We start from the raw sequence: 57,671 nt of genomic DNA, 5'->3' as shown, positions 1-57,671 counted from the left end.
ACATGATCACGTATCGACTTTTGCATTGAAATCCCGAATTCGGTGGCCTTATAAAACTGATGCTGCCATTGCTCGTAGGTCGGCTGTGATGGATAACGCGGCTCCATTCCGCAAGGCCGTCCCTTGCGTCGAAGTGACAGAAACCTGCGGCGAATGGTTCGTCCGCGTGGTTGAGAAAGATCAGGAAATTGCCCGGTCATTCAATCAGGAATCGTTCGCGTTATCCTTTGCAGAAGGCCAGCGGATACGCCTAGGGCTAGCGAAGGTCGTGCGCCTGTAGGGCGCTGTGGGGCGGCATTGTAGGCATCCAAGCATGAGCGGAACCTAATTTGCAGCCGCAAATTAATGTCCAATGAATGAACTCCCAAACCGGAAAAAACTCGTGCCTGACCCTCAACCTCGGCGGGGCTCCAACAAAGGTGTGTTGCTAGCGGCTGCAGCGCTGCTGTTTGCCTTTCTCGCTCTTATTCTGTTTGGGTTTTTTCAGTAACTGCGCGCGGCGCCGTCGTCCTAGAGAGGGCAGAGCACCTGCCGACGTGATCTTCGATCCGCTCGCGTCCCAGCGGCGGGCCGATCATACAAGCCGGCTCGGTTCGTCGCTCCTGACGGGTTGATCGGTCCCACAGAGCAGGTTGATCATCGGCAATTTCTTGGCAGCGCCGGTATTCAACTCACGCCCAACGCGATTGAAAACTGAAGCTGGCCGTCCATCGTGACTGACGCAGCACGAGCCGAACAGGCGAGGCAAGCGCAAGCCTTGAGGCCCAACCTCGGACAGACGAATCACGCTCGTGCAGTCTGGAGACAGCGCAACGAGTTATTCATTCGGGCGCCTTCGCATCACCAGCGGAACGAAAGAGTTAATTGACGATTTACTAGGGAAGGATTGCAGGACGGAAAACATTGAGGATTGCTGCCATGACAATGTTGTTCGAACCACTCGACTCTGAAGGTTACAAGCGCAGTGTGGTCTACCATGCCGCACGCTTGTCCATGCTCCACAACCGAATGCTGAAGCGTTTCGACAAGGTCGATAAAGCGGCTGAAAAGGTTGAAGCCGAGGTGGAGCTGTTTGATGAAGCTGTTCGCACTCTCTACGAATGAGCGGCATGTTGACCGCCGACGTTCCTCCTAGCGCGTATACGGGCGCGGGTTTCACCGTTGCCCACCAGGCGATGTCGCGCCGCGGATTTGGGCTTGATAAGCACGATCTAATGTATACGATTCACCCAGCCGGCCTGGCTCCCCCGCCATCGGGCCGGTCAGGCCCGACGGTTCAACGCACCACCCGAACGACTGTCGGGCCGCTAGGACTCTCACCGTGCAGCCGGGTTCATGCTTTGCCTTTTTTTCTCGAAAAGCGCGAGCTTGGTCATATAACCAATTCTGATTTTTGCATGGCATTGGGTGCAGTTGAAGTTGGATATCACCTTCAACCACGATCCCTTTTTTATGATGACATGAGAACAGTTTGGACATTCCAGTTCCAGGTACTCGTCCCCCATATCGTTTGAAATCGGCACTACGACACTCCCCAACAGTTGCCCGTGAAACTTGCGCTTCGAGATCGGCCGGGACCTCCGTGCTCAAACCCGAACGTGGGTCCTTGGCAGATGTTCCGCAATCCGACCTCTGGCGACCGGGATCGGACCTAAGTCCAAATCGCCGCCAACAGGCCGAGAAGTGGAACCCCGGCGGATGCTTTTTGAACGCTGAATTTCCGTCCTCGACGGTCGTAGTCCGCCGTCCTCCTGGCCAAAGCTCCAATGTTGCCTTGTGTGAAACTGACCTCGCCCGGCCTATCAGGTCGCCAGGGCGCAACTCCGGTAATAATACGGTCGGAGCGAATGTCAGCGCGAAGCTGTGCGCAGGGACGCCAACTCGCTGACAGCAGCAAGGATGACAGCATCGGTTGCCGGCTTCGGCAGGAATCTGCAGTCGCGGAAAGCCGCGGGAACGTCGGCGGGGCCAAATCCCGACAAGAAAGCAAAGGGGATGCCTCGCGCCTGCAATATCCTCGCCACGGGCAGACCCGTTTCACCGTTCAGCTGGATGTCTAGCAACGCCACGTCAATCTTGTCCGATTCGATAAGACGCAGAGCGGCGGATACCGACGGCACAGGTCCGACCACCTGATAACCGGCGCGACGCAGCCGCGCGGCAGTGTCCTGCGCGACTAGCCATTGATCCTCAACAATCAGAACACTCACGCTTTCGCTCACGGCCCCTCTCTGCGATTGACCGGAAATGAGATGTCGATCCGAGACCTTCGGACAGTTGTTTCGACATGTCCGCAAACCTATAGGTAACCTCTCCATGCAGCAAGGTGAGGCTGATGCTGGAGCGCAGGCGCTTCCACCGACCACTTGCTGAATTACCGGAGCCGAAGATTAGCGCGTCAATGGAGCTGCGGTCCGCCCCCGCTCCATCGAGAGTTGGATAGGCGCTTACCCCTCTCCACGATCCGCAAAAATCTAAAAGCCTCCGTACCACGCCATTGGCTCTTCAAGCATGAGTAGCACCTCTCTCTCTCTCTCTCTCTCCATCTTGGGCGACCTGAGATTGCGGTCGGTCAATGAGCGTCAGAAGTGCGATGCACCGAGTTTGTGCCTGCAGTTTTTCGAAGGAAAGGCTTGAGAATTCATGATTTCGGAGCAGGTTTGGCTGGCGCATGAGCGCCGCAGATCTATACTGGGGAGATCAAGCGATGGGGTCGGCCATGAGCAAAGAGTTCAGTGTAGCGGATGCCTATGGCGCCGGCCGCGCCATGTTCATGGGACTTGAACTGCTGGTTTCGCCCGGTGCGCTCGTCCCCAGACCTGAGACCGAGTTGCTCGGCAAGACCGCGCTTGGTGTGTTGCATCAGATGAACCTGCCGGCTCCGCGCATAGTTGATATGTGCTGCGGCACTGGGAATCTGGCGTGCGCGATCGCCTACCATGTGCCCAGCGCCCTTGTCTGGGCAAGCGATCTCACCGATGAATGCGTCGAAACGGCACGCCGCAACACCTCACATCACGGCATGGCTGAGCGTCTTTCGGTGCTTCAGGGCGACTTGTTCGACTCTCTCATCGGCCTTGGGCTAGACGGAACTATCGACGTAATCGTCTGCAATCCGCCTTACATTTCTGAAAAGCGGCTCGAGGGCGACCGCGCCCATCTGATCGAGCTTGAACCGCGCGAGGCGTTCGCAGCCGGCCCTTACGGCCTGAGCATTCATATGCGCGTACTGAAAGACGCACCGCGATACCTGCGGCGTGGCGGCATCCTGCTCTTCGAGGTCGGGCTTGGCCAAGACCGACAGGTAGCGGGTCTGCTGGAACGCAGCAAGGCATTCGAGAACATCCGTTCGGTCTCGAACGAAGCGGGCGAGGGCCGGGTGGTTCTGGGGCAAGTCAAGACGCAGGCATGAATCCTGCGACAGTCAGACCAAATACGGGGCTGCTCTGGGCGTTACGCTCACCCATCAGTTCATTTTGCGGATGATGTATTGCTCGATCCCCTGGATGGAATCGAGGTTTTCAGGCAGAAGTTCGCTGTCCTCGACGGTAATGCCAAAGGTCTCCTCGATGAACCCGATAATCTCAAGCACACCCGTCGAGTCGACAATGCCTTGATCGAGCAAGGATGCGTCATCCAGCAATGCCTTGACGTCGCTGACGTAGAAATTTGAAACCAAGAAACTACGAATCTGCTCGCTGTAGATTCCGGTGCGTTCCTTGATGGTCAACATGAATTCGTCCTCCCTAACGACACCATTAACGCGACTTGGTTCTGGCCCCGCATCATGACAGCGCCGTTTTCTTGAGTTTTCCCGTGTCCGTCATCGGCAGGTTCGCCACAACGACGATGGATTTCGGGACCATGAAGTTTTCCAGACGCTTCTGGCACTCCTTCTGCAGTTCCCTTTCGCCAATGGCTCTTCCATGCTCCATCACCACAAAGGCTTTCACCGCTTGCCCGAGGAGCTCGTCGGGAACACCGATGACGGCCGCTTCCCGGACTCCTGGAATGTCCATGAGTACGTTTTCCACTTCCCTTGGCGCCACCTTCTCGCCTCGCGACTTTATGATCTCATCCCCACGGCCAACGAAGTAGAGGTAACCCTCCGTATCCATCCGGCAGTAGTCGCCGGTGTATAGGACTTGCTCGCCTGGCAGCGGGCCGGGTTTGAGTTTCCTGGCCGTTGCCTCGGGCTTGCCCCAATACCCCTTCATCACCGTTGCGCCGCGAATGACGAGTTGGCCGACAACGCCGGGGCCTATCCGCCTGTCATGCTCGTCAACGATCCACATCTCCGTATTCGGGATTGCGATCCCTACGCTCAATGGCTTTCGCTCGAGGTCCTCTGGCGGCAAATAGGTGCAACGTTTGCATTCGGTGAGACCGTACATCGAATAAATGCGTGCACCCGAAAACAGCTCGCGAAGCATGAAAATATGCTTGAGGGGTAGGGCTGCCGCAGTGTTTGTGACGTAGCGGATGCTCGAGAAATCCTGGTCTTTGAGGGACCTGAGTTCGGAGAGTGCGGCAAAGATTGTGGGCACGCCAGGAAAGCCCGTAACCCCCTCCTGTCTGATCGACCCGAGGATCTGTGCCGGGAAAGCGAACGAGCGTTCGAGCACCAGCCGGGCGCCGGTACGAAAAGCCATGATCATCTGGTACAGTCCATAATCGAAGGCGAGGGGTAGGACATTGAGGATCACCTCGTCCTCGGCAATCGCCAGGTAGGAAGCGACAGACGCGCACGCGGCCATCATGTTTCTGTGCGTCAGCATCACGCCCTTGGGTTCGCCCGTCGACCCGGACGTGTAGATGATGGCTGCCAGATCAACATCGATGCACTGCCGTGCCGGCGGCGTATCCGCGCCATTGGCGAGGGCGGCGTCCCAGCGCACGGCAAACGGCAGCTGGGCGAGTTCGACGTCGTCGATCGGTCCCGATACGATCACCCGCAGAAGTGACGGGCAGCCGCGCGCCGGCTCGCGGAAGATCGCGTGCAGATGGCCGTCCGTGATGAGCGCCGTCGGCCGGCAGTCGTTGAGCAGATAATCGAGCTTGTCGCTCTTGGTGAGCGGGTTGACGATGCACACCACCGCATTCGCCTTTAGCACTGCCCAGAAGCTAACCACCGTCTCGACGGTGTTGTCGGCGAAGATCATCACGCGATCACCGCGAACGACGCCGGATGCGGCCAGGTCCCGGGCGATCGCGTTGGCTCGCGTTTCGAGTTCGAGGTAGGTGACACGCTGCCTGTTGCACACCAGCGCCACCTTACTTCCGTGTCGGACGGCTGAATGGGCGAGGTAGTCATGCAGCAATGGTACGGCATCATGCAACATGCAGGCGCTCTTCCCGATGTTCGCAGTCGACGTCGACGCTGAGTGTGCATTCGAGCGTTGCACTGGGACAACCCGCGACGAACTGCTGATGAAGAAGTTGGGTCGACAACACGCCGACCAGCGCCATGTTGTCGGCATTGGACAGGTCGCCATCGCCAGTTCTGGCCTGGCATTTGGCAAGCAGGTGCGTGACCGCCTTTGGATCGAAGACATTCGCCTCGCGCAGGGCCGCCTGCGAAACCGCCTCGCGTGCGTAATCCGGAGCGTCTGCGCCGACGAAGCAAAGCGCGTTGGGCGCACGGAAGGGCTGCTTCTTGCGGGCTATGATCTCGGAGGGCAGGATGGGTGCCGCCATGCGCTTCAGCACGTGCTTCTCGTCGAGGCCGCGGAGTTTGAAGGAGGGTGGCAGCGAATTCGCGAGCCTCACAAGTTCATCGTCCAGGAACGGGAAGCGCCCCTCGACGGAGTGAGCCATCAGCATCCTGTCGCCTTGCGAGGAGAGCAGATAGCCCGACATCAGTGTTTGCACCTCGAGATACTGGTCCTGCGCAAGGGGGCTCCAACGGGCAAACTGCGCGGGCAGACGGGCGAGCAACTCGGACACGGCGTCGCGGCCCTGCGTTCGAGCCCGCATATCGGCCGTAAACAAGCGCTTGATGGCACTGGTGGTTCGCCAGCGTGTTTCATGGGCAAAGCCCGGCGCGTCGTAAGCGTGAATATTTCGCCCGAAGAACTGACGCGCCATCGCCTGCTGTTGCACCGGCGAGCGGGTGAGATAGGGGTAAAGGCGTTCCAGGAGCCGAGAGCGTCGTGTCGAAGTCGGGTGGCGCCCCCAGAAGCGGCGGACCTTGCCTTCGCGGAACAGGTCGTAGCCGGCGAACATTTCGTCAGCGCCTTCGCCGGTCAGCACGACCTTGATGCCACGCTCGCGCACCAGGTGCGAGAGCAGGAAGAGTGGCGCCGGGGCAGTCCTCAGGATCGGGCGTTCGGTGTGTTGGATTACCTCCGGAAAGATTCCGGCTATATCTCTGCGCGAAACGACCACTTCATGGTGCTCACTGCCGATCGTCTCGGCAACCATTCGCTGGAAGCGGGTCTCGTCATATTCGGCGTCGGCAAAACGCAAGGAGAAGGTTTGGAAGCGATCGCCCGCGAAGCGCCTTGCGAGCGCGGCCACAAGCGAACTGTCCAGCCCTCCGGAGAGGTAGCACCCGACAGGCACGTCGGCGCGCACCATTCTGAGCGCCGTCGCGGACTCAAGAGCGCTAGACACGCGGTCCACCGCGTTGTTGGAGGACCCGGGGAACTCGCCCTGCCGCGATCCGAAATCGTCGGGATAGGAAGGCTGCCAAAAAATCCGCTCACGAACGGTGCCATCCTGATAGATGCGGACACGACCCGGCTCGAGTTCGTTGATTCCGTGGAAAACTCCTTGCGGCGGAACGACCGTCCAGAGCGTGAACGTCTGATCGATGCCGGCGGGATCAAAGGCGCGAGGGATGGTTCGATCGGCCGCGAAAATGGCTTTCACTTCGCTGGCGAAATAAAGCCGGTGCGCATGCTCGCTGAAATACAGCGGGCAAATGCCGAAGCGGTCGCGCGACAATATAAGACGATTGGCCACTGAATCCCAGATCGCAATTGCCCATTGGCCGTTCATCCGCTCGAAGGCCGTTTCTCCCCACTCACGATAGGCGTGTAGCGCGACCTCCGTGTCGCTGCGGGTTCGGAAGCGGTGGCCGAGCGCCGTGAGTTTTTCACGCAATTCGACGTAGTTGAATATCTCGCCGTTGAACACGATCCACGTCGTATCGCCTGTGTCCGCCATCGGTTGCTGGCCACTGGAAAGATCGACGATGGACAGGCGCACATGCGCCAGCCCCGCGCGTCTGTCCCGGTAGAGACCGCGCCCGTCGGGGCCGCGATGCGCCAGCGCGCCCATCATCTGCATCAGCGCCTGCCGCGAAGGAGAAGCCGCTGTGGCATTCAGCGCCACGATTCCAGCGATGCCGCACATGCTCGGTCAATCTCCGCCTTCCGCGGACAGCAAAGGCCGCGCGTGAAGATAGTGGGCCGCCCTTCGTTTCGCTTCGATGTCCTTGAACACTTTCTGAAGCTGGGGCTCGGTGAGGCCAGCAACCGCCGCGAGCTCATTGCTGGCGACCCCGTGGTTCAGGCCGTAGAGGCATAGATCCATCAGGTGATAGGGCAGCGCGAAATAGAATTCTTCCTGGCTTTGGGTCATGGAAAAGGTGTCGGTGGTCGGTGGCCGCTGCCGGATTTCATCATCCACCTCGAGATATTCCGCGAGTTGATAAACCTGGGTTTTGTAAAGGTGAACGATCGGCATCACGTCGGCGGCTCCGTCGCCCTGCTTGACGAAAAAGCCCTGGTCGTACTCGAGGCGATTTGGAGTGCCGACAACCGCGTATTTGAGGCGGTCGGCGTGATAGTATTCCGTCATCTTGCGCAGGCGCTGCTTGTAGTTTGTCGCAGCAACGATCTGCAGATAGGCAGCTGGCGGCAGACGCACGGTATCTACTTTACCCTGCGGATCCTGGACCGTGAGGCGGGTTATATTGAGCCCGCTGCTCTCCAGAACCGACGCGATCACCAGCTTGCATTTCCACCCTTCCCCATAGTCGGGAACGACGGTCTGGATCGCATCGATCTGCCGGCGGTAGGCCCCAATGGCCTCCAGTGCCGGTGCTATGTCCTCAAGGACGCTTTCAATGCCAAGCTGTGCCGCGACGCGGCGGCCAAGTCTCAGGGAGTCGCCGGAAGAATCCCGCTCCGGCATGAACAGTCCCAGGACCTTGTCTTTCCCGAACGCGCGCATGCACAAGGTCGCGACGACGGAGCTGTCGATACCGCCGGAAAGACCGACAACCACGCCGCGACGATGCAGGGTGCCGAGAACCTGAGTGCGCAAGGTGTCAACGATGCGATCGACCTCCGCGCGGGCATCGAGCGTCAGCATGTCCTTGCTGAATTCCGGAATTATGTCGATGACAAGTCCTCCCTTTTGCGAGATTCGGCGGGGGAATAGGTCTGCACGATGGCCGTCTCGATAAGCGGACGGTTGGTGGCAAGGTTTGGTTCGACGACAAGGTCGATGTGGCTGCCCGTGATCGAAATGACGTCCAGGTGTGCCAAGACGCTGTCCCAGCCCAAGGCCCGCGGCATTCCCTCCCTGCGACATCGGAACAAGGTACCGGAGAGGGGCAGAGCCGGTTTCGGTGCCTCAAGCCATTGGAAGAATGACTTCGCCCTTAAAACCTCCTGCAGTTCCAGTTTGGTCCTGAAGATCGTCGGGTTGAACTCTCCATTGGCAAATCTGTCCAGAATCCTGGCCAGACGCGCTTCGCCGCCCACGGCGACGGTGATCTTCGCAAGGGCTCTGCAAGCCATCCGATGCGCGGATATGCGGTTGGTGCGAATACGATAGAACGTACGGGTAAGTGTCTCCCAATGGTTGCTCGGCTCGTCCAGAAGGCTCGTGTCGAGGATGCCCAGGAACCGCACCGTTCGCCCGGCCTTCATGAGCCGTGCGGCAACCTCGAATGCAACCGCGCCACCCAGAGAATGGCCGAGAAGTCGCACGGGGCCCGCAGGTTGGATGCGGCTTATCTGCTCGAGTGCGGCGCCAGCCATGGCGCTGAGGGTGTTGTGTCCGTCCAGTATCGCCGCAAGGCTCGGATATCGGATCGGGTTTACACGGGCGACTTTCCCTATGGCGGCTGCGAACGCAGCCAGGCTCGGACCATAGCCAACGGACCCTGGAAACAGGAAAAGAACCGGGGGGTGGTGCTTCTTTTCGCGCCCTTCGCCCGACCGTGCAGAGACGACCGCCTCAACCATCTCGTCCAAGCTCATGCCGACGGTGAATGCTTCGAGGCCCAGCTCTTGCCCGATGGCGTTTTCGATCGCCATCACGCAGTGCAGCAGCTGCAGCGAATCTCCTCCAGCATCATCCCAGTTTCCCGTGGCAGTGCCTGTGTTGAGAACCTGCGTCCACGCGTGCTGCACTATTTGACGTGTGTCCTTTGCTCCTCCGGCGGGCGGAGCATCGAGAGTGGACGACCGGGCGACTCGCGCCCTCCTTCCGTGCGAACGATCTATCTCGGCCAGTGTTGCCAAATCGACCTTACCTCCCGACAGGCGTGGGATTGCGTCAACGGGGTGCAATCGCAAGGGACGCAATGGTGCCGGCAAGGTCATTCTGAGGAGCTGGCGAAGGTCGTCTGCAAAAGCGCCGCCTGCGAAGCGCTGGGGAACCGCGAAGGCGATGAGTTCCTGCGCGGCCGTTACCATCACCACGGCATCCGCCACCGAAGGCGCGCAACGCAAGACCCGTTCGAGTTCGGCGGGCTCGATGCGTCGACCATTGATCTTGATCTGGCGCCCTTTGCGGCCGACGATCCTCAAGATGCCATCATCGTCGAGCCGAACGAGGTCCCCGGTCGAAAAAAGCCGAGCCTCGGGATCGTCGGGGTCCGGCTGCGCGGGAACGACCACACCGTTCTCCCAATGACCAAGCAGGACATAGCGGCTTTTGATCAGAAGCTCTCCACTTTCGCCTGGCCCTACATTGCGCTCCGCTTCGTCGACGATAGCGAATGTCATACCAGGGAGCAGCCTGCCGACGGGAACCGACGCGTCTTGCTCGGGCCAGTCAGGCGGCAAGAACCATTGCGAACCGATGGTTTCAGTCGATGAGTAGCCGATCTGGATCAGACACTGGTCCGAAACGGCTTTGCGCAGCAAAGCGATGTCCATCCATGACACTTTCTCCCCACCGATCCGGGCCACTCTGAGCGGCCAGGAAGCGTCGGCGGGCGCCTCAGCCAGGAGGGCTCGAAGCAGTGCCGGCACAAGATAGGCGATCGTCACACCTTCGGACTGCAATCGAGCGCGCGTAGCGCGCAGGCCGACAGCCTCCACCTCGAGAAGATGCAACGTGGCGCCCGTCAGCAGCGCCGCAAAGATCTCCCGGCAACCGGCGATCGTGGCTGGCCCGGTCAGCGGCAGGAAAACGTCATCCGCGCTGATATGGCACGCATCGACATATTGCCGGACCCGCCATAGCAGGCTGCGTTGGCTGTTGACGATTCCCTTGGGGCGCCCGGTGCTGCCCGAAGTGTAAAGCACCAATGCGGGCGCATCGACCGAAACCATAGGGGGCTTATGCTGCTGTTCTGGGTGTTGATCGTTGGACGCCACGGCGGCCGCAATTTCGATCCAGACGATCTCTTGGGCCAATTCGACCGGGCGAACATTTTCGGCGCCTATAATCGCGCCGAGCCCCGCGGCACTGACTATATCGAAAATGCGAGAGGCGGGATCTCTTGTGTTGAGCGGGACCGAAGGCCGTCCCGCCGCCATGGTCGCCAACATCGCCACAGGATACCAAGCGGAGTTTGCTTGCAGGATGCCGATGGCCTGCCCTTCGGGGACGACGGCAGCGATATGAGTTGCCAGCGTCTCGACCGCCCGGAAAAGCTCAGAAAAAGTCAGGCGGTTCGCGCCGTCGCTGATTGCGAGCTTGTCAGGATACCGCCTGGCGACATCTCCAAGGTGGTCGAAGATTGGAGTGTCCGCAAATTTGGCACCCATCTGTCGGTAACGGCGCCAGACTGGCCCCCCTTGGTCAAGATCATATTCGGGAACGACTGACCACTTTCGGGTGGGTCGCAGATCCACCTGTAGGTTTTGATTTGCCACTTCCGAATGCAAACACACTGAGGACATTCAGGGCCCCGCCAAGCTGACGGTCGAACATCGCTCGCCGCGGAGATCTTTTCATCAATCATTCGGATGATGCCTCGATCTTGCCTAGCCAGCGCTTCCCGAGCGTCCTTCAGAAGTTTTGCCATCTGTGTCCAGCACCGGTCGTTTTTCCTTGCAAGCTCCGTCGAGCGCAAGACGGCTTGCCCAGGCGAACGGAGCGATCGGCATCTCCGCTAGAATCCGGGCTCGGTGCCCAGATTCACTGACTGGAACAATCATTCAAATGAACGTTGGTGTGATCTGAAATCCGGCTAAGCTTGATCCGTAGGGGAATGACTGCTCGTTCGGAGACGCTTGAGCATATGATCATCGAGTTGTTTGGGCCGCCTGGCGCGGGTAAAACCACGCTGCTTCGCGGCCTCTGCCAAGGGCTGGCGAGACACGGCATCAATGTGAAGACAGTAAATGGGTATCGCCTGATTGAACCTGGATCGGCTCAGGATGACGCTCCGGAAATCCGCCATGGCATAGGAAGAATTGGCAAAAAGATTGCCACATCCGGTCCTATCTTGCTGTCGACCTTGCCAAAGGACAGTGTCGCGGCCCGGCTTCTGGCATCGATCCCTCTTCGAAGCCGCGTGTGGTCATGGCGAATGAAGGTCGACATCGCCCAACTGTGCCAGTCCTGGCGCCAAGCGCGGGAGTCGCCCGGTTGCTTCATCTTCGAAGAGGGCATGATTCAGGCTTTGTGTGCGCTGGGTGTGCTGGCTAGAACTCCAAGCCTCGACGCGGTCCGCGAGTGCCTGGCGTTCCTGCCGCGGCCGGATCTCGTTGTGCAACTCGACGCGCCCCAGGAAACGTTACGCCGCCGTCTTGTGGATAGGCATGCGCAGCAACCGCTCCTCGAGGTTATGCTGTTCGAACTTGGCGTGGACAAAGGATTAAGGCAGGCCGAAATCTCAAGAGAGGTCGGCGAGTGCCTGCGCCAGGACCGATGGCCGTTGATACAAGTCAATGGTGCTGAACCTCACGACGTGGACGGGGTCGTCGCGCGCGTTCTGGGAGAGCATGTTGGTCATGCTGCCTAGGCTGGCCCATGACCTATGATCCATGACACATTTATGCATTTGGCGCCAAGCCGGGCAGCATCTGCCGCCAAGCGCGCAATCATGTCGAATCGTGCTGATCGAGCACTTCGAGCATGGTCGTCAACATGCTTCCGACTTCCTCAGAGATTTCCTCGGGGCGGATTCCCGCTCTGATGGCATCCGCCGTTGCTTGGTCCGCAAGTTTCGCCGCAAGAGCCGGATCGGCCTTGGTGTAGAGTGGGATCTTATCCTCTACCCATTTCTGCAGGAATTCGATGCCGCGCGCGCTCATACCAAGTACAAGCTCGGCGGGGCTTCTTGGTTCCGTCAGCCATATTCAAGAACGTCAGACCATCTTGCTCAGGCTGACGTCCCACGGTCACGTCACGATGAACGAGGACGCCGTCAGAGCCAGATGTGGCGATAGAGTGGCAAATTGGATCTGATGTGCGCCGCCCGAGCCGTCGCTGTCAAAGGAAAGCGCGCCGGTCGTGCTGTTATAGACGATGTGATCGCCGCTGTCGTGCGCGGCCCTGCCGGCGTAAAACGCCGAAGAGGGAAGGGCGCCTGTATGCAGGCCGGCAAACACGGTGTGGTCGAGTTGGATCTTGTCGTGGCCCACTTTGAAATCGGTGACCTTGTCGATATTGCCGACCTTGAGAGCCGAATCGAAGACAAAGACGTCGTTGCCGCCATGTCCGGTCAGAACGTCTCTCCCGCCACCGCCGTTGATAGTGTTGCTCCCGGAATTGCCATCGATGGTTTGGGCGAATTCGTTTCCCGTGAGCTTGATGGCGGCAGTTCCCAATTTGCTGGTGGTCGCAAGATGCTCGACCTGCGAGCCGGCCGACAGCGCGTAGCTCACCGATGCCAGCACGCTGTCGTTGCCGCTGTGCCGCAGTTCCACCACCTTGTCGCCGGCGTTGTTGACATAGTAGGTGTCGTTGTAGCCGCGGCCCATCATCGTGTCCGCGCCAGCGGTGCCGCGAAGCACATCCGCGCTACCCGTGCCGTAGAAAATGTGATCGCCGGTGCTGGTCGGAGGGACACTTGTGGGCGGAGGCGCTGTGCTGGTAGGCGGCGGCGTCGGTTCGCTGGCCGAAGGACCGCTTGCGGTGCTCTGGTTGTGTTGAAGGAACAGAGCCTGCAGCGTCGGCGAGCTCTCAAGCGCCGTGTCGCCCTGTTGAGAACCCCAAGCATAGGCATAGTCGAAGGCCGGCGAAGGCGCTACCTTGGCCCAGTGGTCCAACATGGTCTTTTCCTGAGCAACGCTGGGCAGGACATAGCGACCGCCCGTGTCGGTCGTCCAGTCGCCGCCGCCGAAGGTCTGATACACGGGAACGACCTGACTGAGCGGGATGCCCGAGGCGACGGCCGCCGCCACAGTCCTGTCGATCATGTTGTAATCAATCGTGCTTGTTCCGGTCCGTACCGGGTAGGGATCCAAGCCGTAATAGTCGATATGCGTGTTGGCAGGATTGAAGGTGTTTGAAAAGTCGGGGTTAGCGGAAGACCCCATGTTCATCATTGTTATGAAGGTCTTGGCGCCGGGCAGGTGGCTGTGGATCCAGTCTGACTCCGCCTTCAGATCAGCGGCGGTGGCATAAGTTCCCCATTTGCCGGTCGGGTCCGGCTCATCGACGAGGAAGAAGCCAAACACTTTCGGATTGCCGATGAAGGGCGTGACCTTCTGGATAAAGGAGGAGGTTGCACCATCTGCTTCATTGAGCCACACCAGGCCTTTCTGGCCGGCCGGCAAGGCGTTGAGCTGGTCCAAGGAAGATACATCAACAAGATTGAATCCGGCTTTCGCGACCTCGGAGGCCGACCCGCCCGAGGCGTAATGGAGTGTTGTCATTGACATACCCTTCGTCCGATTCGGTAGGCGCCCCACACCTGCCTAGGGAAAGGATCCATTAGCGACAAATCAAATACCGGCGTCCCTTGATAGAATCTTTGATCATCGTCCGGAAAACACAACAGCCTCGATGCTACGCTTGCGTCAGAGGTTTGTAGATGATCCAAGTATGTCGGGCGCTCAAGCCTGCAACGAAAGCGTTGCAGCGAAGTCTGCCGGAGCGCCTGCGCATTTGCAGTGGCGGCAATCGGCCAATGCGCGCTTCGGTTGCGCGAGCCACCGCCCAAATGCGCGCTTCCGCAGGATTTATTCGAGCTCAGACCGCAAAAGAATCGCGTCCTGGCGAAGCCCTCCCATTGCAGCCGCTCAATGCTCCTCGTGAGCAAAGCCTCGGCGCCAAATGTCCGCAAGGTCATGCGAGGCGCTCGCCGCTGGCAATTGCGGAGAGGCACTGAACTGGATCCCGCCGGGTTCAACCGAAAGGCGGGCGTGCGGGTCCGAATGACGGGGAGCATGGCAACGCGGTCGCCCATCCGCAGGAAGAGGCGGCTGGTGGTCCGACCGTATCCAAAGACCGGGTGAAAGCCTGTTCCAGACGAAGCGGTCGGGAGAACTGCCGGTGCGAGTCATCACACCATCTGGGTGCGATGTTGATCCGGCGTGAGAAGGCGGGCAGAGAACGCGAGCGCGCGGACCCCGTCGAACACAGCCCTCTTTTTCTAAATATCCGGCCCGCCGTGTCGTACGCGAACGTGTCGTCGTTGCACCGTCAGACCGGATGATCCAACGCACTGACCGAGGCGACAGCGATTGTGGCTGCATTGCCGCATCGTTGATCAGCTTGCTTCATGCAAACAGACGAGGACAGCACGAAAGCCTGCTCCTAGCGTGGGACTGGCTGTTGTGTGTTCAGGGGCGATGAAACCGGCCATGGAAACCGCGGATAGGGTCAGCTGTTTTACGAGATTGGGATCGCATCCAGGAGCGACAGGATGAGTCCGCATCTGGTTTGCGTTGGCGGCGAGGATCATAGACTAAGAATCCCGTTTCTTTTGGCGCTTCGCGAAAGGGGTTTTCAAGTCACTGCCGTTTCGAGTGATCTCGGAGCCGCCTTTTCACCCCATGGCATTGCCCATCGCCGATTCGGGTTCGACCGCTTTGGCAGCGGCGGTGCAGAATGGGGTGCTGTCGGCGCGATCCGTGAACTGATGTCCGAACTGCGTCCGGACATCATTCAAAGTTTCGACACCAAGCCCAATCTCCTAACTCCACTGGCGGTGCGCGGGCACGTTCCCGTCGTTCGCACCATCAACGGGCTTGGTTGGACATTCTCGTCGCGGGAGCCGCGGGCCCTGGCATTGCGTCCTTTCTTTTGCGGCCTTCAGGGGGTGGCGTCTCGTTGGACAGCCATGACCGTCTTCCAGAATAGTGATGATCAGGCCTTCTTCGAGCGCTATCGGCTGGTGGCTCGCGGCAAAGGGCGACTGATCCGGAGTTCTGGCATCGACCCCGATGCATTCTCGATGGCAAGGTATCGTGGTCCTTCGGCTGCCACGATGCGCGAGGAACTTGGCCTACAATCGGCCCAGGTCATAATATTTGTCGGTCGGCTCACGCGGCAGAAGGGGATTCCAACCCTCATCGAGGCGGTTCCTCGCGTTATCCGCGAGAGGCCCAACGCGCGTTTCGTACTTGTCGGCCCGCAAGACTCCGAAGGTCCGTTTGCCGTCAGCAGAGCCGATATCGAGCGCCATGTTCCCCACGTTGTCGCATTGGGGCCAAGGCGCGACATTCCAGCCCTCCTTGGCATGGCGGATATCTTTGCGTTTCCGACGCAATATCGCGAGGGAATTCCGCGTGTCCTGCTGGAGGCGGGATTGTCCGGATTGCCGATCGTCGCCTCGAATATGCCGGGCTGCAACGATGTGGTTGAGGATGGCTGGAACGGCTATCTCGTGGCGCCGCGCGATGCGGATGGCTTGGCCTCCCGGATAGTCGATCTTCTTTCCGACCCCGCCCGTGGCAAGACGATGGGCAGCCGTTCCGTCGGATTCGTGCGGGAGCGGTTCTCGCTGTCGTGGGTGATCGACCAGTATTGCGACCTGTATAAGACAATACTGGGTGGCAGATATCGCAGCAGGCTTGTTCAAGCTGCGCAGGCGAATCCGAGGGAAGAGGCGGTGCCAAGCCCCCATCGACTGGGTGAGGCGCGGCAATGATGCGTGATGCGCTTCTGGCCTTCGGCGTCGCGATGTCCTACGCGGCGCAACTCAGCATCCCAGGGCTGCCCTTCGGCTACAGCGAACTGTGCCTCACGCTCTGGATAATGCTGTCGATGACGCGAATCCTTGCTGGCGGCCAACTGGAGGTTACGCCGGCCCTGGCCAAGCTTGGGCTTTTCTGGCTGATCCTGGCGCTTGCCATGGGCGTGGGTTACATCATCGGTTTTCTGACAACCACGTTGTTCCTGGATCCGTTGTTGCACGACACGCTGGCCTATGTGCTGTTGGCGTGCGTCACCTGTCTGGCCGCTGCGGAGCCCAACGCGTCTTTCCGTTTGCGTCGTATCGCCTGGTGGATGGTTGCTATCGCGAATGCGGGCTTCATCATTCAGGTAGGGCTTGGCTTCGGCTGGCTCCATCAGGCTGGGGTCGAGCCCTGGTACTGGGACCGCTTCTGCGGATGGTCCGACAATCCGAACCAGCTTGCGCTCTACTGCGCCCTGCTCGGTCCACTGGCCTTGCATCTTGCCACAACCACCAGCAATAAATGGGGAAGATGCCTTGCCCTATGCAGCCTCATATTCACCGTTTACGTCGGAAGGCTGACAAAAAGCGATACCTACCTTTATACCACGGTCCTGGCTTGTCTGATCCTTCTCGGGCTGCGGGTCCGGGCCTGGCTGACGAGCGACGGCAATAAGGCGAGCCTTTCAAGGCAGCTTGCCGTCCTGATGGCCGTTGGCTTCCTGCCGCTGGCCCTGTCTATAGCGCCCTATGCCCTCAGCGAGGCCTCCAGCGCCGAAGACTTCGCCAAGAGCCTGACCAAAGACAAGGGCGGGGAAGCGACTGCCCAAACCGCGGCGCTTCGCCTCTACCTCTGGAATGCAGCCTTGGAGAAGGGGGCACGATCGGGATCGCTTGGACTGGGTCCGGGCCCGCACCTAGATAGTCCCCCCGTGGTCAATCAACAGTTTTTGCCGCGGCCCTTCGAGGCGCACAGCACCATCCTGGATCTCTACACTCAGGGCGGCCTGATTTCGGTTCTAGCCCTGATGTGGATCTTCGGCTCGGCTGCGTTGTCCGCCTGGCGGGCGAAGCTGGACGCTCTGGTGGCGCTCGTGGCATCGATCGCCGTTTTCAGTGCTCCGCATTTGGTCATCCGCCATCCGATCGTGTGGTTCTGTCTGACCCTCTGCCTTGCCGCTGGGACGCCGGAAGCGATCCCCGCGATTGTTCGCCAGAGGAGATGCTAGAATGTGTGGGATCGCCGGAATTTTGTTGGCGCCCGATGCAGCCAACGCAAGTGCGCTCAGGGCCATCGGACCGATGGCGACGGCGCTTCGTCATCGCGGACCTGACGGTGAGGCCTTCTGGGTGAGCCGTGAAGGGGGGGTAGCCTTCGGCCACCGGCGACTGGCCATCGTCGACCTGTCCGAAGCGGGTCGCCAGCCAATGCTCTCCGCGAGCGGTCGGTATGTCATCACCTTCAATGGCGAGATATACAATTTTCGCGATCTGCGCCGTGAACTGGAAGGGGCGGGCCATCATTTCCGCGGCGCCAGCGACACGGAGGTCATGCTGTGCGCGATCGAAAGCTGGGGCCTTGATGCAGCCCTCGCGCGCTTCGCTGGCATGTTTGCTTTCGGGCTGTGGGACCTGAAGAACCGAACGCTTCAGCTTGCCCGCGACCGAATGGGCAAGAAGCCACTCTATGTCGCCTTAACACGTGACGCGCTTGTCTTCGCCTCGGAGTTGAAGGCGATCACTTGCTTCCCAGGGTTCACCCCGGAACTCGATGTCGATGCGGCGACGACGATGGTTTCCAACGGCTGGGTGCCGGATGACCGTTGCATTTGGCAGGGCGTGTTCAAGCTGCCGCCTGGTTCAATCCTGTCGGTCACTGCGGCGCAATTCGCCGACGCCCGCGGCACCGGTTCGCTTGAGCATCGCATTCACCCTTGGTGGTCGCTGGCCGATGTCGCCAGCAAGGGACAGCGCGATCCGATAGCCGCCAGCGACGAGGACCTCGCGACCGAGCTCGACAGCCTGCTCCGCCTGGCCGTCAAGCAACGAATGATTGCAGATGTGCCGCTGGGCGCCTTTCTGTCGGGCGGGATCGACAGCTCGACTGTCGTCGCCCTGATGCAGGCACAGTCCCGAAACCCCGTTCGGACGTTCACCATAGCGTTCGGGGAAAGTGGGTTTGATGAAGCTCCCCATGCGGCCGCGGTTGCTCGGCATCTGGGCACCGATCATACGGAACTTCATCTCTCGCCGGCTGCCGCGCTTGAGGTCATTCCGGAGCTGCCCCGGATTTGGGACGAGCCGTTTGCCGATGAATCGCAGATACCGACGCTGCTGGTGTCGCGCCTCGCGCGGCAACACGTAACCGTGGCGCTTTCAGGCGATGGCGGCGACGAGTGCTTCGCAGGCTATTCTCGACACTTCCTGGCAACCCGCCTCACAAAGCAGCATGAGCTGCCATTGTCATTTCGCCGGCTGTTGGCATCGGGGGCTGGGTTGCTGGCCCAAGCCTCTCAGAAAGATATCTTCGGCAATCTGCCGCTTTCGGCGAATATGCGGCATGGCTTGCGCGGTGACCGCCTGGCTCGCCTTGCCCGCCTGCTCGCGGCGCGAGATGAGGACGAACTCTTTCTGCAACTGACAAAATCTTCAGCCAACGACCTTGTTCATCGCAAGCCGTCGACAGCACCTACCGACACCACAAAGCTCGACGGCCTGCTCTCGCGTCTCCTATTCGCCGACATGACAGGCTATCTACCGGGCGACATTTTGGTGAAGCTCGATCGAGCCACCATGGCCAACAGCCTCGAGGGGCGATGCCCGATCCTGGACCATCGCGTCGTTGAATTCGCCTGGCGCTTGCCAGCCCGTGCCAAAGTCCGAAACGGGAAGGGCAAATGGTTGCTTCGCCGACTGCTTGATCGTTATGTACCACGCCGACTGGTCGACCGGCCCAAGCAAGGTTTCGACGTTCCGGTCGGGACTTGGTTGAAAGGGCCCTTGCGCGGCTGGGCAACCGATATCATTGCCACGATCGGCCGCTCCGGGGACGGGGTCATCGACCGTGAGAAGGTCGACGCATGCTGGCGCAATCATCTGCATGGAAGCCAAGATAATTTCCGCGACCTGTGGCCGGTGCTCATGTTTCAGGCGTGGCGCAACGAAGCCATGCGGCCATCGACGGTCGCCACGCACCCTTCTTACCATATCGAACTGACAGGGGATTGAGATGGAAGGTTCCATAGCCAACCGCGCCCGGCGTCCGCGCGCCAAGCAGATGGAAGTTGGGACGCTTGAAACCAATCTGCGCTTGATGCGGCCGCCACGCGAGCCAACGCAATCGTCACCCTTCCACCAGCTCGTCATCATCCTGACGACGCGAAAATGGTTCTTGCTTGCCATGGCCCTTCTGGGCGGCATCCTGGCCGGACTGGCAGGCTTCACCCGCCCGGTGCTGTTCGAGGCAACGACCCAGGTCATTATCGATGCCCCGAGCAGCAGTGCTTCGGGCGGCGTGGCATCCGCCCAGGACTCGCTGGAATCGAACATCGATGATCATCTGACGATGCTCTCCTCGCAAGGCCACCTGCGTCGGGTCTTGGCAGCACTGCGCAAAGCCCAACCAGTCGACGGTAACGGAAAGACCGTCGTCAATGCCGTCCCGCCCGCGGCTGGCTCGTTCCTCATCGATCTCCTGAACAGGGCCTGGAGACAGGATAACACGGTGGCGGAAAATCCGGACGCAGCGGACGCGCCCGAGCTGAAGGCGCTACGCAACGGAATGAGGGTCGGACAAGAGCTGCGATCGCGCGTCATCACCATCGGCTTCACCGATCCAAATCCGGCGCGTGCGGCACTTGTCGCGAACACGTTTGCCCAGGTCTACATTCAAGATCTGGTACAAAAAAGCCGGGCATCGGATCAGGTTCATCTGGATTCGATAGTCGCCAGCCTTCCGCAAGTACAAAGGGATCTTGTCGAAGCGACAGATCGGCTGGAGACATACCGGCTCACGCATGGCGCCGTCGATCAGACTGCGGCCAACAACGCAGCCAGTGAGACAGCGGAACTCGGCCGGCAGATATTCCTATCGAAAGCCAGTCTTTCCGCGTCGGAAGCGCGCCTTCGCCGTATTGAGGACCTGCGCAAGGCGGGCGCCCCGGTCACGGCCATCGCTGAAGAAATCGGGTCGCCCGTGTTGACGGACCTGGTGACACGCCAGTCGGGTGCCGCCGCCGACGGCGATCTGCGCAACGCGATCGCCCGCGAAATGGAGCAAAGCGTTGCCCGAATCGCTGCCGAGGCAAATGTCTACCGGTCTCAGGCTACGGCTCTTGAAAGTCGCAAGGCGATGCTCGACGCGGCCGTGGCCGACACGGCGAGCCAACTTTCGGGGCTGCGTTCCCTTGAGCCTAGGGTAGCCATCGTGACGCAGCATTACAACGAACTCCTGAGCCGGCAGCAGGATCTGATACGTCGCATCGCCGCTCCTTCGCCAGGCGTAGCGGTCCTTTCGACCGCCTGGCCGCCGTCGACCCCCGTGACATTGTCGCCGATTTTCCTGATTCCCCCCGGCATGGTCGTCTTTGGTCTCATGGGGGCGGTCATTGTCCTGGTCCGCAACGGTTTCAACCAAACCTTGCGCAGTGAAGCCGAAGCCGAGGCCGAGCTTGGGGTCCCGTGCGTAGGACTGCTTCCCAGGGTTGCGGGACTTAATGCCAGAAAGCTGCGGCATCTGGTTCTGAGCCAGCAGAACTTGCCGTTCAGCCGCGCCGTGACTTCGCTGCTCGTCACTGCGGCGCCAACTCAGGGGAAGGGGCAGCCGCCGCATATCATTCTCGTGACGTCCAGCATCCAGGACGATGCCAAGACCGAGTTGGCATGGAGCCTGGCGCTGGCGGCAACGCGGCTGGGAGGAAGAGTGCTTTTCCTCGATCTCGATCGCAAGGATGTACGGCTCACGAACGGGTTTCGTGGTGAATTCAGCACCGACAAGGCCCGGAACTCCTTCGGCGACTATGTGAATGAACGTTGCGTGCTGAAGGATGCAATTACGAGGATGCCGGAAATCGGTATCGACCTCATGGCCGCTCCAGCACCTTCCGATGATCTCCTGACGCTTCTGTCCACCGTCGACAAATGCCAGTTCACCGAGGAGCTGCGTTCGGCCTACGACGTGGTCATCATGAACGGTCCCCTGGGCCTCGGGGGGCCTGAAACCAGGCTGCTTAAGCGCTGGGCCGATTCGGTGCTTTTTGCCGTTCGCTGGGCAAGGACGAGGCGCAGCATTGCCCGTGGTGCTCTGGATGCAATAGGGGCCGGCGGATCCGCCACCGTTCCAGTAGGGAGTGTGCTCACCCGGGTGAACCTGAAGAGGCTAGCCGGCTCCAGGCTCGGAGACAACGCCGATCTTCTGTTGGAGAGGGTTTGAAGATGCGTGTGCGATCTTCAACAGAAGCTCCAGGGAGCGATCGCGCCCCTAAATCGAGCCAGCTACACGATGATCATTGAATTTTTCGGACCTCCAGGATCCGGCAAAACAACCTTCGCACATGCGCTTGCGCAGCAGCTGCGCGGGAAAGGCTATCACGCCAAGGTCGCTCTCAGCTACAAGCCAAGCACCAGGGCCGCCAAATATGATCTCGGAATCTTTCTGTTCATATCACGGATCGTATCGGCGATATTTTCAACAGCCAGAATATTGCTTTTTTCGGCAGGGCGAGCCGATGATATTTCCAATTCCTTTGCAATGGTGAGGATGATACCGCCAAAAAACCGAATATGGCGCGCGCGAATCTGGCGATACATCCTGCACCTTTCGCGTTGCTGGAAGTCTGCGGAGCAATCGCCCGAAATTACGATTTTCGATCAAGGATATGTTCAAGCGATTGGTTCGCTTGCGATGTTCAATGGGAGCACCAACCCCAGAACGCTGGAAAAGGCGCTCAGCCTCGCACCGGCGGCCGATCTCACCGTCAGGCTCTTGGTGCCAGCTGCGGTCGTGGAAAGTCGCCTTCGTAGGCGGATGGAGCTTGAGCCGCCGGCGGAACGGATTTTCGAGGCCGACTTGAACGTGAACATGCGCTCGTTCGCCGTTTTTGAAGCGATGCATGACCTCCTGACAACATCTGGCCGGGAAATCATCTCCGTCGAATACACCGATGGTCCATCGACCTTTAAAAGTATTTGTCGGATTGAGAGACAAATACTTTCTGCATTGTCGCGCTTCGATAGGGCGGTCGGCGAAAAGCAAATTGAGTTGTCATCTCATCGCGCAGACGTAACAACTGGTTCAGCAACCACACCGCCGCGCAACAAGGACATGGGATCGCGGCTCGCTTGGGCAAGCATCTTCGCCTTGTTGATCTATATTGGTGGCGCTGGTTTGACCAGTCTTGCCCAGTTGGCAATTGCACGCCTTATCGGACCTCACAACTACGGCATCTATTCCTACGTTCAGGCTTGGACGTCAGTGCTCGCCTATCTGGCAACGCTTGGCTTTAATGTATCATTGTTGCGTTTCCTCCCAGCCTATAGGGCCAGTGGCAGGCTTGATCTGGCCCGCGGGGTGATAAGATTTGCGCTTCAGAGATCGCTGATAGCGGCAACCTTGTTCGGGATGATCGGCGCTGCGTCAGTCCTGTTCCTTTCAGATCCAACGGAAAGAGGGCTTGAGACAAGCATCGTGCTCGGCATGATGGCTGTGCCCTTGGTTACCGCCTATGCTCTCGGAGCCACGCTTGTGCGTGCTTTCGGCGGCGTTGTCTCGGCGTTGTTGCCGGAGCGCATCATGCGAGACGGGCTCCTGCTCGTGTTGGTAGCCCTCCTGGCATTGTCGGGATTTCGAACAGTGGATGCGCCCTCGGTGACGCTGGCGGTGCTTGTGAGTTCCGCTTTCACAGCGGCCCTGGTGTTCATCATCGCGAGGAGGTTTGAACCACCCGACCTGGGACACGCCAAGCCAAGTTATGCCTCGAGGGAATGGTGGCTTGCCGTCCCCCCGCTCATGCTCATCACCGGGCTCGATGTTTTCGTCAGTCGGGCAGGAGTCCTGGTTTTGGGCTGGACAAGCCATATTGCTGAAGCGGGTATTTTCGCGCTGGCCTTGAATGTCGCGATGCTCGTGGGCCTGTCCCGTATCGCCGTGGCAACCATGTTTTCGCCAACAGCAGCCGATCTCTACGTCAGAGGCGATCGCAGAGGCCTACAACAGCTGTTCGCGCGCGCAACCCTGCTTTCTGCTGGCGGTGCCATCCTGGTGGCCATCCCGATGATGGTGATCGTCGAGCCGTTCTTGAGCTATTTCGGTGAGGGTTATAGCGCGGGAGCGCCGATCGCACGGGTTCTGATTTTGGGATATGTCTTTGTCGCGCTGTGCGGGCCCCAACAGAATCTCCTGACCATGACTGGAAATGAATGGGCTGCGGCAACGACGATGATAGCGGGTGCTGTGGCCAATATCATTGCCTGTGCAGCCGGAGTTGCGGTGTACGGCCTGCTTGGCGCTGCGGTGGGTGTCGCACTTGCACTGAGCATCTGGAGCATTGCCATGGCCGTCTATATCCGCAAGCGACTGAAAATCATGCCAGGCTTGGTTTTTGCCTTGCTGTCGATCAGGCCGAGCGCGGTCGATGCCCGTCAATGGCATTGGTTCTTGAGGGCGAGCAAATGAGAGCACTGTTTTGGCTACGGTGATTGCCGTCGTTCGGGCAGGAAGTCACGAAGCCCGGATCGCCCAAAGGCCATAGGGCTGCACAGACGCTTCGGCGTATCTCTGTTCCGGACACCCGCGCGGGCAGCCGATACTTCGCGGGCTGTGTCCGTCATTTGAAGGATGCATCAGTTTCGGGGGCGCCCCAGGGTGTGCTCACAATCTGCGGAGCATCCATGGAACAAGCCCGAATGGCGAGCGCCTCGGCGCCTGCAGTGCGCCGTCCCTCGGAGAGATCGACGCCTGTCGAGCGCAGCCAACGCGAAACCCTCACCCAAGTTCAGGTCCTGCGCGCCCTCGCGGCTAGTTCGGTCGCGCTGCGACACGCCCAGCATGATGCGGCCACCCTGGAATTACAGGCCGGCCGCACCTTTCAGAGCTGGAATCCGATACCATGGAGCGCTGGAGTCGATATTTTCTTCGTGATTTCCGGCCTTATCATGGTGCATACGTCGCGACAGCTGTTCGCAAAGCCCGGGGGCGCGCGTCTCTTCATTTCCCGCCGGATCGCGCGAATTGTCCCGCTATATTGGGCGCTCACCTCGCTCTACATTGCGGTAGCGGTGGCCGCCCCAAATTTTCTCAACCAGAGCTACGTCGATTTCAGGTTTGTAGTCGAATCCTATTTATTCGTTCCGGCCAGTCGCCCTGACGGCGTCGTTCAGCCGGTCTACGAGTTGGGTTGGACGCTCAATTATGAGATGCTGTTTTACGTGTTGTTCACGGCGACGATCGTGCTGCCCATGCGGTGGGCAGTTACGGTCCTGCTCACGATCCTGGTTGGGATGGTGCTCTCGGGCGCTCTTGCGGCTCCCTTGCCAGAGCCCTGGGGTTTCTGGAACAATCCGATCATCCTCGAATTTGCTTTCGGCGCGATGATCGGGGTCATTTGCGCCTCGGGCCTGCGGCCTTCCGGCCCAATCAGGGCCTGTGTCGCCGCAACGGGACTGGGTGCCCTGATGCTTGCGGCGGCGTTTCCCGATATCTCGGCCGGCCTTGGTCGCCCTGTCGTGTATGGCATTCCGGCGTCTCTAATAGATTGGAGTGCTGCCCTGGCACCGGCGGGTAAACTGAGGCATGACAGCCTGGCGGCGAGGTGGGCCGCTGGCGTTGGCGATGCGTCATACGCTCTTTACCTCATGCATCCATTCGTGATCCGCGCCATGCGCATAATTTTCTGGCGTACAGGCTTGATCTTTGTGCTCGGCCCGTGGGCTTTCATCGGTTCGGCCTTGGCGATAACCCTGGGCGTGGCATTTATCACCCACCGTCTGTTCGACAAGCCGCTCACCCGCTATGCGCGGCGCCTTTTGGGGGTCGGGCACGGCACAGGACGGCAGCTTGGGTCCCTTCCAGTGCCGGCGTATCCCAAGACAGATTGAAGGCGAGCCGCGACCCTGCCACACCTGGGAAACGGCGGCGTTGTGCTCACTATGCCGTTGCCGGAAGGCCAGCTGGTCGCACCTGTCGGACAGGGCGTGCATGGAATTCCCGATACCATTCCACGAAACGTTGCACGCCGTCCTCCAGTGTTGTCGCCGGTGCGAAGCCAACGGCGCGGCGCAGGTCCCTGACATCGGCGCGGGTTTCCAGGACGTCACCTGGCGGTAAAGGTGCGTTGACGCGAACGGCGCGGCGACCAAGGGCCGTCTCGATGAGCGCGATCAGATGGTTGATTTCTTCCGGCCGATCATTGCCGATATTGTAGAGCCTATATGGCGCCGAACTGGTGGCAGGATCGGCAGCGCGACCGTCCCAACCGGGATCCTGACACGGTGGTTTGGCGAGCACGCGAACAACCCCCTCTACGATGTCGTCGATATAGGTGAAATCCCGCCATACGCGCCCGGCATTGGCGATTTCGATCGTTCGGCCCTCGGCGATGGCATGGGTGAACGTGTATACTGCCATGTCGGGCCTGCCCCAGGGACCATAGACGGTGAAGAAGCGCAATCCGGTTACGGGCAAGCCGAACAGATGGCTGTAGGAATGCGCCATGCATTCATTGGCGGCCTTGGTGGCGGCGTAGAAGCTCACCGGATGATTGGCACCATGATGTTCGGAGAAGGGTATGCGTCGATTGGCGCCATATACGGAGCTCGACGAGGCATAAACGAGATGGCTGACGCCGGCGTGTCGGCAGCCCTCCAGAACGTTGAGAAATGCGACAATGTTTGACTCCACATAGGCATGCGGGTCGACGAGCGAATGACGCACCCCGGCCTGGGCGGCCAGATGCACGAAGTGCGATGGCTGGAATTCGCAGAACAGCGCTTTCACCAGCGACCGGTCCGCCAGGTCGAAGCGCATCGGCGTGAACCTCGGCTCGGCGCAGAGCCGTGTAAATCGCGCCTCCTTCAGCTTCAGGTCGTAGTAAGGCGTGAAGTTGTCGACGCCGATGACTTCGGCGCCGAGCCGCAAAAGGCGTGACGCAACATGAAATCCGATGAACCCAGCGGCGCCCGTGACGATGATCGGCCCCGTGTGCGTAAGGTTCGACGCAGCACCATCCTGCAGCGCGTGAACGATATCCGCCAGCTTGTTGACCTTCGAATCTGCTTCGGCCATGGCAAGTCACTCCCGTTTCCAGGTTCCGCGTTCTGCGCTATCTCGGCAGCGCCTTGAACGATCGGAAATGGCGCCGCCGGCCTTGTGATCTACGCGACAGCGCGCTCAATGCGGGCCGCCGCTGTCTGAATCAAAGCGGATGCAGACAGCAGTCGATTTCTCATGGCAAAACCGAAATGCGCCCCAAAAGAGCCACTAGTTCCGCCTGACGCCTCGTGTCGGTCTTGGCGAACAGTGAGGCAAGCTGAGAGCGGATAGTCGTGCGACTGAGATGCCAACTGCGGGCGATCTCCAGGGGCGCGTCGCCATGGGCGAGGCGTAGCGCCAACTGCGTTTCCGCGCTGGTCAAACCGAACATCCTTTGCAACGTGCGAGGGTTGGCCGCCGATTTGTTATCCCGGTCCAGCAATGCGACGACGGTTGTCCCGTCCGGTGTAACGACGCCCGTCTCGTTCATGGTCACCGGCCTGTCGCCTCTGCTGTGGATCACTACCCATGAGAGTGAGCCCGGCTGGAGGTGGACCGGAACATTCGCGACCAGCCGCCTCAACCCGGCGGCAAGCTCGACGGCTGTATCAGTTGCTTCGCCCTGGCGTGCGAGGGTGTCCCGAGCGGCAGCGTTCCATTCTATTACTTTCTTGTCTCGGTCCAGGACGAGATAGCCGCAACCCATACGATCAAGCATGCCGGTGATGGATTCCAGGCTGCGTCGTCGAGATCCGCCGACCCTTGCGTCCGGTCGGTCCACAAGGCTTATCGGCCGTTCGTGGCGGGTATCGTTCAATACAATGTATTGCCTGCCTGCGAGCGTATCGTTTCGCGTTTCAATCAGTGTCATCGCTTCCACCCAACCCATTGCTACTGACGCAAATCAAATCGGTTGAAGTTGCTGCTTCAACTTGAATTCCACATACTGCGAGAAATCTGCGAATGGTTTTTCCGCAACGTCTCTTGGATATACCTTTCTGAAGAGCGCTCCTGACACATGATTTTATTCGCCGGCAAAGTCATGGCAATCGGGCATTGGGATTAGGTGCCACCCCTTCGGCCTAGTCTCGACGGACTAGACCGAAAGTTGTAGTCTTTGCGCATGGGTTCGGACCTGCGCTGGCTCAAATCGAATGTGTCGAGCACTACGTTGGCTCATCTAGCTTCGCTGTTGGTGTTTGCAGCATCGGTAGCATTCGAGGCGATAAGTACGGTATATGGCGGCCAGCCGTTGCCGCTTGTTGCGTTTATCCCCATAACCGTTGTCATCGTGTATCTTGAGGGCCGTTTTGTTGCCATCGCAGCAACGCTTCTGATGGCGGTCGCCGGCTTGTGGATGCGACACCTGCTGGACGGTCACCTCACTGGTGGAGACTGGACCGGGGCCGTCTTCCTCCTGGGTTCGGGTAGCCTGATCGCAGCTGTGTTCCACCGCCTGCGACAAGATCTGCACGGTGCGCTCAGGGTGGCAGAAGCGAGGCTCGCTGCCATCGACGCTGCCGCCTTGGGCTTTGCTAATACCAATCGCCATGGCGAACTGCTGCAGTCGAACAGACGGCTTTTGGAGATGACCGGCTACGCGCACAAGGAACTTGCCCAACTCGAGTTGCAGGAACTCATTGTCCCCGACGATCGAGGTACTGTGCGGAAACTTTTGGAAGATTTGGGCAATGGGACCGCGTCTGCGACGGATATCCGCGTTTTGCGCCAGGATGGCACGGCATTCTGGGCTCACCTGGCCCTGTCTTCGTCGCGGCCGGACGAGGCGCCAAATGAGAGCGTATTCGTGGTGGTTGACGATATTTCCGAGCGACAAGCGGCACGCGAGGCCCTTCGGGCTCAGAAGGAATGGCTTGATCTCGCCGTGTCTGCCGGGCGCCTGGGAACATGGCAAATAGACATTGACGATGGGACAGTCGCCGGCTCGAGCAAGTTCTGGGACATTCTTGGTCTGCCTCCGGCCCCAGTCCGCCGCTTGGAAGAACTCTCGGCTGTAATCCATCCCGTCGACTGGCCGAAGCTGTCCGCCTCGGCAAAGCCTTCATCGGCATTGAACTATGACGTCGAGATCCGTGTCCGGCAAGTGGATGGTCACACACGCTGGATTGCTTTGCGTGGACGGCAGGAAGAGCACGGCGACCGCAAAATGCGCATCGGGGTGGCGGCGGATCTGACCGAACGTCGACAAACAACTTTGCTTCGCGCCGCCGTAAAGAGACGCGAGCGCATAATGCGCGAAGAGCGCCATCGGTTCAGCAATGTGTTTCCAGTGATCAGAGCTCTGGTCAACATGATCGATATTCCCGACAATGACGTTGCCAAATACAAGGAGATGTTGATCGATTGGATTCGAACGCTGGAGGCGACCCATCGCATCCTTTCTCGTCACGCCAACCTGTCAGGGATGCTCCATGAGCTCGTGGACCGGGAATTGCAGCCCTTCAAGGAGACACGCGACATAACGATCAGTGGACCTTCCCTCACTGTGCCAAGCGGCGCCGCCGAGGGCTTGGCGATGATCCTTCACGAGTTGACGACAAACTCGGTGAAACATGGTGCGCTGGGTGACCCGAATGGCAGGGTCGAAGTTAAGTGGCGATTTGCATCCGAGGACGAAGGTGACGACCTCGTGTTCGATTGGGTGGAATCGGGCCGACGGAAGAGTTCAAAAGTCGTACGCCGCGGGTTCGGGTCACTGATAATCGGTGTGGACAGCACGCCGCTTGTCGGTCATTCCCCGAATATGGAAATAACCGAAGATGGCCTTCGATATTCGCTGCGTGTGTCGCGCAAAGAAATTGAGGAATTTGGATTGCAATAGAGCCCCTCCAAGTCGAAGCCGAATTGGCCAATTAACGGATGGTGTGGGCCCTTTGCTGCGATTTCCTGCAAGCAAACTCGGGCCGGTTCGAGGGGCATACGTCAACTTGCCTGTCTCGTCAGCCAGCTTTGGAGCAACACAGCTGCTTCGGTACGGTTTCTAACCCCAAGCTCACGCAGCACGGCTGCGGCATGGATTTTCGTTGTCGCCTCGGCAATGTCCAGATTGCGGGCAATCTCCTTATTCGAGTACCCCTCTGCCATCAGCTTGAGGACGTCCTTCTGTCTAGATGTCAGCCTAGCGACGTCGCCCGAGCCCTCGTGCCGGCGGCTGGCATTTTGTACCGGAGGTGGGGGGGCATGCGATCTCTGGTCGGCAGACGTTCGAGATAGGAGAGATGGCACATAGATCCGGCCAGCGAGGATTTCGTTTACAGCCAGCACGACTTCTTCGTCGCTCTGCGATTTGACGATATACCCGTGAAGTCCGATCGAAAGCGCGGTCAGTATCTCCGAGCGGGAATCATCCCCGGAAACGATCGCAAAGCGAGTGTCAGGATAGGCAGCCATAAAGTCGCTGAGCACTTCCTGATGGAACAGCCCAGGCATGTTCAGATCGAGGATCGCAAGATCGATGGACGCCTGCTCCTCTAGAAGATTGACCGCGGCATCGAAACACGAAGCTTCGAATATTTCGGCGCTTGGAATTCCAGCCATGAGTGCCAGCCGGAGACCACGCCGATATAAGCCGTGATCGTCGGCAATGACGATCCGAGCCATGCAACTACCCCAACGCGTTACTCGGTTCCCGACGAGAAAACCCGCTGGAACCTCCCATTCGCCTATGATCGACAATCCGTGGTGGTCCTAAAATGGCGGCCATCCACTGGTCAACGCATCACAGTGATGTCCGCAGCGTCCCATCCACGCACATCCAGAACGTCTAATATAATACTAAATTGCGAAGCTCATCCATAGATTTTTAACCCTGGCGTGCGGTACCTGTCCGCAAAACGATGCCGGTTCCCCATTTGTGGGTCCAAAGCCAGCTGTTCAGGACCATTTCTGTTATGTCGCCACCCGCTGTCGCTGGACCTGTAGGCCGGCCCGGCCCGGGCGGATCGCAGCTTTTTTGAAAGCAACTGCTTTCGTTTTATCGCCGTCATGATCAGTGCCCAATCGCGCTTCTATCGGCTGTTGATCTCGTGGCCATCTAATACCTTGAACGTTTTGAATCCCTACCATTCGAATGCACGACGACAGCCGCCCCGGCTGTCACATACCTTTTCACATATGATGTTCGGATTGCCGCCGAGGTTTGGCCGGATTTGAGGGTATGCCCTGGCCGGACAATGGAACACCGATCCCGAACAAAGCCAACTGCAGATCAGGAGGATCGAATGAAAGCGGTGATTCAATGTGGTGGGATGGGTACGCGCCTTCGACCGTTTACATCGGTCCTGCCGAAACCATTAATGCCGATAGGGGCCCGGCCTGTTCTTGAGTTGCTTTTGAAGTGGCTGCGGCGCAACGGCATTGAAGACGTGTATATTACGACAGGGTATCTAGGGCATTTGATCCGTAGCGTCTGCGGCGACGGATCGCAATGGAACTTGAAGATCAAATATACCCAGGAAATGGAGCCACTCGGCACCGTCGGACCTCTCTCTCTGATTAGGGATGAACTGAACGAAACATTTGTCGTTCTGAACGGCGATGTCCTCACAGATCTAAGCCTGAGCCGGTTTGTAGCCGCGCACCGCTTGCATAGGGATCCCGTTACGATCGCCACGGCGTGCCGTCATATCAAGATGGACTTCGGGGTCATCGACGAGATCGACAATACCGTCCAGCTCTTCCGGGAAAAGCCGACGCTTTCCCATCTCGTCAGCATGGGGATTTACTGCATGAACCCAGATGTCCTGCGGTTCATTCCGTCCGGGATCCCATTTGGGTTCGATGACCTGATGCTGCAGATGATGCAGGGCGGCACGACCGTGCATGTTTACAAGCATGACGGTCTTTGGCTCGACATCGGTCGTGTCGATGACTTCCAGAATGCACAGGCAATTGCCTGGGAAGATCAGTCGTCCTCAATCGAGGTCGCGGCTGCCGCTGCAGCCGCATGAAAGTCTGATGCAGAGGTCTAGCCACTAACAAGGCTTTCAGGAGGTCAAGATGCTCTTGGTGAGCGCCCCGATCCTAGGCGTGCCAGAGAAGGCAGCCCTGTCGCAGGTGATTGATAGCGGCTGGCTTACGATGGGGGACAGGGTACGAGAGTTCGAACAGGCCTTTGCCAGCATGCATGGCGCGCGAGATTGCGTTGCGGTTGGTTCCTGCACCGCAGCGCTCCATCTTCTCCTCCATGCTTTGGGCATCGGCCCTGGCGACGAAGTACTGGTTCCTTCGCTGACGTTCGTGGCGACGGCGAATGCGGTGCTGTATGTAGGGGCGACGCCGGTCTTCGTCGATATCGAGTCCGTCGACGTGCCGTTGATCTCGGTTGCGGAAGCCGAAGCGCGGTGCACGACGCGCACGAAAGCGGTCATTCTCGTTCACTTCGCCGGGTATCTCCCCGATCGGGAACAATGGCAGCGGTTCGCCCGGCTTCGCGGGCTGCATATCATCGAGGACGCTGCGCACGCGCCCGGGCTTAGGGAAGTCGGGACCTTCGGCGCCGCGGCCGCGTTCAGCTTCTATGGCAACAAGAACATGACAACGGCCGAAGGGGGCGCCGTGATTGCACGTGACCCCGATCTGCTCGACAGGGTTCGCCTGGCCCGCGGGCACGGAATGACCACGGGGACGCATCAGCGGCTGAACAGTCGTACGCCGCAATATGATGTCACGATGCTCGGGTTCAACTACCGAATGGACGAGATGCGAGCGGCAATAGGGCTGGTTCAGTTGCAGAACCTGCAAGAGTGGAACGAAATCAGGCGTATCATAGCTGTCTTGTACCGACGCCTGATCGCGGACCGTTGCCCAGCCATTGTCATTCCATTTAGCGAACCCCGGACGTCGGCTTACCACATCATGCCGATCGTCCTGCCGCGCTACGCGAGCCGGCAGGATGTCATCGACGAGCTGCGGACACAGGGCATACAGACCACCATCCACTACCCGCCGGTGCACCAAATGACGTTCTACCGCGAGCGCTTTCCCGGCGTGAGTTTGCCCCGAACAGAGGATTTCGCTGAGCGAGAGCTCACAATTCCGCTGCACCCCCAGATCACTTCCGCCGCCGCCGAATCAGTCGTGGCTGCCCTGGCAGCCGCGCTCAAAACAGGCGCGCTCAAAGCAGGCGCCCAAAGAGGAACTGCTGCATGAATGCGTTAGACCCTGCCTTTCACCGGATGTTCGTTCCAAATCCTGATCACGGCTTTGCGAGACGCGCAATCGATCTTGCGGTGGCGGGCATCGCTACCGTCGCATTGGCGCCATTGATGCTGCTGATCGCCGGAGCGCTTCTGCTCGAGGGCGGTGGCTCGATCTTGTTCGCTCAGACCCGCATCGGGGCCGGCGGCCGAACCTTCCGCATGTACAAATTTCGCAAATTCGGTGTGAACTGCGGCTCTCAAGGCCTTGCGCTGACGGTCGTGGGCGATACACGCATGACCACCGTTGGCCGCTTTCTCGCAGCGACGAAGCTGGACGAACTACCGCAGCTGTGGAATGTCCTCAAAGGCGAAATGGCGATCGTCGGCCCACGGCCCGAGAGCCTGGCTTTCGCCGATTGTTTCCGGGGCGAGCTTAGGGCCGTGCTGCAATACAAGCCGGGCCTGCTGGGACCAGCCCAGGTCGTTTTTCGGCACGAAGCGCATTACTTCCCCCAATCCGTAGATCCGATCGTGTTCTACCGGGAGGTCATGTTCCCCGCCAAGGCAACACTGGACCTCTCATATTATCCGCGACGCACCATCGTCTCCGACCTCGCGTGGATGGTGCGGGGAGTGCTGGCAGTGGTCGGTTGGGTTCCGGTACCGCCGATCGACGTTTGAATATCCAAGGGAAGCGTTCCAAACAGCCAAGGGAATGCGCAGTGATGAGCTACAATGGAAAGAAAGTCCTGGTGACCGGCGCGGACGGATTCATCGGTTCGCATGTCACGGAGGCGCTTGTTCGCAACGGGGCAGATGTCACAGCCCTTGCCCTTTACAATTCCTTCGACAGCCATGGATGGCTAGACGATCTGCCGGACACCATCCGCAGCCAGTTGAGGCTCGTCCGTGGTGACGTCCGCGACAGTGCGTTCCTTAACCGGATCATGCGCGGCCAAGTCGCGGTTTTTCATCTGGCGGCGCTTATTGCGATTCCATATTCCTACGCCGCTGCCCAGTCCTATGTGGAAACCAACATCCTAGGCACGGTGAACGTCCTCGAAGCGGCGCGCCTATGGGAGACGGAGCGGGTGATCCATACCTCCACGAGCGAGGTCTACGGAACTGCCCAAACCATGCCGATCGGCGAAACACACCCCCTGCAGGGACAGTCACCATATTCGGCATCCAAAATCGGCGCCGACATGATGGCGGAGTCTTACGCCAGGTCGTTCGATGTCCCTGTGGTGATCATGCGACCCTTCAACACGTACGGCCCGCGCCAGAGTGAACGCGCCATCGTGCCGACCATTATCCGGCAGGTCCTCGACCCGAAATGTCCTGCAATCATGGTAGGGGATACCAGCCCGATCCGCGACCTGACCTATGTCGAAGACACCGCGACAGCGTTCCTGACCGCAGGTCTCGCCCAGCTCGAGTTCGGCCACGCCTACAACGCTGGCAGCCAACGCGCTGCGACCGTCTCGGACGTATTGGCCATTGTTCTTGAGTTGACCGATTGCAAAAAGCCGGTCCGTCGTGATGAAAGCCGCCTGAGGCCGCAAAATTCCGAAGTTCGCGCCTTGCTCGCCGACTCCTCGCGCTTTGAACGTGAGACTGGATGGCGGACACAGACCAGCCTGCGCGATGGGCTGGAGCGAACAATCACGTGGTGGCGCGAGCGCCTTAGTGAAGGCCGGGTACGGCGCGAAGTGGGTTACATGACATGACCCTGGGCGGCCGTCATGCGTTGGCGCTGTTGCTGGCTGCCGGTGCCATATCTCCCAACATCTACGTTGCCGGCGGCCGTCAAAGCAAGGCAGCGGAGGTGGCGGCCACAGCGGTCGTGAACAACCTGCCAGGCTATGTGCGCCAAACAAGGGATCCTTGGTCTGGCATGGTTTTCGCACGGATCACCAGACCGGGCGTTCTCGGCCGGGCGGGTGTATGCGGGAAGAAGTACTGCACCCACCGTTACTCAAGCGCACAGGCTTGGAATGCCGACCAGAGCCTGCTCCTGATCGCCAATGGCTGCGGTGGCCTGTGCTTTCTCGACGGACAAACCTACTTGCCTTTGTTCCACCGCAACCGCGCGACCGAATGCGAATGGCATCCCACTGATCCCGAGTTGATGATCTGCGTCGGGGGCCGGCAGATTGCGACATGGGCCCCACGTACCGATCATGAGGACGTCGTGTTCGCCTCCGGAGCGTACTCCAACCTCAAATTTGGACCCAACAAAGGCAATCCGAGCCGCGACGGCAGCCGGATTGCGGTGCGTGCAACGAACAATGACGGCCGAGCGGTGGTTTTTGGCTACGATCTCAAGCAACGGCGGAAATTCCCGGATATCGATCTTGCCGAATTCCCGGGAACGACCGGCTCCTGCTCGATCTCACCACTCGGAATCAACATAGTGTGTTCCCAGCAATTACCGGACGGAATCGAAGCGAGTTTCGTCTTCTCCATCGACGGCATATTGCGCCAGAAGTGGATGGAGCACCATCGACCGGGCCATGGCGACATGACGGTCGATTCCGACGGAAGCGAAATCTATGTCGGGATCAGCAAATCGGATCCTGACAAATATCAGGTGATCAAGCGCCGCTTGGCTGATGGCAAGGCTACCTCGCTGATGAAATATGGCGAGGCCATGCATGCGTCACTCAGGTCGCTCGGCAGGCCCGGCTGGGTGTTTCTGAGTTATGGCGGCACGCCAGCCGAACTATCGCAGCACCCGGATTGGGCGCCTTACGCTCAGCAAGTCATTGCTCTGCGTCTAGACGGCAGTGGAGAGGTCCGCCGTGTCGCAGACACGCACAACGCGCCCTTCGACTACTGGAGCGAGACGCATGCCTCTCCCTCTCCGGACGGCTCCCAGGTGGTCTGGTCCAGCAACTGGGGCGTGCCCGGTGGCCCGGTATACGATTTCGTTAGTCGTGTTGAATGGCCTTTGAAGCCGGTGTTTGACCGGAAGGAGATTGTCGCAAATGACCTTCAGTAGACGATACGTTCTTGGCGCAGTCGTGATGATGTCGCTAACCTCGATGGCTTGCGCAGGCGAGGTCGAGCCCTATCAACTCTCACCTGGCGATACGGTCGAGATAGGAATAGCGCCGATCCCTGATCGGACGCAGCGCGCCGTAGTCCAGATGGATGGCAATATCGCCCTTCCGGAGGCTGGAATGATCATGGTCGCAGGCCTGACGGCGTCCCAACTGCAAAGGCGCATGCAAGAGGTCTTGCCAAGCAAGATTTTTCACGTGCGTCTGACTGATGGACGGGAGCAGACAGTTACTGTCGAGCCCGACGATGTCACAGCGATCATAGCGGACTATCGCCCGATCTATGTAACGGGCGATGTGCTCACCCCGGGACAACAGGCCTACCGTCCGCTCATGACTGTACGGCAGGCGCTGGCCGTTTCCGGCGGCTTCAGTCTTTTGCGATCACGGGCAGGCCAGGCCGGGCCTGATCCGGTTGATCTCAAGCGCGACTACGAAATGCTCTGGGGAGATTACACGAAAGAATACCTTCACGCCGCCCGCATTCGCGCCGAGCTTCAGGGCCAGGCGGATTTCGACAAGAAGACACCACAGGGATCACCTCTTTCGCCGAGCGTTGTAGCCGCGATGGCACAGGCTGAAGCAGAGGCGCTGAAGGTTGCGCTGAGTGATTTCCGGCAAGAGCAGGATTTTCTGGAGAAGGGCCGGACGGACGCTGCCGAGCAAATTGGCGTTTTGCAGAAACGCGAACGAGTCGAGGGCGAGAGCGTGAAGGCGGATGAGCAAGATTTGGCGCGAGTGACGAAGGCATTCGATGCAGGCAATCTGACCAACACCCGGCTCGCGGATGTCAGGCGCGCGTTGCTTTTATCTTCAAGCGGCGCGCTTCAAACCTCGGTCGAACTGATGAGGGCGCGGCGCCAGCAGGAGGACTTTGTCAGACAGCACGAACGCAACGACAATCAAAGGAGGATTGGCCTACTGACGGATCTGAAGGACACCAACGCCCGGCTGGCGGATGTCACCGCCAGGCTCCATGCCGCCAGCGAGAAGCTGCAGCCGACCGGAGCATCCACACAGCCATTGCCGATTGCCGGCGAAACGGTACGGGCCCAGGTGACCATCGTACGCAAGATCGGCAATGAATGGCGCAAGCTGTTGGTTGACGAAGATGCGATTGTGCTGCCGGGGGATACTGTCGAAGCCAGATTCAGCAGTGAACTGCAAAGTGTGGCAGTCCAATAGGGCGTCAGCTGCAGTCCGTGCGGAGCTTACTGTTCTATCGGGGGGCGAACCCAACTGAACGGAGATCCAAGGTGAGGCGCATTTTCAACCAGGGAGCGACCCTGACACCCTCAACGAACGCGGATCAGGTGACGCAGTCGTCAAGTTATGCTTTCCATATGCCGTCAGCGCGAATTGTGCGGTCCAGGTCGCGCGCCGGTGAGTCCGGAAATTGGCAGGAATTTACGTCTAGCAAGGAGAGCAATGCGCAGGGCGGCTTCGTGTCGGACGGCTACAGGACCAGCCATTGCGCGCCCGGCTACGGCCAACATTACAACAAAACACACAGGTCCGGCTATTATGGCGCGCTTTGGGAGAACATCGAAAAGCCGCTGATCCTCGACGTTCTTCGCCCCTTGAGCGGAGCTAGCCGAAACTGCCTCGATTTCGCATGCGGAACAGGCCGCATCGCCGAGGTAGCCGCCGGCCTCTTCAGCGAGGTGGTTGGCGCCGACGTTTCCAGAACGATGCTCGACAGCGCGCAAGTACCGCCCAATGTGAGTTTGCGTCACGTCGACCTGACAAGGGAGCAGCTCGGTATGACGTTCGATGTGGTAACGGCATTTCGTTTTTTCCTGAACGCAGAGGATGAACTGAAATGGCATGCACTGAAGGCGATCAATGAGCACCTGAAAGATGGCGGGCGGCTTGTGTGCAACGTTCACATGAATGCGACGTCGCCCGTCGGCCTGGCGTGCCGGCTGCTCAATCGGGTGTCTGGACGCACCATTCGCAACACGCTGAGCGCAGCGAGGTTCAAGGCCCTCCTGACTGCCTCGGGATTCACCGTCGATCAGACGATACCGTACGGTTTTCTGCCTCGGCCGGGAAACCTGTTGCCAGGGTTCTGTGAAATGATGATGCAGCCTGTCGAGAAGGCCTGCAGAAGGCTTTGCGTTCCTGGCCAGCTGGCGCAACACTTCCTGGTTATTGCGAGGAAGCGCTAAAGCGCGAAAATGCCCCGAAAAAAAGGGCAGGGGGCGGTTTTCTTGGGCCGCTCCGCCGCATGAAGCCCCGCCCAAATACGGTGGAACGGCAGTTTTCCCCCGATTTAACATGTGGGTTCCGGGTTTCTCGGGTCAGCGCCACGATTTTGCTACATTTTGACTAAAGTCCAAGCATGTTAGTGGGGCGTAATATTAGAAGGCTAAGGGGATACGCTCCTGAACAGCAAGAGATTGTCCGTGCCCAGTGGGGCCAGTGAGCTTGCGCAACGATCTCTCACGGGAGGTCGAAACCCATGAACCCTGGTGGAAGGAGTTCGTCGGATCTGCGAGGCGCAATGCTTGGGACCGTGCCTGGCCTGGTAGGCGTCGGCGTCTTCTCGGCAGTCATAAACCTTCTCGCCCTGACCGGCTCGGTCTATATGCTGCAAATTTACGATCGCGTTTTACCTTCGCAGAGCGTTCCGACGCTTGTCGGGTTCACGATCGGAATGCTGGGTCTTTACGCTGTCTACGGGCTGCTGGATTTCGTGCGGCTGCGCCTGCTGGTTCGAGTGGGCAATCGTGTCCATAGGAATTTGAAGCAGAGGGTGTTCGGCCTCTCACTGTCCTTGCCGCTCATTGGCGGGCAGGATGCGAACCGGATACAGCCCCTCCGTGATCTCGATCAGTTACGCGGCTTCCTTTCCGGAATGGGGCCGACTGTCATCTTCGACGCTCCGTGGATTCCATTTTACCTGCTGATCATCTATTTCCTGCATCCTGCGCTCGGTCTGTTGTCCACAAGCGGTGCGATCATTGTCGTGCTGCTCACGGTCATGGCGGAAGTTCTTGGCCGCACATCGGTGACACGCGCGTCCGAGACGCTGGTGTCGCAACGCAATCTCGCCGAATCCGGACGCCGCAACGCGGAAGTCGTACGCGCGATGGGCCTTTCCGCACGGCTTGCCCACCGCTGGGGCGAGATCAATAACGCATATCTGCGGCACCAAGAGAGGCTTTCCGACGTCGTCGGCGCGACCGGGGCACTCTCTAGGGCACTGCGTTTGGCCTTGCAGTCCTGCGTTCTTGGACTGGGTGCCTACCTGGTGATAGGAGGCGAAGCCTCGCCAGGCGTGATCATCGCATCCTCCATCTTGCTGGGCCGCTCATTGGCTCCTGTTGACGCCGCTATCGCGAACTGGCGAGGCTTCGCCGCGTTCCGGCAAAGCTATTCGCAACTGGCAACGGCCCTGGCCGCTTTTCCTGACCGGGACGAACATATGGAACTTCCGCGCCCCCAAGCGGAGCTTGCGGTCGAGGACCTGACTATAGCGCCACCGGGCCAGCAAAAACCGACGGTAGCCAATGTCAGCTTCCGCCTGGCTGCAGGGACGGGAATGGCCGTTGTCGGCCCGAGCGGTTCTGGCAAAAGCACGCTTGTGCGCGCGCTGGTGGGCGTCTGGCAGCCACTTCGCGGCACGGTGAGGCTGGACGACGCCTCGCTTGACCAATGGGACCAAGAACACCTTGGCGCACATATTGGCTACCTGCCCCAGGACGTCGAACTGTTTGATGGAACGGTTGCCGATAACATTTCGCGATTTGGCGGGAAGGGCGACGCCAAGGGCGTGCTTGCAGCTGCCAAGGCAGCGGGCGTCGACAAAATGATCCTGCGATTGCCGAACGGTTTTCAAACACGCATGGGCGAGGGAGGAACAGCCTTGTCGGCTGGACAGCGGCAACTCGTCGGGCTTGCCAGGGCACTTTACGGCGATCCGTTTCTCGTCGTTCTGGACGAGCCGAATTCAAATCTGGACGTCGATGGCGATACCGCCTTGGCCGGCGCGATCCTGGCAGTGCGCAGACGTGGAGGCATCGTCATCGTAGTTGCGCACCGTCCTTCTGCCCTTACCAACATCGACAGGGTACTCGTAATGTCCAATGGGATGCTTCACGCCTTCGGCTCACGCGAGGAGGTCCTGGCCAACGTCATCCGCCCCTTTGCTGCGCCTGTTGAACGCCCGGCAGCGGCCGTCGCGATGCACAAAGGGGTGAGCGGTCACGCATGAGGAATATTTTTTTGTCTGAGGCGACGATGGCTCCATCGGCCCCGATCGGCAATGGGAGCCGGCGCAACGCGATGATTTCGGGCACGCGCGATGGAATCGGGGCCAACCTGATCCTGGGTGCGGCGGTCACGTTTATGTTGCTTGCCGGCGGCGGGCTCTGGCTCGGACTGACCAAGATTGCTGGCGCGGTAATTGCGCCGGCGACCGTGGTGATCGAGAGCAACATAAAGAAGGTCCAGCATCTGACGGGCGGCACGATAGGGGGCATCTTCGCGCAAGATGGGGATCATGTACGGGCCGGCGATGTGATGGCACGATTGGACGACACGCTGACACGGGCCAATCTGCAGATAATTAGCAAGGATCTTGATCGGGCAACGGTTCGGCTTGTGCGGCTGGAGGCAGAGCGGCAAGGCCTGTCGGAGATGCAGCTTCCGTTCAGCCTTCAAGCGCGAATGGGCGAGCCGGAGCTGGCTGCGCTGGTGAACGGTGAGCGCACGCTGTTCGACAGCCGCGCTACGGCCCTCAAGGGGCAGAAGGCACAGTTGCAAAGCCGCTCAAAGCAACTCGAACGCCAAGTTGAGGGCCTCAAGGCGCAACAGACCGCGGAAGAACAATCCGTGGTCCTGCTGGATGGCGATCTTGTCGATGTACAGGCGCTTTTTACAAAGAAACTGGTGTCCAAAGAGCGACTTAGCAACATCAGACTGGATGCCACCCGGGCGCACGGAGAATCAGGGCGCCTCGCGGCGGCAGTTGCCGAGGCGCAGGCCCGGATCAGCGAGACCGAATTGCAGATTCTTCAGCTCGATGAACAAAGGCGTAGTGACGTGACGAGCGAACTTCGTGAAACGGAAGCCAAGCAAACCGAACTCAGCGAGCGCAAGGTTGTGGCACAGGACGAACTGGCCAAAACCACCATCCGCGCTCCGCAATCGGGAACGGTACAGGAATCTTCCATTCACACGATCGGCGGCGTGATTGCCGCGGGCGAGGTTCTCATGATGATTGTCCCTGACACCGGCAACCTTGTCGTCGACGCGCTGATTGCGCCGTCGCGCATAGATGACGTTCGTCCAGGTCAGCGGGTCTCGATCCGGTTTCCGGCATTCGACGCCGGCACTACGCCTGCCTGCCAAGGGTCTGTCAAGCGCATCTCGGCGGACCTGATAAAAGATCAACAGCGCCAGCTTTCTTATTTCTCGGCGCGCATCAATGTCGAAGACAAGTCCACCTGTCTGACCGATGCCAAAGTGCTCAAACCCGGTATGCCAGCGGAGGTTCACATAAGTACGGACGAACACAGCGTCTGGTCTTATCTGCTGAAGCCGCTTACCGACCAGATGTCGAGGGCTTTCCGGGAATGACATGGCGGCTGTGAGCGGTCGACCGCGGGAACACGGCAGGCGTGCTTGCTGACATATTAGGGTAGGCGACGTGATGCCACAGGGGTGACGCCTGCGGCCGACGCGCGAGGCTCGTCTGGGACATTGTCCCGGCTACAAGGATGCCCCAACAGGATTTTCCTGGCCGCCTCACCAAGTCCTGCCCCAACAACAGCGTTAGTGTCCTGTCATCTTTTGCGCAACAAACAGCGCATACCGTTCCACGATCATCGACATGGGCAATTGCCTCACGAGGAGAGGTTCTTTACTCCTACGACGCGGCGAGGGCCCTGCGGCGGACACGGCGTGCGGCATGCACCGTTCGGTCTGCAGTCACCGCTACATTTGCCACGTCAGATGTATGCGGCAAGGCGTTCGCGCTTCCATGCGACCTCTTGTAGGGCAGCAATTCCCTGACCCGAGCATTGACCGAGGCAATCTCGACCCGCAAGTCCTCGCATTCCTGCCGTCTCACATCGAGTTCAATCTGATCGGACGCCTGCTGCATGGACAGCTGTGCAAAATCTGCGGCGATCTTGGAAAGGTTCACCTTGTTGGTTTCGGCCTCCTCGGTGAGTGCGGCCAACCTTTCGTCGGTCACCTGTTTTTCGGCCAGGGCGTCGCTCCATTGTAGCTGGAGCCTGGCGATCTCGGCCGCGGCCTCGTTGTTTGCGTTTGAGGCGAGTTCGAAGCGCGCTTGGAGACTTTGAATTTCTGAGCGCAATCCTCGGTTCTCAGCCTGGCAGCGTTTAAGCTCGCCATCCATGTCCGCCTGCATAATCCTGGCTGCTTCGGTCACCTCCCATAGCTTCGCCTGCGCAACCTCGAGTGAGGTGTGCAATTTGATTGCCTCTTTTTCGCTCTTGCCGAGCGCACTCAGCATTTCGGAATTTCGCGCAGCTTCGTTGGCATGGATCGTGGAGAAGGCATCCAGCCTATGCCGTGCCTCTTCCTCCCGCTTCATGGCCTTTTCCAGGTCAATAGACAGGCTCACATTCTTTTCACGCAGCTGTTTGTTCTCTCGGGAGCGCCTGTCGGCCTCGACATTTGCGGCGGCAAGCATGTTCGTGAGGTCGCCAAATTCCGCTTCGTTCTTTGTGGTGGTGTTCGCCGCTTCGACCAGCTCCAGCCTTGCCGCGGCCAACGCGCCACGGAGCACTTCACACTCCTGAACAAGGCTTGCCTGGCGCTGCTGCAATGTCTCGACGGTGCCTTGACGCTCACAGTACCGTCTGTTCAGGTCATTGAGTGTTTCCGACAAGTTCCTTTGATCTGCGATCAGATTTTGATTCGCCAACTCCAGTTCGTTGGCACGGAGAATGTCCGCGTGAAGGATGTGAAAAAACTCGAACGTCAGTTGACATGTGCTTGTAATTTCGGAGATTTTTGCGTTGATCTCCTCGAAATGGAGCTTGGCATCGTGGAACAAGCCGTTAAACGAGCTCACGGCAGCAATTCGGCTCTGCGTATGTGAGGTCATCCGATGCGCTGGTATCGGCGAGCTATCATCGTCGTCGCCGGCACCGTCCTCGCTTGGTACGCTGTCATCCTGTTCGTTGTTTTCGCCTGCCATGTTTGGCACGTCGGCGACATCCTCCAAATCGAGGCACTGGTCGACAGCGTTAGCCAAGTCAGCTTCGAGATCGTCAAACGACCTCTCCACATTGTCCTCGGCGCGTCTGATCAAATCCCTGAACTTCATGACTTCATCCCCTGCAGCCGCATGCCCGGAACCATTGAGGCACGAGGACTGAGATGCTTTTGTATCGAGAGCTCAACTCAGCGTCTTCGTTCAATCAAACGATGCCAGGGCGCCGGCGCCGCGAGGAGCCGAGAGCTGCGATCGGAAGGCCCTACATCGGTCTAGGTGCCTGCTGACTTATTCTTGAGGACTGCGCGGCTCCCCTTCTTGCCATCGTCTTGGCGTCAATGGTGTGTTGCCTGGGCACATTAACAACTCAGGTGCAGAAGCCCCGACGAACGGCCCGGCACAGCCTCTTGTGGGGCGCATCAGGCGGCCGGGCCTAACCGGCGGTTGAGTGTTTTTGGTTTGCCGGCTGACTCACCATGCGACATTGGCGAGGCAAGCGCATCATTCGAACGAATTGGGGACCGGCCGCCTGGCCGCTCAATCACACTAAGCTTCCGTTGCCGGAGCTGGCGACGAGGTGCTTTGCCTTGAGCCTTGGTATCTACATACGAAGCGGCAATACGCGCCGATGGAGCAGTGGTCCGACCCGTCAAACTATCGCTGCAAAATGCGCGGCGGAAGGCATCCGAGGATATTCTCCGTTCAGCGGTAGGAGATCGAACGCGGGCGATCTTGCTGAACTCCCCAAACAATCCCGGCGGATATGTGTTCGGCAAGGAGGATCTGGAAACCATTGCCACATTTGCCGAGCGGCACAATCTATGGATCATCAGCGATGAGGTTTACCGCAGCACAGTGTTCGACGGCGAGTTCCTCTCAATAGCATTCAGTCCCGGAATGAGAGGACGATAATTGTGAACAGCCTGTCGAAGTCTCATGCAATGACCGGCTGGAGGCTAGGGTGGACGCTTGGGCCGGTCTCGGCATCAGTTCATCTGGAAAATCTTGCGCAATGCATGCTCTTCGGGTCGCCGACCTGTATTCAGGATGCCGCAGCGGTGACTCTCGATGAGGCGGTGACGCAGAGATGCGTTTCTTTTCGGACGCCCTTCTGCCGTTGATATTGACCATTGCTGTGCGGATGTTCGCCGGGATATGCGTGAACCTTATCGTCCGCTGCGGCGCTCAATTTGCTTGGGGTTCTTGGAACCGTTCCGAACTTTCTCCTTGCGCCTCCGATCGAGTTGCGCGTGCTCATGCGGGGCGCTGAGGTGTCTCGATCCGCAGTGGCGCGGCACTATGCGACGAAGCCTATCAGCTCAGTTGAAATTTGTCCCCAGCGGACGGGAACGACGCTTGGCCATGTTAGTTGATGTGAATGGAGCAGCTAAGAAAAGATCTGGCATTGCTTACGCGACCCGGCTTCTGGATAGCTTTCGGCATTTTGTTGCTGCTTTACGGGATTCAGGTCTTTTTTCTAATTCGGGCATGCCAATGCCTTTAGCCTGGAACATCGATACCCTAGCTAGCTGAAACGCGGTCTGTCCATCTCCCGGCGGCTGCGCCGATAGCGTTGATCAACGACATATTCATTTATAAGCCTGCTACTGCCGGGGATGCCGAGGTTGGCAGCGCCTGCATCGTTGATTACGCACGTGGCGCTCCCCTCAAGGTAGGTGGTTACCATTCTCGCGCAGCCGGTGAGCATTGGAGCCCGCACTGTGTTGGACGTGCGCTCATGCGTCGGGAATTTCTTATAGACAGGGGAGGGTCTGTCAGGCTGGAAAATCACAAGCTGCCCCGCGAATGAGGAAGCAAAAAAGGTGCAAGACCAGATCGATTTCTTCCAGGCAACTCGGTCCTCGCATCATCGCCGATCAGCGGCCGTACCGTCGAGAACCAAAATGCGCACGATCTCAGCCGGTCGGCCTCGCCAAAACATGCGGACTTCCGGGCGGGGACAGTCGGTGCCGCGTCCCGTCCTGTGGCCGGCGCTATGCTGACGCTCCTACGGTATCCCGTTCACCGCCCGCGGCAGGAGGGCGAATTTCCTCCGTCCTGCGCGCGACAACCGTCCACTGTTGCGGCCGCACGCAGGACTGCGGCTTATACGCCGTTCTTCCTTTGAGCGGCGTCCAGTTCGCAGGGCTAAATCACCATTGGTATGCAGACGAGCCTCTCGGCGTCTGGACAGAGATCAATTGCGCTTTGCACCAGGGTTCCTGGATCGTAAGCTCCAAACACGCTGCAGTCGCCTGATATGGTCCACTACGTTGGCCGGCTCATACGGCTTCGCAAGGTGCGGGCCTTCCTGACAAAGGTCGCCCGCCGCGATCGCAGTTCGTTCTACTGCGGCAGAAAGCACTATTTTGACCTCGGGCTTGTTCTCGCGAACCCACTTCGACAGTTGGAACCCGTTCATGTTGCCCGGCAGGTCAACGTCACACAAGACGGTGTCCACACCGAACTCCGCATAGTTCAACGCTTGTTGCGCCTCACGTGCGAAATGGGCCTCAATCACCCTGTAGCCACAGTGGCGGAGATAGTCCGCGATGACGCATCGGGCGATGACGTCGCCGTCAACCACGAGGATCGTTTGGCTCTGTTGGTTCGGGGCTTCCATTGACGGAGAACGGTCAGCAACCGGCAGGGTTCCACGCATCATGAGCTGCGCGGGATGCCGACCGAAGATCGCGGCGAGATCCTGCACGAAATGATCCCTGCCGGCGGGCGCATTCAATTCAGCGGAGCGATGCCGCACTGGTGACGCCGTTTGCCACCTGGTCGACGAGACGGGCTAGAAGGCATGGTCTCGAAGCTCAAGGGCAGTCCATATCGCAGCGGCAAACGAGCGCTTGGCGCAAGATCAAGTGCTTTGAGGAAAAGGAAATGCAAATCATCGGTGCACAGCGCGAGCGCGGCAAAGCTACCCAGGTGATCATGGCTGAAAAGGGCCTCTACAAAGGTGGCGCACTCGTCAACTTCAATGCCGCTGAGCGGCAAGCGCTTTGGGATCGTGTCCGAGTGGCTGAAGCCCGGACTGGTTGGCTGGGTCGAGACCCTCAAAGGCGAAGAGAAGCTGCGGCACGCAAGGCTGCTGGATTTCCGGGAGGATGATGCAAATGGCCATGCCTAAGAAAGATCAGGAACGCGCCACCTACGCCTGGATGTACGGCGCCCAAGCGCGCAAGGATGGCAAGGAGCGTGAGGTGCCAGCTTACTGGCAGGAACATGCTGCAGGGCTTTGACGGTGTGGCGATGGACGGTTTTGGCAAGACCAAAACCGTCAACGACGAGATGGAGGCCGAGGTCGACGAAGCCGCCGTCGAGCGCCCCGACGAATAGCCATTTGGCGTATGAATCTGTACGGTCGTTTTTGATTGAAGAAAGGGTTTCGGCGGGCCTATAAAGATTGCGTTTACCATTGCCTTTTTGGGAGGATGCGATGGTTGCAACGCCCATAGATATCGCTCAAGCGGCCACTGCGACTACGGCTACCTTGCTGAAGTGGCAGAAGTCCATGGAGGAACGCGCCACGTTTCGCCAGAACATGGATCAATCGCGCAGGGCGATCCAAGCCTCACGCGAACTACTGAAGCGCCTTCGCGAACGTCATCGCGACGAGATGTCGGAAAGTTCGGAAAATGCCGACCCGTCTACTGCGCCGATATCGCAACGCGCCGGCAGCTAGCGGGAGGCGACCAGAGCCGATGTGATGGGGAAAGTTTCAGTGGGCTGTTCCTGGGGTCGGCAACGAAGTTTAAGCCTTGTCAACCAGCGACTTTTTTCGCCCGCGTGGAAGTGCCACATGTCTTTCGACAAGGCGCACGTGCTCGGCCTCGACAGTCACCAATGGCCGGAGGCTGACGGTTACCTTGTCCCCCGTCGATGCGTGTGACAGGGCCGATCAATTCCATATGCTGGCCAATTACAGCCTTCGAAGTCGAATCGACAACAGAATGCGGGAAGTCGTAGGAGGGGATCGTCACGCTTATGCGATCGGGCGTCACCCGGCCGCGCACAATCGCCGTGACTGCGACCTCGTCGCCAACTTTGATACTTCCCCGAGCCATGCCCAAGACTTTGGAGCAGCCGGCACCGGCGTCAAGATGAGGGGGAGCTAATAAAACCCCTCTGCGCCGCGATTGTGACGCGGGGCGATCCGATCGCCGCCAGCGACTTAGCAGACCAATTGATGACAGCGGCCGAGAAGCCTGGCATCCCTGCCGACCAAATCAACGGCGAAATCGAAAGCGTCTTCGAACTGCTCTTAGAGGTGATGCGGCGCGAGAGTTGCGCGAGGAGAACCAGCCCGGAGGCTTCTCCGGGGCTGTGCCGGTCCTGTCCCGTTCCAGCGGATGAACTGCGCCTGCTGGCAGGTGACCGTCTCAATCGACTTCAACAGGGGTCCATGGGCCTCAGGTAGAGCTTGGCAGCGCTCCCTGTGGTACGCCAGGAACGGCCCGGCGATGCTCTTGTGCAGCGCTTCGGCTGCCGCCAGGAAGCGCTTCGATTTCAGCCCGGGAAAGCTGTTCGGAAGGTTTGTTCTGGCCATTGGCGCTCTCCATTGAGGGCGTCGCCGCAACGAGGACCATAATCCTACATGCCAGGCCGTCTGATAAGCGCCTCGCCGGCCTTACCCGAAGGAAGACGCAGGGCCACGGCGCCAAGCGGAGCCATCAGAAGCAACCCGCAAAGATGAGCAACGGCAGGCCCGGCGACCTCCTTTGGCACATGGGACAAACAAGAAGGGCGCCGAGCCTTACCGGCGCTGCTTTGTGAGGGAGACGACGCCGGATGATGAGAGTATGCGATCATGCTAATGTCTGCGAACCATGCGAATGAAGGAAAGCCGCGTGGCAGTGCCAATCAACGACGTTGAGACCAAGGTCGGCGGGTGCGATCAGGTTCGGACCATGATGACGGGCTGGTGGGCCTGCACATGGTGGTGGCTACCGCGCTACCGCCTTGCTTTGCGCCAGCCTGCGGCCCATGCCTAGCCTCGCTGCACAACCAGCGCTCGCTGTACTGAAACTGATCGTCGTCTCGCAGTAATGCTCCTGCCCTGGAACGTGATAAATCGCTCGTCGGTACTGGTGGAAATGTTGCCCTTGATATCGCAGCTCCCCGCGCCGGCCGTGCGGGTGCCACTCAGCCAGCCAGCTGGGATGAGCCCGACGAGCTTGTCGAGAGCTTGGGTTCACTTTGAAAACCGGTCAGGGAACCATCACCAGCGCCGGCAGATATTGCCGTCGCCACATCCACCGCCCCTTTGCGTTCTTGCGCCAGCGGTCGGCCTGATCCGCACCTTGATGACGCTGGACTTTGCCCACGCCCTCTCCCCCGAGTGCAGAATGCTTCCAAAGCGGTAGCGAGTCCAGACCGAAACATTAGCGCCGACTAACGGTTATTTCGGCAGTGATTGGTAGTGATTGGTAGAGCGTTGGTGGCGTTTCATCTTGTCTATTTTCCGGCCTGACGGCAGACCAGCTGCTAGGCAGAGCGCCGTTTCTATGATAGTGTGTTTGCTGCTTTATCACGCTCTAGCTACGGACCCTTAACTGATGGTCCACTACCCGGCAATCGAAGGTCGCGCGACGTTCCCGACTTTTTCAGCATGATGAGAAGGGCCTCTAGGATTTGTTGTGCGCCCGTAGCCAGTGCCCATGCATTCGCGACGATCTCTTGCTCACGCTCTGTCATCCCGCCCTCCTAAAATATGTGGTCGGAGCTGCTTTAGAAAGCTTCGCCCCAGCAGGGGCGTGCTTGACGATTTCGGCGAACAGAAAAAGTCGCCGGCTCCGCCCGACCAGGCCGGGATGGTCGTTGGGAAATTTGTTGACGGCGCTCGTGTTCACCTCACGTCCAACGCGGTTGAACTGCAGCTGACCGTCGATGTCGTGGCTGAGAATGTCCTTGAGGCTGGTCCTTTGGTCCCCGGGTCCAGCCAGGCGTCATAGTATGCCTGGTAGAGAATGACAGGCTGTTGATCATGCAACTGCTTCATCGGTTCTGCGGCAGGCTCTGTGATGATGGTGCAGCTGGTTATGTCGAGATTGGAATTGTAAGCCCAAAGCCCGGCGAACGAGAAAGGCGCGTGGCCGGGCTGGGGCAAAGCGCGCAGCGAAGGGAGAGGCAATGAGCGCGTTCGCTATTGTTCTCCCTGAGCAGCACGTTCACGCGGCGGGTGCTCGGCCGGCAATCTAGGGAGCATGGCAGTTGCCGGCGCGGTTGATGTCGTCGACAATATCGTGCCATTCTACACCGATGCCTCGATGAAGACACTGAAGTCCATGCCCGAGTTCAAGGCGGTCTTCATGGCCAAGCCTAAGGCCATGCGCGAAATGATCATGCGCGAATGCAATGACGCGGCAATGAGCAAGCCCTACGCCGAGTTCTGCGCCGACGTGAATTCCCTCTGCGGAATGCAGTAGGTCATTCACGGCCGCGCAGTTCGACGACGATGGTGGGCAAATTGCCCTCATCACAATGACTGTCAGCTTCCGCCGGCAACAGCGTAATGCCAGCGGTGACCGACGCCGGCCCAGAGACTCCCCGGGCCGCTCCTCGCCAGCCTCCAGGCGAGCAGGCCGGCATCGGTCAGTAAGGTCCCGTCGGTGTGCAATATATCGTTGACGCCACGAATTGCGGACGTTCGAAACCGGTCATTGGCCATTTCGTGTGACCAAATTCCGCGACTGTTTACTTGCGATCACAAGGCCCCGCAACCTGGAGGTTCCGAAGCGCCATACTGGAGTACCATTGGGGTGGTCACGCGATTTGAACCCGACAACGGTGCTTGAACCAGACCAGGTTAAACGTCCGTTATCGTTTTGCGCCAGAAGCGGCCAGTCAACTTCCGGCCAAACGCGGCCGCGCTCATACTACCATGGTCAAATGCAGCTCGCATGGAACTAGTTGTCTTCTTGGTCCTTTGGTTCGCCAGACCATACGAGATAATACGAGAGAAACGGCTTGGCGAACCATCCACTAACGTACTGATTTCCTGTAGAAAACGCTGACCCTCCGGGCCTGCAAACTTACTACATCAATGGACTACGCTTAATTCTCAAAGTTTGAATGACCGGAAGCTGCAGACGGACAATTGGTCACCCTTCTCTACGAGCAATCCGGCCTGCTCGGAGTGTCAGGGATATCCGGTGATATGCGGACGCTAATCGACTCCGATGATCCTCTTGCCGCCGAAGCAGTCGATCTCTTCGTCTATCGTATCGCACGCGAGATCGGGTCGCTGGCCGCTGCGATAGGCGGACTGGACACGCTGGTGTTCAAGGCAGGCATAGGCCAAAACGCGCCATATATTCGAGAGAGGGCCGGGGCTGTGGCCGGCTGGCTTGCGGTTAATATCGACCACAAGCTGAATGGACGAGGCGACGAGGTCATCAGCCTTGCTGGTTCCGACGTCGACGTGCTTGTGATCCCCACGGATGAAGAGAGAGCCGTGGGGATCCAGCTGCTATCTGTGCGCCCTCAAGCTTTGTCGCTCGTGCCCTGAGCGCCGAACCTGATGCTACTCGCGCGGCGGGTGTCTCGACCTGTCAGGAGTTCGGCGGCAGGAGCATGGTCCCATAGCCGGCCATCAAGGCGATCAAGGTTGCTGCAACCAGCGGCAACCAGAACTTGATCGGTCCGGCAATACTGCCAGCGATGCGCGGCCGATGCCATCAGCACCGTCAGGAGCCAGACCTCCCACGGGTTGAAACCGCCCCATGGGTCAATCGTCCGGTTTGGCAACAAGGGCAAGATGATCGCTGTCGCAGCCGTGCGGCAAGACATATTTGCGGCGGTGTTCCTCCGGCAACGAGTCGTCTCAGCTAGTTGTGGAGGTGCGACAGTTGAAGTCCAGGCTGGTGCTCCACGCCGGATAACAGCGATTCCGCCGATCGGAACATGTCCTCGAATTCCAACTCGTTTTCAAACACCACGCCGCCGACGCTGATGGTCAGCGTGTCCGCGGTTCCTTTTGGCGCGAAATAGGCTTGGGCCACGCGCGCCCGGATACGCTCGCCGATCTCCCTGGCGTCGTCTTCTGTCGCACCGGGCAGAAAGACCCCGAACATGGAGGTTCCGATCCGGCCCACCAGATCTTCCTTGCGTACCGATGACTGGATGGTCGAGGCTATGAGCCGCAAGGCTTCGTCACCCCAGCCAAGGCCGAAGCGCAGATTGATGGACCTGATGTGTTCGGGATGAATGACCAGGAAGGCGCCAGATCTTGGACCAGACGATTTTGGCCTGGTTGCTCTCCTTTCGACCATCGAAGTGAAGACCGTCCGGTTGAGGCAGCCTGTCAGGCTGTCAAAGGTCGCCGACTTGTTGAGTTCTCTTCGATAACGGACGAGCTCGGTCCGCTGCAGGCCAATGAACAGCAAAAGCGGGCCACCGACCATGACCGGCAACAGGATCGCTGTGACCATGCTGCGGCCAAACGGCGTCAAGACTTCCGAAAACAGAAGCAGATAGTTGAGGCCAACCGAGAGGAGCAGAATTCCCGCCGATCCCAGGGCAGTCAGCCATGCGATATCTTTCCATTGCCGGGGCGAGCTATTCGCCATTGGTGTCATCATTAGCCAATCTCCCGCCTGATCGGCTGTCATAAGGCCAAGGTGCTGCACTTTCAGTTTCGAGGAAACATACAATTTTAGTAATGGCGCAATCACCTACCATCGGCCCGAAATCAGGCCTTCAAAAGCAAGGCTACGGCGGTAAAAGGGACGACACCGAATTATCGGCTATTGCGGCGGGCCGAATATCCCCATCTGCGCGTCTCTGGCCACTGCCTCCGCCTTGCCGTAGATGCCACTCGCCAGGGCCGTCGCCCAGCCATTGGAAACAAGCCAGGCGCCGACATCCTGCTTGCCCAAGCTGCACGGTGCCGCAATGGCAAAACGATCGATTTCCGGCGGCACGACGCATTTCAGCGCCCGGCCGCGCAGCCAGGAATTGAACGTCGCGCGCGCACGCTGGCCGCAAGGCCAGGCGATGCCACGAAACGAACAGGTCTCATCCAGGTCAATGCCTTGGATCCCGCTGATGGCTACCTTGCGCCCCATCGATTCGAAGGTTGCCGACGAGGTGGCAACCGGTTGGTACAGCAGGACCTCTTTCCAATCCTTTGGCATCCGCATCCCTGCAGGCGAAGCCAGACCAAGGTCGCTGAGCGGCGGGCGCGGCTCGACCCGTTCGATTTGCGCCGGATCAAGCTGTGGCGGCGCGATAAGGTCCTGAGCAATCTTGCGTGCCCGTCCTCGCCATGGCGTATTGGCGGCGCTCGGAGGTGGTCGCATTGCCTGGCTATGATCGATGGATTGACGTGGCGCCGGCCGATTGTTCGGAAGCAGATCTGCGGCCCGGATGATCAACAAGACCCCGGCCAGGAGGAGCAGGCTTCCGAGCGCTATCAAGCGATTGTGCCTCAGCCAGCCCATCAACTCAAGCAAGGTTCCTTGCCCCTCAATACCCCGATGTCGATTTGGCGACCAGCTTGAGTGCACCTTTTTGAACCTGATAGAAGGGCATGGATCGCTCACTGGAGCCATCCGCCCGAAACCGGAACAGGCCGGTCGATCCGCGAAATCCGCTCCGATTTTCGAGCACCTGCTTGCTGAAGCCGTCAGGCCCGGCCGAACTTGCAATTCCTGCTGTCAGGGCGACCATATCATAGGCGTAGGCGACATTGGCGTCGGCTGGATAATTGTAGGTCGTCTTGAAGCGGTCGGCGATCGGGCCGGTTTCCGTTGGGTCGAGCGTGGCGATGTAGGAGCCTTCAAACAGCGGCTCCATCGGATGTTCCAGCCAGCGGTTGGTTCCAACGACGGCAATTGCTTTTCCAGGAATGCCTTTCGTTTTGAGCGCCGCAAGGATCGGCGCCGGATTGTCGTCGCCACTGGCGATGATGATGGCATCGGGAGCCTCGACCAGCGAGCCCACATCATTGACCACTTTGGTGCCGCCATCGCCGGCCCGATACGGAACGGTGACGGCGAGCGTCGCGCCATAGATGCTGAGACTGTTGGCGACCCGCTTTTCAACCACGCTGGCATTCGCGCCCGCCGCAACGAGCAACACGAACTTCTTGCTGCCTTTGGCCGCCAGGCCGGCTGCGCCCGCGGCCGCGCTGTCGGCCTCGTTGAGGCGCACCGCATAGACGCCCGGGCCGCCAGCGAAATTGTCGGCCAACGCCAGCACCGGCGGTCGCTTCGATCCCGACAGCTTGGCTATGTGCTGCGCGGCCGCGAGTTCGACCGGGCCGATGACGATCTTGGTTCCAGTGGTGATCGCCTTCACAGCCAATTCGCTGGCGTGCGCGCTGTCGCCCTTGGTGTCCTCGACCGTAATCGTGAGCAGGACATTTCCAAGGTCGGCCATCGCCAGCTTGGTCGCATCGAGCATCTTCCTGCCGTTTTCGCCGGCGTTGCCCGGGGCCGACAAAGGCAGCAGCATCGTGACCTTCGTCGATCCCGTGCCGAGCGATTGCGTCGCCTGGGCGGGACCGGCAACAGCGCCGGCGGCCGGCGCTCCGGGTGCGGCGATCGCCGCCGGATCGAGCGCGTCCGAGACGCTGCCTTTCGACTGGCAGCCCGACACCATGCCCGCGAACGCAAAGACGATCGCCCACGTCCACGAACCGTGTCGCTGCCGGCCAGAATCCATGATGCCTCCCTCATATCCCGCCGGGTATTTGTCCCGGTCTCATCCGTTCATCTTACGGCAGACTTGCCTCGCCTTCTTTGCAATTGCTGGATTATGGCTCAGCCGTCGAAAAGTCTTGCCCGGAGCGCCTTGATCATTCTCGCTTGCCCGGCGCTTCGATAGTCCGCGCATTTCATGTATCGCGGGCCCGGCACGAACAGTCGGCGCACACAAATCCGCCTCGCCGGGGCAGGGGCACCATCGTCTCCTGCTGTCGGGAATGCGGAGAATCCGAACGTCGCCACCGGCAATGGCCCGGCCACCGCAAAACCTTCTCTCGCCAGGATTGCACGCGCACGCCGGCAGTAGCGGACCGAAAGTTCGGAGAACCGGGTTTCACCGTGCCCGGCACGATACTTCATGACGGTGGTGCAGAGATCGCCTGCGGCAAGGCTGTTTGCCTGCGCCAGATATCTGACGCCGAGCGCGATGTTGGTCGCCGGCGCGCCAAGCTCGTCGAGCGAGCCACGAAAGCCCAGCATTCGGGCCGTCGCGGGCATTACCTGCATCAACCCGACCTCACCATTGGCGCCGTGCACATCGGGATCGAACCCGCTTTCGATCTCCATCACCGCGTGCGCCAGCACCGGTTCCAAGCCGTAGAGCGATGCCTGGCATGTCGCAAACGCCTTGAATGTCGCGCGAGTCCATTCGGAGGCGGCGTCGCAGCGAACCGGCCGCCTCAAGCCGAACGGTGCTGGTCTCTCCAGGCTAGGTCGTTCCAGCCAGTTGGCGCGGGCTTGCGTGGCAAGCTGGCCAAAACCGGTCAATGCGATCGCTCCGGCGATCGCCCTCGTCAATCGTCCGCCGACCATCGGGTCAGCCAACCGGCACTGCCGGATCCCTTCCGGTCAGTTCATGTACTCGACCATGCGGTCGTGGAAGCATTCGCACTTGTTGAGGGTGTCTTCGTCCTTGTAGTTCGTCTTGAGGTAGCCATAGGCCATGCCGCAGGCGACCTTGGCTTCCGACGCCCAGATGAAGGCGGGGCGCGAAGAATTGATCCATTCCGAGCTGTTGGCGACGGCCACGGACTCGTCCATCAGCTTCACCACCTCGGACTTTAGATCGACGATGTTGTCGGTCAGGACCAGGTTCGATGTGCCGACGGTCCGGCAATAGTCGGCCACCGGCCCTTCGATGATGTCGGCGGCGAAGCCAGTCGATCCAGCCAACAGCAGCGCCGCGGCCGAAGCCAGCAATCTTGCACAACGCTTCATTTAAGTCCCTCTCCAAACTGCGGTTTTATGTTTCGCTAATATGTAGCATGAGAGTACGGCCACGCATAAGTGCTAAATCGTGGCCGTGTGCTGTTGATGTTGTGTGTCGTCGTAGAGGATGTTGATCGTGCCGGTGGCAGGCGCATTCTGCAGAACGGCGACATCCACGAAGTTGGCCGCGTTGCCCGAGCCGCTGGTATCGACGCTCACGGTGCTGGTCGCGGTGTCGTAATGCACATAGTCGGCCATGTTGCCGGCCGGCGCCTTGTCGAACAACGCGCTCAAGTCGATCTTGTCCCCTTCACCGGCATGGTAGTCGGCGATCAGATCCTTGATGTTTAGATTGTCGATCTTGAACGTGTCGGCTCCCGAAGTGCCGGCGATGGCGGCCGTGCTTCCGGAGCTAGCGTTATCGTAGTTGCCGAAGCCGATGTCGCCGACCGCGGCTATCTGACCGTCGGCGGTCGTGAAGGTGGCTTCGCCATAGGTCAAGACCGAGCCGTCCGCCGAAACCGAGTGCTGATTGTTGCTATCGAGGCCGATCTCGACGATACCCAAGGCGGCCAGAGATTTGAACTCGCCCGAATCCGACACGCCGTTGCCGTTGGCATCTTGCCAGACACCAAATTGCGCAAAGTCGTGGTCGGCGGCAGTCAGCTTGCCATCATGATTTGTGTCATAGAGCTGCTCGAGCGCGGCAAGGTCGGTCGCAGCGCCGGCGGCATGTTGGGTGAACACGATCTCCGAACCGTTGTTCACCTTGCCGTCGCCATTGAGATCGATCGCCAGGATACCGTCATGCGTATCGACCCAGGCGGTTTTCGAAGCGACGCCATCGCCGTTGTAGTCGAACGAAACGGTGGAGTGCGTCAGATCGGTGGTGTGGATTCCATCATGGTTGAGGTCGAGTACGACCGGAGCGGCAATGGCAAAAGGTATCAGTCCGGCCGCCACGTGGACAGTGAAATTCGCCGTCGTTGTTGTGTCCCCGTCGCCATCCGTGAGTTGCAACGCGACCGGAATTGTATGGTCGACCGTGGTGCTCGTGACCCCGACATCCGTCAGGTTCAGCTTGGTCTTGCCCGACGACTCATAGGCGTCGACCCATGCGATCTGCGTTCCGGCAGGCGATGTGATCGTCAGCAACGTCGCACCGACCGCCGGAGTGAAGGAAGCCGTGGTTCCGTTGGTGTAGTGGGCGACGAACTCGATCTTGTCGCCGGCGGTAACCGCATCGAACGAAAACTTGGCATAGCTAACAGTCGCGAGGGTGATGGCCGGAGCCGTATAGCCGCCCGGGCCGTCATAGTCGTCCGGCGTCCCGAAATCGAAACGCATGAACTCGCCTCCGTCGAAATTGTTGTTGCCGAGGCCCCAACCTGCTGACGAACCGTTGACGTTGCTTGTTTGTGTCAACGATGGCATGCCGCCGGCCAGCCATGCCGTCTCGTGTGGTGAGGTGAAGGAGCCGCCGGCATCCGTTGGCGCCCATCCGGTCACCATCACGACATTCTGACCGCCCGCCGTCACCACGATGGAATTGCTGGGGCCGGAGCCGAAGGCGCCGCTCGATGCAACGGAGACATTACTGACAGTGCCGTCCAAAGGTGCCAAAAGGTCGAACGTGTACTGCCCCGACGTACCGGCATTCGGAGTGACGGTGATGGTAAAGACCGCCGTGTCGCCTGCATCATGGCTTCCGTTGTTGTTGTTGTCGGCATAGGCGGTCAACACGCTGCCGGACTGCTCCGTGATGAGGTTGTGGCCGGCCGAAGTGATGCCTGTTGTGTTGGCAGTGATCGTCATGGTGGCCCCGGCGCCGTCGGCGCCGGCGACGAAGTGGAGTGTTCCAACGGCCGGCGTTTGCGACGTATCGGTGCTTGCCTGCTGGCTTTGCACGGTTCCCAATGTCGGCACGTCATCGACGATGTTGACGGACAGCGTGCCTGTGGCGTTCTGGCCGTCCTGGTCGGTGAGCGAGACGGCAAGGTTCTCGAACAGGCTGTTGGTGGAGGCGCCGGTAGCATGGGCCTCGTTGTCGAGCAGCGTGTAGGTATAGCTGACGGTGCCAGTTGCGGGATTGTAGCCGGTCACGTTCAGCGTATTGCCGAGCGCGGTGGTGAAGGAGCTGGCGGTGAACACGCCGTTGGTGATGAAGGCATGGCCGTCGATGGTCAGCGAGGCGATGCCGTCGGGCGAGGAGATGGTGAAGGTGCCGCCCTGGGTGGTGCTTTCCTTCGAGGTGTCGGAGCCGGCCGATTCGCCAACGCCGCGGCTGGCCAGGAGGTCATCCTCGTTGACGGTGACGTCGCCGCCGTTGGCGGCCGGCGTCAGGTCGGTGATCACCGGCGGCGAGTTGCCGATCGAGATGGTCAGCGTGGTGTGCGAGGTGTCGCCGTCGCCGTCCTTGATGGTGTAGGTGAAGACGTCGTCATGGCCACCGGCGGAGCCGGCATCGCGGGTATAGGTGTAGGTGCCGTCGGCGGCCAGCGTCAGCTTGCCGTAGAGACCCTGGATCTGCACGCCGAGTGTTGCGGTATTGTCGAGGGCGGCATTGGTGTCGCCGGCGACGACGCCGACCACGGCAGCGCCGTCGGCGCCCTTGGTATCGGCAACCCCGTCGGTCGTGTTGCCGTCGAGGGCATCGGTTCCGCCAACCAGCACATTGCCGGTGGCCGGGCCGAACAGGCCGGCCCCGATGCTGTCGATGTCGGCAACCGCGGTCGGCACGTCATCGACGATGTTGACGGACAGCGTGCCTGTGGCGTTCTGGCCGTCCTGGTCGGTGAGCGAGACGGCAAGGTTCT

Annotated in this window: 47 protein-coding genes; 27 read left to right on the top strand and 20 right to left on the bottom strand. The window is 59.6% G+C overall.

Annotated features, from left to right (window positions below; all coding sequences use genetic code 11):
* Positions 1–88: 88 nt before the first annotated feature.
* Positions 89–280: a hypothetical protein gene (locus tag NKI32_RS29245; RefSeq protein WP_352513637.1), complete on the top strand. Its 192-nt coding sequence runs from the start codon at positions 89–91 to the stop codon at positions 278–280.
* Positions 281–918: 638 nt separating this feature from the next.
* Positions 919–1,104, top strand: coding sequence for a hypothetical protein (locus NKI32_RS29240; protein ID WP_023681021.1), 186 nt, complete (start codon positions 919–921; stop codon positions 1,102–1,104).
* A 746-nt stretch (positions 1,105–1,850) separates the two neighbouring features.
* On the opposite strand, the gene NKI32_RS29235 is transcribed toward NKI32_RS29240, so the two are convergent.
* Positions 1,851–2,222 (bottom strand): response regulator, encoded by a 372-nt coding sequence (locus NKI32_RS29235; protein WP_023817741.1) that lies wholly within the window; start codon positions 2,220–2,222, stop codon positions 1,851–1,853.
* A gap of 497 nt (positions 2,223–2,719) precedes the next feature.
* On the opposite strand from NKI32_RS29235, the gene NKI32_RS29230 reads away from it, so the two are divergent.
* Positions 2,720–3,412 carry a N5-glutamine methyltransferase family protein gene (locus NKI32_RS29230; protein WP_023689767.1) on the top strand — a complete coding sequence of 231 codons (693 nt, stop codon included), beginning with the start codon at positions 2,720–2,722 and terminating at the stop codon, positions 3,410–3,412.
* Between the two features lie 54 nt (positions 3,413–3,466).
* On the opposite strand, the gene NKI32_RS29225 is transcribed toward NKI32_RS29230, so the two are convergent.
* From NKI32_RS29225 to NKI32_RS29205, 5 genes are read right to left on the bottom strand one after another with little or no spacing between them, the layout of a single operon-like run.
* Positions 3,467–3,733 (bottom strand): acyl carrier protein, encoded by a 267-nt coding sequence (locus NKI32_RS29225; RefSeq protein WP_023670883.1) that lies wholly within the window; start codon positions 3,731–3,733, stop codon positions 3,467–3,469.
* 52 nt (positions 3,734–3,785) lie between these two features.
* Complete coding sequence (locus tag NKI32_RS29220) at positions 3,786–5,342, bottom strand: class I adenylate-forming enzyme family protein (protein ID WP_352626966.1); 1,557 nt, start codon at positions 5,340–5,342, stop codon at positions 3,786–3,788.
* Complete coding sequence (gene asnB / locus NKI32_RS29215; protein WP_353004807.1) at positions 5,332–7,359, bottom strand: asparagine synthase (glutamine-hydrolyzing); 2,028 nt, start codon at positions 7,357–7,359, stop codon at positions 5,332–5,334. The genes NKI32_RS29220 and asnB (NKI32_RS29215) overlap by 11 nt, the downstream gene beginning before the upstream one ends.
* 6 nt (positions 7,360–7,365) lie before the next feature.
* Positions 7,366–8,346, bottom strand: coding sequence for an NAD(+) synthase (gene nadE / locus NKI32_RS29210; RefSeq protein ID WP_280790677.1), 981 nt, complete (start codon positions 8,344–8,346; stop codon positions 7,366–7,368).
* Positions 8,343–11,093, bottom strand: a complete 2,751-nt coding sequence (locus NKI32_RS29205; protein WP_023815051.1) for a non-ribosomal peptide synthetase — start codon at positions 11,091–11,093, stop codon at positions 8,343–8,345. Before NKI32_RS29205 ends, nadE begins: the two co-directional genes overlap by 4 nt.
* Positions 11,094–11,434: 341 nt before the next feature.
* Here NKI32_RS29205 and NKI32_RS29200 point away from each other — a divergent pair, with 341 nt between their 5' ends.
* On the top strand, positions 11,435–12,160 hold the full coding sequence (locus NKI32_RS29200; RefSeq protein WP_023670888.1) for an AAA family ATPase: 726 nt from the start codon (positions 11,435–11,437) through the stop codon (positions 12,158–12,160).
* 79 nt (positions 12,161–12,239) lie between these two features.
* Here the strand turns inward: NKI32_RS29200 and NKI32_RS29195 are convergent, their stop codons facing one another.
* Positions 12,240–12,452 (bottom strand): DUF768 domain-containing protein, encoded by a 213-nt coding sequence (locus NKI32_RS29195; RefSeq protein WP_023670889.1) that lies wholly within the window; start codon positions 12,450–12,452, stop codon positions 12,240–12,242.
* Positions 12,453–12,539: 87 nt separating this feature from the next.
* Positions 12,540–14,018, bottom strand: coding sequence for a M10 family metallopeptidase C-terminal domain-containing protein (locus NKI32_RS29190; protein WP_023681029.1), 1,479 nt, complete (start codon positions 14,016–14,018; stop codon positions 12,540–12,542).
* A 992-nt stretch (positions 14,019–15,010) separates the two neighbouring features.
* On the opposite strand from NKI32_RS29190, the gene NKI32_RS29185 reads away from it, so the two are divergent.
* The 6 genes from NKI32_RS29185 to NKI32_RS29160 all read left to right on the top strand — a co-directional run bounded on the left by NKI32_RS29185 (position 15,011) and on the right by NKI32_RS29160 (position 25,357).
* Complete coding sequence (locus tag NKI32_RS29185; RefSeq protein WP_023681030.1) at positions 15,011–16,237, top strand: glycosyltransferase family 4 protein; 1,227 nt, start codon at positions 15,011–15,013, stop codon at positions 16,235–16,237.
* Positions 16,234–17,493, top strand: coding sequence for an O-antigen ligase family protein (locus tag NKI32_RS29180; RefSeq protein WP_023681031.1), 1,260 nt, complete (start codon positions 16,234–16,236; stop codon positions 17,491–17,493). The genes NKI32_RS29185 and NKI32_RS29180 overlap by 4 nt, the downstream gene beginning before the upstream one ends.
* A 1-nt stretch (position 17,494) precedes the next feature.
* Positions 17,495–19,492 carry an asparagine synthase (glutamine-hydrolyzing) gene (gene asnB / locus NKI32_RS29175; protein WP_352986697.1) on the top strand — a complete coding sequence of 666 codons (1,998 nt, stop codon included), beginning with the start codon at positions 17,495–17,497 and terminating at the stop codon, positions 19,490–19,492.
* Between the two features lies 1 nt (position 19,493).
* Entirely contained in the window at positions 19,494–21,695 is a 2,202-nt protein-coding gene (locus NKI32_RS29170; protein WP_023681033.1) for a GumC family protein, read from the top strand.
* Between the two features lie 69 nt (positions 21,696–21,764).
* Complete coding sequence (locus NKI32_RS29165) at positions 21,765–23,936, top strand: polysaccharide biosynthesis C-terminal domain-containing protein (RefSeq protein WP_353004805.1); 2,172 nt, start codon at positions 21,765–21,767, stop codon at positions 23,934–23,936.
* A 215-nt stretch (positions 23,937–24,151) separates the two neighbouring features.
* The gene (locus NKI32_RS29160) at positions 24,152–25,357 is read left to right on the top strand and encodes an acyltransferase family protein (RefSeq protein ID WP_353004803.1); all 1,206 of its coding nucleotides are present in this window, start codon (positions 24,152–24,154) and stop codon (positions 25,355–25,357) included.
* Positions 25,358–25,406: 49 nt separating this feature from the next.
* On the opposite strand, the gene NKI32_RS29155 is transcribed toward NKI32_RS29160, so the two are convergent.
* Positions 25,407–26,543, bottom strand: coding sequence for an NAD-dependent epimerase/dehydratase family protein (locus NKI32_RS29155; protein ID WP_353004801.1), 1,137 nt, complete (start codon positions 26,541–26,543; stop codon positions 25,407–25,409).
* A gap of 160 nt (positions 26,544–26,703) precedes the next feature.
* Complete coding sequence (locus NKI32_RS29150) at positions 26,704–27,381, bottom strand: helix-turn-helix transcriptional regulator (protein ID WP_023706589.1); 678 nt, start codon at positions 27,379–27,381, stop codon at positions 26,704–26,706.
* A gap of 252 nt (positions 27,382–27,633) precedes the next feature.
* Here NKI32_RS29150 and NKI32_RS29145 point away from each other — a divergent pair, with 252 nt between their 5' ends.
* Entirely contained in the window at positions 27,634–29,352 is a 1,719-nt protein-coding gene (locus NKI32_RS29145; protein ID WP_353004799.1) for a sensor histidine kinase, read from the top strand.
* Positions 29,353–29,453: 101 nt separating this feature from the next.
* Here NKI32_RS29145 and NKI32_RS29140 read toward each other — a convergent pair whose 3' ends face one another.
* On the bottom strand, positions 29,454–30,131 hold the full coding sequence (locus tag NKI32_RS29140; RefSeq protein ID WP_023681040.1) for a LuxR C-terminal-related transcriptional regulator: 678 nt from the start codon (positions 30,129–30,131) through the stop codon (positions 29,454–29,456).
* Positions 30,132–30,751: 620 nt separating this feature from the next.
* On the opposite strand from NKI32_RS29140, the gene NKI32_RS29135 reads away from it, so the two are divergent.
* From NKI32_RS29135 to NKI32_RS29095, 9 genes are all read left to right on the top strand, one after another.
* On the top strand, positions 30,752–31,480 hold the full coding sequence (locus NKI32_RS29135) for a nucleotidyltransferase family protein (RefSeq protein WP_023706591.1): 729 nt from the start codon (positions 30,752–30,754) through the stop codon (positions 31,478–31,480).
* A 49-nt stretch (positions 31,481–31,529) separates the two neighbouring features.
* A complete protein-coding gene (locus NKI32_RS29130) occupies positions 31,530–32,681 on the top strand; it encodes a DegT/DnrJ/EryC1/StrS family aminotransferase (protein WP_023706592.1) in 1,152 nt (383 codons plus the stop codon).
* A complete protein-coding gene (locus tag NKI32_RS29125) occupies positions 32,678–33,352 on the top strand; it encodes a sugar transferase (protein ID WP_023681043.1) in 675 nt (224 codons plus the stop codon). The genes NKI32_RS29130 and NKI32_RS29125 overlap by 4 nt, the downstream gene beginning before the upstream one ends.
* Positions 33,353–33,396: 44 nt before the next feature.
* Positions 33,397–34,401: an SDR family NAD(P)-dependent oxidoreductase gene (locus NKI32_RS29120; protein ID WP_023748029.1), complete on the top strand. Its 1,005-nt coding sequence runs from the start codon at positions 33,397–33,399 to the stop codon at positions 34,399–34,401.
* Positions 34,398–35,675, top strand: a complete 1,278-nt coding sequence (locus NKI32_RS29115; protein WP_023706594.1) for a hypothetical protein — start codon at positions 34,398–34,400, stop codon at positions 35,673–35,675. Before NKI32_RS29120 ends, NKI32_RS29115 begins: the two co-directional genes overlap by 4 nt.
* Entirely contained in the window at positions 35,662–36,921 is a 1,260-nt protein-coding gene (locus NKI32_RS29110) for a polysaccharide biosynthesis/export family protein (RefSeq protein WP_023706595.1), read from the top strand. Before NKI32_RS29115 ends, NKI32_RS29110 begins: the two co-directional genes overlap by 14 nt.
* 71 nt (positions 36,922–36,992) lie before the next feature.
* On the top strand, positions 36,993–37,907 hold the full coding sequence (locus NKI32_RS29105; RefSeq protein WP_352626986.1) for a class I SAM-dependent methyltransferase: 915 nt from the start codon (positions 36,993–36,995) through the stop codon (positions 37,905–37,907).
* A 335-nt stretch (positions 37,908–38,242) separates the two neighbouring features.
* Positions 38,243–39,955 (top strand): type I secretion system permease/ATPase, encoded by a 1,713-nt coding sequence (locus NKI32_RS29100; protein ID WP_023681048.1) that lies wholly within the window; start codon positions 38,243–38,245, stop codon positions 39,953–39,955.
* 71 nt (positions 39,956–40,026) lie between these two features.
* Positions 40,027–41,322 (top strand): HlyD family type I secretion periplasmic adaptor subunit, encoded by a 1,296-nt coding sequence (locus tag NKI32_RS29095; RefSeq protein ID WP_352513662.1) that lies wholly within the window; start codon positions 40,027–40,029, stop codon positions 41,320–41,322.
* A 289-nt stretch (positions 41,323–41,611) separates the two neighbouring features.
* On the opposite strand, the gene NKI32_RS29090 is transcribed toward NKI32_RS29095, so the two are convergent.
* The gene (locus NKI32_RS29090; protein ID WP_352513648.1) at positions 41,612–43,042 is read right to left on the bottom strand and encodes a coiled-coil domain-containing protein; all 1,431 of its coding nucleotides are present in this window, start codon (positions 43,040–43,042) and stop codon (positions 41,612–41,614) included.
* A 483-nt stretch (positions 43,043–43,525) separates the two neighbouring features.
* Between NKI32_RS29090 and NKI32_RS29085 the strand changes: the two genes are divergently transcribed.
* Positions 43,526–43,843, top strand: coding sequence for an aminotransferase class I/II-fold pyridoxal phosphate-dependent enzyme (locus NKI32_RS29085; protein WP_352513649.1), 318 nt, complete (start codon positions 43,526–43,528; stop codon positions 43,841–43,843).
* Positions 43,816–44,052, top strand: coding sequence for an aminotransferase class I/II-fold pyridoxal phosphate-dependent enzyme (locus tag NKI32_RS29080; protein ID WP_352573806.1), 237 nt, complete (start codon positions 43,816–43,818; stop codon positions 44,050–44,052). The genes NKI32_RS29085 and NKI32_RS29080 overlap by 28 nt, the downstream gene beginning before the upstream one ends.
* A 1,076-nt stretch (positions 44,053–45,128) precedes the next feature.
* On the opposite strand, the gene NKI32_RS29075 is transcribed toward NKI32_RS29080, so the two are convergent.
* Positions 45,129–45,641: a response regulator gene (locus tag NKI32_RS29075; RefSeq protein WP_352513650.1), complete on the bottom strand. Its 513-nt coding sequence runs from the start codon at positions 45,639–45,641 to the stop codon at positions 45,129–45,131.
* A 179-nt stretch (positions 45,642–45,820) separates the two neighbouring features.
* On the opposite strand from NKI32_RS29075, the gene NKI32_RS29070 reads away from it, so the two are divergent.
* From NKI32_RS29070 to NKI32_RS29060, 3 genes are all read left to right on the top strand, one after another.
* Positions 45,821–46,048: a hypothetical protein gene (locus tag NKI32_RS29070; RefSeq protein ID WP_353004795.1), complete on the top strand. Its 228-nt coding sequence runs from the start codon at positions 45,821–45,823 to the stop codon at positions 46,046–46,048.
* Positions 46,049–46,053: 5 nt separating this feature from the next.
* Positions 46,054–46,179, top strand: a complete 126-nt coding sequence (locus NKI32_RS29065; protein ID WP_353004793.1) for a hypothetical protein — start codon at positions 46,054–46,056, stop codon at positions 46,177–46,179.
* A 197-nt stretch (positions 46,180–46,376) separates the two neighbouring features.
* Positions 46,377–46,622 carry a hypothetical protein gene (locus NKI32_RS29060; protein WP_352513652.1) on the top strand — a complete coding sequence of 82 codons (246 nt, stop codon included), beginning with the start codon at positions 46,377–46,379 and terminating at the stop codon, positions 46,620–46,622.
* A 2,163-nt stretch (positions 46,623–48,785) separates the two neighbouring features.
* On the opposite strand, the gene NKI32_RS29055 is transcribed toward NKI32_RS29060, so the two are convergent.
* On the bottom strand, positions 48,786–49,046 hold the full coding sequence (locus NKI32_RS29055) for an SOS response-associated peptidase family protein (protein WP_352573804.1): 261 nt from the start codon (positions 49,044–49,046) through the stop codon (positions 48,786–48,788).
* A gap of 97 nt (positions 49,047–49,143) precedes the next feature.
* On the opposite strand from NKI32_RS29055, the gene NKI32_RS29050 reads away from it, so the two are divergent.
* Complete coding sequence (locus NKI32_RS29050; protein ID WP_353004790.1) at positions 49,144–49,365, top strand: hypothetical protein; 222 nt, start codon at positions 49,144–49,146, stop codon at positions 49,363–49,365.
* A gap of 671 nt (positions 49,366–50,036) precedes the next feature.
* Complete coding sequence (locus NKI32_RS29045) at positions 50,037–50,447, top strand: hypothetical protein (protein WP_352513654.1); 411 nt, start codon at positions 50,037–50,039, stop codon at positions 50,445–50,447.
* A 319-nt stretch (positions 50,448–50,766) separates the two neighbouring features.
* Here the strand turns inward: NKI32_RS29045 and NKI32_RS29040 are convergent, their stop codons facing one another.
* The 6 genes from NKI32_RS29040 to NKI32_RS29015 all read right to left on the bottom strand — a co-directional run.
* A complete protein-coding gene (locus NKI32_RS29040) occupies positions 50,767–51,519 on the bottom strand; it encodes a GGDEF domain-containing protein (RefSeq protein ID WP_352513655.1) in 753 nt (250 codons plus the stop codon).
* A 165-nt stretch (positions 51,520–51,684) separates the two neighbouring features.
* Entirely contained in the window at positions 51,685–52,392 is a 708-nt protein-coding gene (locus NKI32_RS29035; RefSeq protein ID WP_352513656.1) for a thermonuclease family protein, read from the bottom strand.
* A 13-nt stretch (positions 52,393–52,405) separates the two neighbouring features.
* Complete coding sequence (locus NKI32_RS29030) at positions 52,406–53,605, bottom strand: type 1 periplasmic-binding domain-containing protein (protein ID WP_352626993.1); 1,200 nt, start codon at positions 53,603–53,605, stop codon at positions 52,406–52,408.
* Positions 53,606–53,703: 98 nt separating this feature from the next.
* Positions 53,704–54,414 (bottom strand): lytic transglycosylase domain-containing protein, encoded by a 711-nt coding sequence (locus NKI32_RS29025; RefSeq protein ID WP_352513658.1) that lies wholly within the window; start codon positions 54,412–54,414, stop codon positions 53,704–53,706.
* Between the two features lie 81 nt (positions 54,415–54,495).
* A complete protein-coding gene (locus tag NKI32_RS29020) occupies positions 54,496–54,864 on the bottom strand; it encodes a hypothetical protein (protein ID WP_352513659.1) in 369 nt (122 codons plus the stop codon).
* A gap of 72 nt (positions 54,865–54,936) precedes the next feature.
* Positions 54,937–57,671 (bottom strand): beta strand repeat-containing protein (locus NKI32_RS29015; protein ID WP_353004785.1); only part of this gene is annotated, 2,735 nt, incomplete at its 5' end.

The organism is Mesorhizobium sp. M0761, assembly GCF_040320205.1.
Taxonomy (GTDB): domain Bacteria; phylum Pseudomonadota; class Alphaproteobacteria; order Rhizobiales; family Rhizobiaceae; genus Mesorhizobium.
This window is presented reverse-complemented; position numbering and strand designations above follow the sequence as displayed.

Bases quoted from the DNA above. Each gene is read 5' to 3' on its own strand.
- NKI32_RS29245 (WP_352513637.1), top strand. From the start codon at position 89: ATGGATAACGCGGCTCCATTCCGCAAGGCCGTCCCTTGCGTCGAAGTG.
- NKI32_RS29240 (WP_023681021.1), top strand. From the start codon at position 919: ATGACAATGTTGTTCGAACCACTCGACTCTGAAGGTTACAAGCGCAGT.
- NKI32_RS29230 (WP_023689767.1), top strand. From the start codon at position 2,720: ATGAGCAAAGAGTTCAGTGTAGCGGATGCCTATGGCGCCGGCCGCGCC.
- NKI32_RS29225 (WP_023670883.1), bottom strand. From the start codon at position 3,733: ATGTTGACCATCAAGGAACGCACCGGAATCTACAGCGAGCAGATTCGT.
- NKI32_RS29220 (WP_352626966.1), bottom strand. From the start codon at position 5,342: ATGTTGCATGATGCCGTACCATTGCTGCATGACTACCTCGCCCATTCA.
- asnB (WP_353004807.1), bottom strand. From the start codon at position 7,359: ATGTGCGGCATCGCTGGAATCGTGGCGCTGAATGCCACAGCGGCTTCT.
- NKI32_RS29205 (WP_023815051.1), bottom strand. From the start codon at position 11,093: ATGTCCTCAGTGTGTTTGCATTCGGAAGTGGCAAATCAAAACCTACAG.
- NKI32_RS29200 (WP_023670888.1), top strand. From the start codon at position 11,435: ATGATCATCGAGTTGTTTGGGCCGCCTGGCGCGGGTAAAACCACGCTG.
- NKI32_RS29195 (WP_023670889.1), bottom strand. From the start codon at position 12,452: ATGAGCGCGCGCGGCATCGAATTCCTGCAGAAATGGGTAGAGGATAAG.
- NKI32_RS29190 (WP_023681029.1), bottom strand. From the start codon at position 14,018: ATGACAACACTCCATTACGCCTCGGGCGGGTCGGCCTCCGAGGTCGCG.
- NKI32_RS29185 (WP_023681030.1), top strand. From the start codon at position 15,011: ATGAGTCCGCATCTGGTTTGCGTTGGCGGCGAGGATCATAGACTAAGA.
- NKI32_RS29180 (WP_023681031.1), top strand. From the start codon at position 16,234: ATGATGCGTGATGCGCTTCTGGCCTTCGGCGTCGCGATGTCCTACGCG.
- asnB (WP_352986697.1), top strand. From the start codon at position 17,495: ATGTGTGGGATCGCCGGAATTTTGTTGGCGCCCGATGCAGCCAACGCA.
- NKI32_RS29170 (WP_023681033.1), top strand. From the start codon at position 19,494: ATGGAAGGTTCCATAGCCAACCGCGCCCGGCGTCCGCGCGCCAAGCAG.
- NKI32_RS29165 (WP_353004805.1), top strand. From the start codon at position 21,765: ATGATCATTGAATTTTTCGGACCTCCAGGATCCGGCAAAACAACCTTC.
- NKI32_RS29160 (WP_353004803.1), top strand. From the start codon at position 24,152: ATGGAACAAGCCCGAATGGCGAGCGCCTCGGCGCCTGCAGTGCGCCGT.
- NKI32_RS29155 (WP_353004801.1), bottom strand. From the start codon at position 26,543: ATGGCCGAAGCAGATTCGAAGGTCAACAAGCTGGCGGATATCGTTCAC.
- NKI32_RS29150 (WP_023706589.1), bottom strand. From the start codon at position 27,381: ATGACACTGATTGAAACGCGAAACGATACGCTCGCAGGCAGGCAATAC.
- NKI32_RS29145 (WP_353004799.1), top strand. From the start codon at position 27,634: ATGGGTTCGGACCTGCGCTGGCTCAAATCGAATGTGTCGAGCACTACG.
- NKI32_RS29140 (WP_023681040.1), bottom strand. From the start codon at position 30,131: ATGGCTCGGATCGTCATTGCCGACGATCACGGCTTATATCGGCGTGGT.
- NKI32_RS29135 (WP_023706591.1), top strand. From the start codon at position 30,752: ATGAAAGCGGTGATTCAATGTGGTGGGATGGGTACGCGCCTTCGACCG.
- NKI32_RS29130 (WP_023706592.1), top strand. From the start codon at position 31,530: ATGCTCTTGGTGAGCGCCCCGATCCTAGGCGTGCCAGAGAAGGCAGCC.
- NKI32_RS29125 (WP_023681043.1), top strand. From the start codon at position 32,678: ATGAATGCGTTAGACCCTGCCTTTCACCGGATGTTCGTTCCAAATCCT.
- NKI32_RS29120 (WP_023748029.1), top strand. From the start codon at position 33,397: ATGAGCTACAATGGAAAGAAAGTCCTGGTGACCGGCGCGGACGGATTC.
- NKI32_RS29115 (WP_023706594.1), top strand. From the start codon at position 34,398: ATGACCCTGGGCGGCCGTCATGCGTTGGCGCTGTTGCTGGCTGCCGGT.
- NKI32_RS29110 (WP_023706595.1), top strand. From the start codon at position 35,662: ATGACCTTCAGTAGACGATACGTTCTTGGCGCAGTCGTGATGATGTCG.
- NKI32_RS29100 (WP_023681048.1), top strand. From the start codon at position 38,243: ATGCTTGGGACCGTGCCTGGCCTGGTAGGCGTCGGCGTCTTCTCGGCA.
- NKI32_RS29095 (WP_352513662.1), top strand. From the start codon at position 40,027: ATGATTTCGGGCACGCGCGATGGAATCGGGGCCAACCTGATCCTGGGT.
- NKI32_RS29090 (WP_352513648.1), bottom strand. From the start codon at position 43,042: ATGAAGTTCAGGGATTTGATCAGACGCGCCGAGGACAATGTGGAGAGG.
- NKI32_RS29070 (WP_353004795.1), top strand. From the start codon at position 45,821: ATGCAAATCATCGGTGCACAGCGCGAGCGCGGCAAAGCTACCCAGGTG.
- NKI32_RS29065 (WP_353004793.1), top strand. From the start codon at position 46,054: ATGGCCATGCCTAAGAAAGATCAGGAACGCGCCACCTACGCCTGGATG.
- NKI32_RS29060 (WP_352513652.1), top strand. From the start codon at position 46,377: ATGGTTGCAACGCCCATAGATATCGCTCAAGCGGCCACTGCGACTACG.
- NKI32_RS29050 (WP_353004790.1), top strand. From the start codon at position 49,144: ATGGCAGTTGCCGGCGCGGTTGATGTCGTCGACAATATCGTGCCATTC.
- NKI32_RS29040 (WP_352513655.1), bottom strand. From the start codon at position 51,519: ATGATGACACCAATGGCGAATAGCTCGCCCCGGCAATGGAAAGATATC.
- NKI32_RS29030 (WP_352626993.1), bottom strand. From the start codon at position 53,605: ATGGATTCTGGCCGGCAGCGACACGGTTCGTGGACGTGGGCGATCGTC.
- NKI32_RS29020 (WP_352513659.1), bottom strand. From the start codon at position 54,864: ATGAAGCGTTGTGCAAGATTGCTGGCTTCGGCCGCGGCGCTGCTGTTG.